Source organism: Paenibacillus sp. HWE-109, assembly GCF_022163125.1.
In the GTDB taxonomy this organism is placed as follows: Bacteria; Bacillota; Bacilli; order Paenibacillales; family NBRC-103111; genus Paenibacillus_E.
Genome location: NZ_CP091881.1, coordinates 2,652,889 through 2,710,559, shown reverse-complemented (window position 1 = coordinate 2,710,559; position 57,671 = coordinate 2,652,889). Strand labels below are relative to the sequence as shown.

The window sequence follows — 57,671 nt, the reverse complement described above, 5'->3', positions numbered from 1 at the left end:
CATCTTCCATTTATCCGCCCCCGAGTTCGGGAACTTCGCCAATACTTCCTGTTGATAGGTCGTATAGACGAGATTCATCGCGTATTTTCCAGACCCCATAGCTTCATAGCCTTTGGTCCATTCGTTCGATAAAGCGTCTTTGCCGAAGTACCCCTTTTTGTTCATCTCATTGTATTGACCCAGACCGGTTGCCAACACTTTGCTGTCGGCAAATTTCCCTGTATTGTTATTCAATTTATCGATGAATCCCGGATCTTCTTTGACCGCAGCTCCAGCCAATTCCTGCAGCCAGATTGGCAGATGCCATTCATCTTTGGCATTTTCGAAAATCGGTGTGATGCCATTCTTTAGAAGCGTATCGCAAATTTGCGTAAACTCTGCATACGTTTTTGGCGGTTGCAAGTTGTACTTGGCAAAAATATCCGTATTGTAAAGCAAGCCCCAACCATCAACAGACCATGTGTTGAATCCGTAGATCTTGCCGCCAATGCTTGCTCCCGCTTTGGCCCAGTCTGTATAATTGGCTGCCCAAGGCTCGTTCGATAAGTCCATAAAATTCTTTTCCGGCTGAAAGCTGTCAATTCCGATGCCGCTCGCCATATAGAGGATGTCCGGCGCTTCTTTTGTCGCAATCTTGGTTTTGAGAATATTGATATACTGATCATCCGGATTCACCTGAAAATCAATTTTTATGCCTGTTTTTTGTGTGAATTGATCAGCAAGCTTACGGTCAATGTCTTTAATCCAGTTTTGAGAAGCACCAACTGTAATCGTTACATCCTTTTTGGCTGCCTCCGGCTTTGCTGTTGGTGCTTGCGTTGCGGCTGTACTTTCTGCTGGTTTCACTGAGCTTGCCGGATCTTTGGAACTACTGCCGCAGCCTGAGATCACAAGTGAAAATGTCGATATACAGGTAAGCATCACTAGAAGAGATTTTTTCAATGTTCATTCCCCCTAAGCTTTTTTCAGACTATTTCTCGTCTGCCTCTGAATTATAAAGCGTTTTCATTTTATCTTCGATGCACAAAACGCGCTAGTTGCGATGGACTTTTTTCACCTTATTATTCACCTTGCAGCTTCATTCCTTCACTGTAGTCCGATAGATTTTGTCCAGTCATATTCTTGAAGATGCGGCTGAAATAATGTGAATCCGGGTAACCAACGATCGCCCCAATTTCTTTAAAGCTTAACTCTGGATGCTGCTGTATCAAGCGCTTGGCCTCGTCCATACGCAGCGAGATTAAGTATTTAATTGGTGTCATATGCTTGTATTTTTTGAAAATTTTCGTTAAGTAGGAGGAGTCGAAATTGAATTTTGCCGCAATATCCTCCAGCGTGATCGGATGGGCAAAGTTTGTCTTCAAGTAGCTCTCGATTGAATGGGTCAACTCCTCAGCACCTTCCGAAAGATGCTCCTCATTTAGAAAGGCTGTGTTTTCTAAAAGGGTCAGAATTCTCTCGGAAATGCTCGGGAAATTGGCAGCCGTATAGAGGGTATTCAGCATATCGTACTCCAGATGGAATATTTCCTCATCAGAGAAATGAATCGCCTGCTGATGGACAATTTGAATGAGATGCTGCAATTTTTTCTCGATCCATTTTTGCGGGTAAGCCTCCACGGTCCAATGCTCGAATAAGCTGCACAGCTCCTTGTTAAAGTTCACTCTTTTATTTCCTTGGATGAAAGAGACCAGCTTGTGCTGGGTGTTGGGATCGATCCATGCCGACGGTAAATCCCTTACTTTGCCGGTGTTCGAGAAGATAGCCGACCTACCGGGAGCGAGCCCTCTTTCCATGGCGACTCTCAATCCTTGTGAGGTGCTCCACAATTTCTCCAGTTTTGCAGGCTCCGCTGCATGAACGATGGTGACGGGATAAGGCTCTACTTGCTCGCGAACTGCTGCCAGCAAAGCATCAGCACAAACAAGAGGCTGCTGCATGACCGCTTCCTCTGTTTTGATCACAAGATACTTGCCGTGAAAGGGCAGTTGGTCCACCAGCCACCAGTCTTCTGCGTCTCCAAGCAAGGTTGGAATGGCTTTGCTTCTGTTCACCTTCATCCATAAATGATCAAAAAATCCGGCTAGTCCAGACGAATAAGATGTATTCGCCAAGTGCCCGATTTGAATTAGAAAAAGCTTAAAAACACTGCCTTGCAAAGCTGCATGCTGTGGAAGGATCTCTCCTGTTTGAAGAGCGGAATGCACTTGTTCCTTTTCGGAAAATGCTTTTTCTTGATCTAGCTGAGCGCATATGCGGGATAGCGTTTTTTTAATATCATCAGCATCAAGCGGCTTAAGCAGGAAGTCTCTGGCTCCGTAGCGGAGCGCCTGCTGGGCATAATCGAATTCGTCATGCCCGCTGATGACAACAATCTGAATGCGTGGATATTTGCTGGAAACTTGCTCAATCAATTCAATTCCGTTCATCTGCGGCATTTGAATGTCCGTAAAAAGCACCTGCGGCCGCAAGGCTTCAATCACATCCAAAGCTTCTTTTCCGTTCTCAGCATACAGAATTTCAAACTGATCCGTGGCATTTTCAATTTTCGCGGCGATATTTCTCATGATCAGGGGTTCGTCTTCCGCTATAAGAATTCGGTAGGACCCCTTCGTGTTTGCTCTCATCCTGCCAGTTCCTCCTCTGATGGTTTAGAATCTTGGACCGATTGCCGAATCAAGCCGCCTATCACTATCCATGCCCCGCCTTCCGGGTGGTTGGAGGCTTCAAAAATGGCTTCTTCTCCGTACAAAAGCTGTAGTCTTTCAGCAATGTTTTTGAGTCCCAACCCTTTTCCCTGCGATTCCTGAGCATACAAATTCAGCTTTGGCTGGGACAAGGCTTGCAGTGCTTCAGGGGTAAAGCCTCCGCCGTAATCGCGGATATGGATCGTCCACTTCTCCCCATCCGTTCTTCCTGTCAACTCGATCTTCCAAGGCGGCGCAACATGAATGCCGTATTTCATACAGTTTTCCACGATCGGTTGAATGATTAGAATCGGCACGGCAATCTCCATCATGGCTGGATCGACATCAATTTGAAATCTTAGCTTCTCGCCATATCGAATCTGCATCAATGTCAAATAGCTTGCAGCATATGCCACTTCATCCGACATGGTTACGTTCCTCGCATGATTGGATAAGATGTAGCGCAGCATTTTCGAAAGATGCTTGCATACCTTTACGATATCGTGATCCTCCTTCTCCTCGGCCATGATGCTGATCAGCGTAATCGTGTTATAGAGAAAGTGAGGATTCATCTGCGACTGCAAGGCAACCATTCGGGCCTGCATTTCCTGTGAACGCGATTGGATGACTTCTTCAATAGAATCCTGTAGTCGAATGCACATTCGCTTGAACGACGTGTTCAGAATATCCAGTTCATTCAAACTGGTGTTGCTTTCAATCTGTGATGATGGCAGCAGTGTATCGACCCGCAGCGCGCGAATGGATTTGTGCATTTCCTTTATAGGTGACGTCAACCCCCTCGCAACGAAGAACGAGACGATTAAGGTTATGAGCAGCAAGCCGAACACAGCGATAAACATCGAATTGCGAAACGTCACCACAGGCTGAAGCAGCACATTTTCCGACTCTACGGCCACAACAATCCAATTCGTATAGTCCGAATGCGTATAAGCCATAATTTCACGCTGCTTATTAAGCGGATTGTTAATCGTAGAGGTGCCAGTCGCCAGGTTCTCTCTTTGCAACTGCTTCCAGTAGAGCTCCGGATAAGCGTTGGGCCGATTGCTATAAGGATAGATCAGATTCCCTGCCTGATTATAAATATAAATCGATTTATTTGCACTGGCCCCGCCATTAGGCTCAGCCATAAGCTTTCCGATCAAATTAGCCATAACGGTGTAGCTTTGTTGGATTTCCAAAATGCCCTGCTGCTTACCGCCCAGAGCCCACGAGAAGACACGAGCCAAAGAAATAACCGTCTTGCCCGAGCTGTCCCAATCATCTGAATGAGGCGGCGAAATCACTTTCGCACCATCGGCAGCAAGCGTATCTTGGACCCATGCCATATTGTTCATCTTCCCGCCTGGGAAAAGCTTGCTGACGGAATTATTGCCAGTTCCGAAAAAGCGCCCATTCATATCGAAAAGATTAATTTGCCAATCCAATTGAATCGGCCCCATAATCGAAAAAATATAATCGTTCATTTTTCTAACATTGTAAGAAGAAATCGTTGGGTCGACCGGATTATCTTCTTCAAAAAATAATTGCTTGATGTCGTCTGAGAAAATGACCTTGACAGCAGCGTTGTCGATGTTTTGAATTAACGAATCGAGCTGTGTGGAAATATACGTCGTCGATTGAAAAATAGATTCCGAATCTCTTTTACTTAAAATGTCTGAGACATAGTAATAAAATGAAATCGCTGCAATGGCTACGATGGCCGTGATGAGGATGGAATACGTTACGAATAACTTAAACTGAATGGATCTGAACTTTAGCATCGACACCATCCTCCCCTTTTTCAAACCGCCTGTAAACTGATTTTCACACAAAAACGGATAAACTTGCAAGACTATTAAGGCTGAGGATAAGCAATTAAGCTGAACTGGAGAAATCTAAAGCCAACGTGTTGTAGGTACTTTATGTTTCCTTAGAAGAATGTGCTAATATAAGGATAGGCAGACTCTTTATCTGCCAATGCTAGCGCACAGAGATTTCCAAAAAATTTAATTTGGGAGGTTATAATATGGATGATTATTTTTTGGTTAAAGACGGTAGAATTGTACGCTGGGACGGACTAATATTAGGGGGAAGCAAGATCCGCGCCGATGAGCTAATAGAATCTTTTGGACGTAAGGCTTTAGATGAAATCGAACAATTCGGGTTTTACACCATAAAGAAATCCTAACGAACCTAACCATTAGCATAAAGGAGGCTGCCATTTGTAATGGCAGCCTCCTTTACGTATGTTCATCTATAATTCCCTGTTGCATTCCAGCCGCAAGACATTTAATTAGATATTTCGACGATGGCTTGATAGGACGCCGAATCCTGAACGGATTTGATCATGTAGGACGCCAAATCCGCCCGCGAAATACCCTGCGCCTTCGTCAAATGTTGATTAAGCGCCGTCCGGTATGCCCCCGACAACGGTCCATTCGTTAGTCGCGGAGGGCGAATGACGGTCCAGATTAGCCCGGATTTCCGCAGCTTCTCTTCCATCCGAGCCATATCTTCGTAAGCGTATTTAAACATCGGTTGAATGACGAAACGGATCGTTTGCCGCACCATCCACGGCATATCATCAGGTATCTTTAAACCGGAGGAGGACAAGCCGATGAATCGGCGCACTCCCGCCTCCCCCATCGCTTTAATGATATTTTCCGTTCCTTCAGAGTAAACGGTCGTCGGCTTGCGATGATTGACGCCGAGCGCGGATATCACTGCATCTTGACCAATGATCCGCTTACTGAACGACGATAAGTCGAGCACGTCCCCCTGGATAACTTCCAACCTTTCGCTTCCAATATTGACGGCTTCGGGTTTCCGCGCGATGACGGTGACTTCGTGCCCCAACTCAATAGCTTGAGTCACGACTTGGCGGCCGGTTCCTCCCGTAGCTCCGAATACGACGATTTTCATCTCTCTTTGCCCCCGCTAAGGCATTCGATAACACTACGAACGATCGCAATGTGTCCATCGATCGAGGGATGGACACCATCCGGGCCCATATATTTCGGCTGCGCTTGTTGCCCGAAAACCGCTTGCGTGTCTACGACCGGATCGGACATGCCGCGCATCATTTCGCCAATGGCGATGATGTCTTCGTTTCTCCAGCTGAGGTGCCCCATCTGGAAATACGGATACGCAGCTGCTCGCGCTTCATCGAAAGTCGGTGGCGTCATCCATACCCAGCGGGATTGGCTTCTCGCCGCAGCAATTCGCCGAATCTCATGCAGATTTTTGGCCGTTTCCTCGGCGCTCACTTGCGTTTTGGCAGATTCTGGACCGACCCTCATGGCATCGTTGCCTCCGATCAAACAAAGGATCCAATCCGGTTGTTTGCTGACGATTCCGTTAATTCGGCTAAGTACTTGGGTGGATGTATTCCCGGAGATTCCTTCGTTGATCAGACGAATTCCATCCTGCGGCCTTTGCCGTTCAAGCAGGTGGCGAAGAATTTCGAACCACGAAAGCAAGTCGTCTGTCGTGCTCTCGCCCACTCCGATAACAGTTTCGCCTGCTTTGAACGGCAAATTATCGACGAGAGCAGCAAAATCGGAATTTTCAAGCAGATGCTCTGCCACCTCTTTCGCTTGTTGAATCAATTGTGCTTTAACGAGCAGGTACGTATCCACGTCCATGCCATAAATTGCTGCCAAAACCTTGTCGTCCAGGTGGCGCGCATAAGTCAATACTTTCTCGGGATGCTGTGATTGAATCAGTTTAACCCATTGCGGATTCAAATGAGTTTCCATGGTATTCGATTCTCCTTTTGCAATTAATTATACCGTTTTGACCGAACCCCAGAACAGCAGCAATGCGATTACCGGATGCAACGCCGCAATTATCCCGGTCGACGAGAAAACTTGGATAGACAGAAACTGAAACACGACAAGCACGAACAGTCCAAGACTCACCCAACGTTTAGGACCCTTAATTCTACCGACGAATGTCAGCAGGAACATAAGCAAGGGAGCCAAAGCGAAAATTTTGACGAACGACTTATGCGTCTCCCAACTGGAAGTATCCGCGAAAGTGGCTATTCCGGCGATAAAGACTTGTGCCACGATACAGACCAGAAATGTCCAAGCCATTACTTTGAATATGAATCCCCAGACTTGCATGCGCTTTTCCTCCCTCCTACTCTGATTCGCATATTGACATAGCTAATGATAACTGATGATTATCACCAAACACCGAGTGAATAAGTCACAAAACGCTCAACATCTGGTATCATTCCGCTCAATTGAGACACGGGCCTGAGGGGATATGCTATAATGGTGCCAATTCAGGGCTTTCTGGGCCAATTTGGAGGAAACAGCAGCCATATGAAACAAACGATAATGATTGTCGATGACGATAAAGAAATCGCGGAATTAATGAGGGATTATCTCGAAGACGAACAGTTCGAAGTGGTGGAAGCATATAACGCTGTTCAAGCGATTGAAGCAATAGAGCGCAGCCAAGTCGACTGTATTTTACTGGACGTAATGATGCCCGGCCAGAGCGGGCTGGATCTTTGCAGGCAAATTCGGAAAACGCAAGATACACCGATCCTATTCCTTAGTGCGCGCGGCGATGACATGGACAAAATCAGAGGACTCAGCTTGGGTAGCGACGATTATATCGTGAAATCTGCAACACCCGAAGAAGTTGTCGCCCGCATTAAAGCCGTACTCCGCCGTTACGGCAGACAGGATAAAAAAACCAAGCTCGAACTGGACTTCGGCCGGCTCATCCTGGACGTCATGGCTCATGAAGTGAGAATTGATGGGGTTCCTGTATCGATGACGCCCAAGGAGTTCGATATTCTTTGCTTGTTCGCTGAGTACCCCCGCCAAGTTTTCACCTACGAGCAATTACTGCAGCGATTCTGGGAAGGGATCGGAGACAAGCATTCTGTGACCGTTCATATCGGTAGAATCCGCGAAAAAATCGAAGAAGACCCGAAAAAACCGGTATACATCGCCAACGTCTGGGGCGTCGGTTATCGTTTCGAGGGGGGCACGCGATGAAACCGCTCCGCATCCGTCAGTGGATGGTGATTGGCATGCTTATCGTACTCATCCTTCCGCAATTGTTTTATGAAATCCCTGGCCTATTCGATAAGTATGTATTAGAAAATGCTAAATTTTCGCGCCAGCAGGAAGCCATGAATGGCTTGATCCGCGAAGTCGGCGAAGCGGATGTCATTCGCTGGCGCGATCCAGACTGGCAGGCTGAAATCGAAAAAAAGACCGCTGCTTCAGATTCGGGTATCGTCTTGCTCGATGCTTCAGGACGTGAAATTTACCGTTCCGTCCCCCCGCGATCAGAGTCGACTGCTCAGCGAGAATTAAGCGTAATGGATCAAGGTCAACTGCGGGGAAAAGCTCTGTTCTACGCGCCCAAACAAAGGAGCGAATTAGCGACGGCGTTCGCCTTATTCGCGGGAGTATTCGCCATTCTGTTCATTGGCTTCCAGATGGCCCGCGTCGTCGTGAAGCCTTTGGAAGCCATGGGCCTCGCGGCCAGACGAATCGCCAGCGGAGATTTGGAATTCCAACTGCCTGAGTCTACGGTTAAAGAGGTGGCGGACGTACGCGGCGCTTTTCAAGTGATGGGCACGAGCCTCCGGGAATCGCTCATTCGCCAGTCCGAACTGGAAGCGGAGCGACGGTTCTTCATCAGTTCAATCGCGCATGACTTAAGGACCCCGTTATTCGCGTTGCGTGGGTTTTTGAAGAGACTGGAAAGCGGTGCCAATCCGGAGAAGGCAGCGAGATATACCGCCATATGCAGCAAAAAAGCCGAGCAATTGGAACGTCTCGTGTCCGATCTTTTTTCATACGGACAGATGTCTTCCTTAGAGCAATTGCTGCGGCTGAAGCCGCTGGACATCGGCGAATTGTTCGAGGATATTACGGCGGATTATTTGCCCCTGGCTTGGGAAAAAGAAATTAAATTGACGTACGAGGCTCCGGCGGAGAACATCGTGATTCAGGGCGACGCCCATCTGCTGCGGCGTGCGATCGGAAACCTGATCGATAACGCCCTTCACTATTCTCCAGCGAACAGCAATTTGATGATCCGCTTGCGCAGGGAGGATTCACGAGCCCACTTTACCGTCGAAGATACCGGACCCGGAATTCCCGAGCAACAACTGCCCCATATTTTTGATGCGTTCTACCGGGGGGACGACTCGAGAAACCTAGAGTACGGCGGCAGCGGGCTTGGACTTACGATTGCTCGACGAATTGTGAGGGCGCACAACGGTGATCTTGTGGCTGGGAATCGCAGTCAAGGGGGCAGCGTCTTTACCGGTTGGATCGGATAAACTTAAAATCCTCAACCTTTACTGTGCCTTCAACACTAACAAGCATGCGTTTTCCAAATTTAACATGGTGAACACTCACCTTTATGTAAGTACCTGTACTAAAAGTGCATACTTACATATTCGCAGCAACATCTTTATACTCAAAAAAGGAAATAGATAAGAATTAAGGAGGAAAAGTCATTGAAAACTCTTGTTGTGGTAACTCACCCAAGCATAGAAACATCCATAATTAATAAGCGATGGGTAGAAGAACTCAAGAAATATCCGGAAAAGTATACGGTTCACCAACTGCAGGAGGCATACCCTGATGGACACATAGACGTGGAAAAGGAACAAAAATTGATTGAATCACATGGAAATCTAGTTTTGCAGTTCCCTATATTTTGGTTTAATTGTCCACCATTCCTTAAAAAATGGCTTGACGATGTTTTAACTTATGGTTGGGCTTATGGTTCACATGGAGGCGATAAATTAAAGAATCGCAAAGTTGCCTTAGCTGTTTCTGCCGGAATTAAGGAAGAAAATTATAATCAAGAGAGAAAATATCGCCATACACTTGCTCATTTATTGTCACCTTTTGAATCTACCTTCCTGTACTGCAATGCAAATTATCGTTCGTTCTTTGCGTTTTATGGTACGGAGAATGAGCCTGGTGAAAATGTGCCTGGTGCAGAAAATGAGCAACCTTCAAGCGAACTAGTAAAAAGCGCACAAGATTATTTGAAATTTGTTGATAACCTCTAACAGGCAGCTTTATTTATAAAGCTTAGCTATACCTTATGCTGTAAAACGTCCAGCGTTGGAGGACTGTTTTTCTCTCCCCATTCGCACATCATATTTAATAATGGAAGGAGAGAAAGACCACGCTCTGATAACGAATATTCAACTTTTGGAGGTATCTGTGGGAATTCTTTACGTATAATAAGCCCATCTGCCTCCAGCTCCTTTAACATGATACTTAACGTTTTAAAGGAAATACTACCGATACTTCGCTTCAACTCATTATGCCGCATAACTTTATTATCAGACAGCTTATACATAATGATCATTTTATATTTACCGCCTATCAAAGACAACGTATATCCAAAACCGGTATCTTTTAATTCCACGCCAGTCGGAACACAGGTTTCGAGCATAAGTTACACACTCCTTTTTAGTAAAATAACCCACAGCACGTGCTGTGGGTCTGAGTATTTAGGTTGATTCATTTAGAGCCTTTCATCGACTTGTGATTTGTTCCCTTCCTGATTTTCTTTCCATAAAGGGCCGATGTATGTTTCTAATGTGTTAACAATAACATCTCTCTGGTTCTCAGTGACATTTCCAATATCATTTGCAAAATCATTTCTGAGTCGTATGAGCACAAATAATGGTGGTAATTCCGTCTCACGGAAAGCTTTAATCATGGATTCTTCTTGTGGTGTAATATCCATAAAGCACCTCTTCCTTTCCCGATAGATGATACGGACAAATATTAAATTGTATCTTCTCAACTTATTCTAAACCCTGACGTTAGCGTTAGGGTCAAGATGAAATAAGGCCCAGCTCCCGCAATTAACTGAACTAACTGCGGGAGTAGCCTTTTGTTTATATCTATTCAGGTGTCGACCATGTTTTCTAGTTATCGTTCCTATAGCGGAACTGGGGTACGCTATGTAGGCATAAATCTATTATTTAAGGGTATTAGCGGAACTACAGGGTCTTATTCTCACGATAAACGAAGAATTTTCTCGCCAATCCGCAACATAGCGCACTGTAGTTCCCTCTAGCCTATTTAAATGTCACTTTTTACTTAAATAGCGGCTTGTAGTTCCCACTTGGCGACTCGCTTCGCTAAACTGACTATTTACGTTGGGTTTGCAGACACCCTAATCATTTAATCCCTTCCCATCGAGTATTCGCTGCATACATTTTTCAACCCTGGACTCTCGCGTTTTGGATTGTTTAGGATCAGAAAAATGAAGAAGGTAAGCTCTTTGCCGTCCGGGCGTCAATGCTTCAAAAGCCGTTTTCAAAGCCGGGATTTCATCGAGCTTATTTTGAAATTCATCAGGCATTGTGAATTCTGTACTCTTTTTAAAATTGACTTCCAATCCGGCTTTTTCAACTTCAATAGCTTCATATATATAGTCTTTTAGGATGGCTTCCATTGCAGCTATTTCTCGAACATCCGTGAACCGAATCTGACGCGCCGCCTGTACATTCTCCGTTTGTTGGATTAGGATGCCATGGGCATCTTTTAACAAGGCGCCTTTGTGAAACAAGAGAGCACAGTATTGTTTAAATCCATGTATTAAAACAATGTTTTTATTCTGAAACGTGTAACAAGGATGCATCCACTTAAATTCTTCGGTCAGCTCACAGTCAAGAACAATATTTCTCAACTTCTCATATTCTTCTTTCCATGTTTTAGCCTTATTTAAAAAACCATCAACCTTAGGATTCAAATTACTAGTTGTCATCAGAGCCCCCCTTTTTTTCTTGTCACTTATTTCAAATAATTATTTCAAGTATTTTCCTGTAATCGACTGTTCCGCATGGATGATCTGCGGGGGAGTACCCTCGAATACGACTTGGCCGCCCTTGCTGCCTCCATCTGGTCCCATATCGATAATCCAATCCGCTTGGCTAATCACATCGAGGTTGTGCTCGATGACGATCACTGTATTTCCGGCATCCACGAGGCGGTTCATGATCTCCAGAAGATGACCGATATCTGACATATGCAGGCCGGTCGTCGGCTCGTCCATTACATAGATGCTGCCTTTCTTATGCAACTCGCTTGCCAGCTTGATGCGCTGACATTCACCACCGGAGAGTGTGCTAAGCGGCTGGCCGAGTGTAATATAGTTCAGTCCCACATCACTCATCGCCTGAAGCTTGCGAGCAACTTCTTTTAGCTCAAAAAAATTCAATGCCTGCTCCACAGTCATCTCCAGCACTTCTGCAATTGACTTGCCGTTCAGCTTGTACGCAAGCACTTCTTCCTTAAAGCGTCTGCCTCCGCATACTTCGCATGGCAGCTTCACGCTGTCGAGGAATGCAAGATCCGTGTACACAACTCCCAGCCCTTGGCAGTTCTCGCATGCCCCTTTGGAGTTGAAGCTGAACAAGCCTTGATTGACCTTGTTCGCGGCAGCAAACGCCTTGCGCACATCATCCATAATACCTGTGTAAGTGGCAGGATTCGAACGGGTTGACACTCCTACCGCCGATTGGTCGATAACGATTGCTTCCGGATGCTTGCTAAGGAATACATCGTTAATCAGCGTACTCTTGCCTGAGCCAGCGACACCCGCAACTACAGTCAGCACGCCAGTTGGAATATCTACACTCACGTTCTGCAGGTTGTGAAGGTTGGCATCCCTGATCGGCAGTTTGCCAGATGGCTGCCTGCAATCAGACTTCAACTGGAGCGGCCGCTTCATATGAGTGCCAGTCAATGTGCCTGCTTCCAGCAAGCCTTGGTAGCTGCCTTCATACATGATCGTACCGCCGCGGCTGCCAGCATGAGGCCCGACATCGACAATATGATCCGCCAGCTTGATCACATCGGGATCATGCTCGACGACTATCACGGTATTGCCCTTGTCGCGCAGCTTCTGCAGCAAGCCATTTAACCGGTGTACGTCGCGGGGGTGCAAGCCAACACTTGGCTCATCGAAGATATACGTAACATCCACCAGACTACCGCTTAGATGCTTCACCATCTTGACGCGCTGCGACTCGCCGCCGGACAAGGTATCCGTCTCACGGTCCAGCGTCAAATAGTCAAGTCCGATATCCACCAGATGTTGCAGCCGTTCTGTCAGCGATTTGATGACCGGCGCGGCGATAGAATCGTCGATCTCCCGAATGATGCGGATGAGCTGCCCGACCTCCATCGATGCAAGCTCCGCAATGTTGCGTCCATTGATCCTGCAGCCCAGCGCAGCCTGACTGAGTCTCGCACCTCGGCAACTTGAGCAAGGCCCCTCGCAGATGTACGGCGCGACAGCTTGTTGCGTACGCTCAGACTTGGTCTTCACATCCTGCTTGATGTACTTGTTCGTGAACTTCTCGATGATGCCTTCTATTGTGATATTCACTGCCTTCCCGGCGAACTGCATCTCCACTTTCCTAGCTTTGCCGTACAGCAATTGTTCTAGCTCATCATCTGAATAATCGTTCAACTTCTTCTCAGGGTCGAAGAACCCCGCTTGCACGATCATCGACCAATCCATGCTGTTTACCGCATAGCCGGGCAACAGAATGGCCCCTTCATTCAGCGACATTGACGTATCCACCGCCTTGCTCATGTCGACGGACAGTCTGCGACCGATCCCATTGCACTCGGGACACATACCTTGCGGATCGTTGAAAGAGAACATGTTCGCTTGTCCAACATAGGGCTGACCTACTCGGGAGAAGAGAAGCCGGAGAATCGGAGAGATATCGGTAATCGTACCCATCGTGGAATGAGAACCGCCGCCCAACCGCTTCTGGTCCACAATTACAGCCATACTCAGGTTCTCGATCGCGTCCGTATCCGGCTGGGGATAGCGTGGCAGGAAATTGCGCACGAATAAGCTGAAATTCTCATTCAGCAATCGCGTAGACTCTGCGGCGATCGTATCGAAGACAATCGATGACTTGCCGGATCCGGATACCCCGGTGAAAATTGTGATTTTCCGCTTGGGAATGCGCAAGGATACGTTCTTGAGATTGTTTTCCCTCGCACCCGAGATGACAATATATTCCTGATTAGATTCGCTCATATTCAACATCCTTCCGATCGTGTTAATTTCGACTAATATTCCTATTGTACCATTAATAAACCGGCTGCAAACTACATGCAGCCGGTTTATGTTAATTCAAGTCTATCGATTTCGATTATTGTATGAGCATCTTTTCTAGCTCACCTAACCAGTTAGTCCAACCATGCTTAGCCCCACCTAGTGCTTGAGCGTTGAAGAATCCGGTTTGTTCGATATGTAGGTTAGCCTTCCCGCGTCCCTTGGCGATGAGCCACCCCAAGCGACAAGTCCAAGTAAGGGAACTCAGGGACGCTATTTAGACAAATAGCGGAGATGCTAGGGGAGAAGCGGAACTACAGGGTCTTATTTCCACGCAATGAGCTAATTTTTCCATCAAACAGCAAAATAGCGTACTGCAGTTCCCTCTCCCTCGCAATAATGCCACTTTTTGCTATAATAGCGTACTGTAGTTCCCTTTATCTCCGTGCGAGGCAGCTTAAAGAAGTGATTTTAGGACAATAGCAATGGCATCAATAAAACCGCTCCCCATCTTTTGACTTAATCATCTCGCCTGCTATTCTCGCTATCGTTTACGCGATCTCCAATGATTCATTCAAAGTTACCCCCTGTTCGATCAAATATTTTTTGATAATGGCAGCAATCGCATGCTGCTCATGATGAATGGTGATGTCATCAGCCATCTTTTTCAAATCGGGATGCGCATTCTCAACGGCATACCCCATATCAGCGCTTTCCATAAGAGAGATGTCGTTTAGATTATCGCCTACAGCCATTGTATAAGCATTTTCTATAGACAGAATACGCAAAAGTTCTTGCAAGGCATTTCCCTTTGATACATTGGGAGGCAGTATCTCTAGATAATTCCACTCCGAATATACGATTTCATTAGGCATACCATGGTCATGAACGAGCTGCTCTACAGCCTTCAGCAAACCAAGATCGGAGGAAATTAGCAGCAGCTTTGTAATCCTGTCCATAACCATATTCTCAGTAAGCAGTGAACACTTAACTTGATCCTTCTCTTCATGTTTCTTTACAATCTCATTCCGATTAGGGGTATATACTTGGCCGTCTCGATAGACGAATAAACCTACATCAATCGTCAAACTGCTTACAATTTGCTGCCACAGCTCCTGCAATAAGGGAAGATGCTTATCGTAAAGTACTTCTTCTGTAATTGGATTGTAAATTCTAGCGCCATTGTAAAGTATTACCGGCACGTCTAGGTCCAATTCTTTAATAAATGGCATAACAGCTGCTTCCATTCTTCCCGTCGCTAAAGTAAAGATTCCGCCAAGCTCACGGAAAATTCGAATTGCCGCCAAATTTTGCTGGCTAATTTGCTGATCCTTATTCAGTAGGGTCCCGTCAAGGTCTGAAACAAATAATGTTTGATTCACCAGTCTTTCGCCACCTATCCATCTTATTGATTTTGAGGATAAAACAGATATGCATCCTTGGGATGTTATTTTCTCCAGCACACTCTTCGCTAAGCGCATTTTCACATTGGCAATTTGGTAGGCAAATCCGAGCGAGTCATCCAAGACCCAACTTCACTAAATGGCACCGTTCCTTCCCCTTTACCGTCGGCTTCCCCTGCCATCCCGCGTTTTTCGTGCCATTCAGCACGATGCCAAACTTCTCCTTATAGGCTTTCGCCATATCATCGGAATTAGCGACAAAAGCGACGAACATATCCATCTGTGCGGGCGATTGCAGAGGATCAACCATCAACACTCGATTTTTCCACTCCGGTGTGGTCAAACCCCACCAATTCGAAAGCGGCAGCGTCTTATTCTGCTCAGTGTTATAGAACAATGTGCGAAATTCCAGGTAAGGCACAAATGCGATGCACTTGCTTCTCTAAGGCTCATGAATTTTCTCTGCAATATCTGTTCACGGATCACCTTATCCATAATGGCGTTAGACTTGAGATCGAAACATTTCTATCAACTAGAGGATTCCCGCAGCCCCTCTCGTAGTTAAGTTACTCATTTTATAACTGAGGTGCAGGTTTCCCTAATGATAAGCTTGGTAGGCAACAATATCGATTGCGCAGTCAATATGTTCTCCGTTAACATCTGTAGAAGTACTTCAGCCGCCTTACGACCCATTTCCTTCCTCGGCTGAGCAACAGTCGTTAGTTTAATCCAGTGAAGATCCGAAACTTCCAAATTATCAAAGCCAATAACACTCATACGCTCTGGCACAGATAGTTTGTGTTCTGCTAACCACTCCAAGGCGCCGATACCCAGCAAGTCGTTTGCCGCGAATACAGCTGTCATGGACGGGTAATCTTCCATCAACTTGCCCATAGCTCGGTACCCGCATGCGATGGTTCGTCCGTCCCATACGATGCCATTCGGATCAGGCTCCAATCCGCTTTTCTTCAGACGATCCACATAACCACGATATCGTTCCTGACCTGTAAACGAATACGGCGGCATCCCCATAAACCCGATTCGAGAATGTCCCAGTGAGAGTAAATAATCCATCGCGTTATAAGCACCCTCATAATGATCAACGTCGACATAAGGCATATCCAAATCTTGCGGAGGTCTCCTGCGCAGGAATACAACAGGAATTTCCAAGCGACGCAGAATATCTAAGGCTTCTTCATCCAAAAAATCTGGCGTGACAATGATACCATCCATCTTACGTTCCATTACGCTGGTTAGAAATCTCTTCTCTTTCTCTAGCCTTCGTGAGGTATTCACATACACGACTTGATAGCCATTGTCCGATAGGACCTCTTCAACATCGTGCGCCATGGCAGAGAAGAAGGGATCCGTAATATCAGGAATCATCAATCCTATCGTATTCGATTTGCGACTAATCAAGCTTCTGGCCACCGCGTTCGGTGTGTAATTGATTCGTTTCATCGCTTCCAGCACTTCATTCTTCGTATCCTGTTTAATATCTGGATGATTATTTAATGCTCTTGAAACAGTGGATACGGATACACCCAAATATTTGGCTACATCTTTGATTGTTGGCATAGTTATAAATCCCCTTTGGCAACGATTCCGGTAACGTTACCAAAATTGTATGACATCGTCCATTGTCATGTCAACTGAAGCTGATGGCCGTAAGCTAAATGAGACTGCCGAATAACTTAGCGGCAGCCTCATTTAGCAGTAAATTAAGTTATCGTTCCATGTTCAATCATTTTGCATTTCTCAAAAAAAGTGTAATTGCCGATTGGCTACCTGGTGTTTGTGTTCCCCGCCATACATTAGCATTAATGTTATACTTGCTAAGAAATGCCGTGCCTTCAGAATGCCGTTCGAATTTGACGGCATCAGCCCTCGTATAAATCATATCGGCAGGAAGAGTTGGCGGATCTACCGTTGTCTGAGTTTCTCTGGTTAAACGTACATACTCGCTGCCATCTCCTGTAAAGTCGAAAGTTCCCAGATTAACCCAACCCGAAGAGCCGACTGTCGCGTCGATATACGTAGTCTCGGTAACCGACTGATGCTTCACTTCCACTTTGACATGATTATCATTTGCCGTCGTGTGGACGAGCTTGTAGATGGAGACTGTATATCTTCCCTCAGGAAATTGAGCCTTCCACGTCGCGGATGATCCTTGTACGGTAGAGTACCGTGACTTAACACCAATTTTGTAGCCGGCTAAATTGCTTTGGCTCCAAGACCCTTCCGTGGTGTATAAGCCAGTCGTATTCGTGCTGTCGACAATAACCGTCAGGTCCTTAATCGTTATAGCCAAAGACGGTGTTGTTAAGGTCACTCCGTCCATCGTTACAGTAGCCCACACCGTGATATGATCCGTGGCTCCATCAAGGCTTTGAAGGGACAACAAACCGCTGCTGTTCACTACAGCCAGATCGGTTCTATCAACAAAATACTGCACACTAGCATGTGCCAGATCACTGATCAGACCGTTGTCCAAATAACCGGTTACGCTCAGTTGAGCAGCTCGAGTCATCTGCAGCTCATCTTGATTTGACAGAATGGCCACCGACTCCAGCAGCGGCATCCGATTCGGATCCACCCACATCATCGCATCGGCAACTACCCGTGACTTATTGGCCTTATTGGTTAATTCAACATATCCACTATCGCCAGCTGCAAAAGGGTAAGCTCCCAGGAACACCCAAGTCCCATTGGCCGTTGTCTCATCAACAGTAACCGTCTGTGAACCACCGCTGTAATAAACGGTAAAAGCGGCATTGGTTGCCCAATTTTCACTCGTGGCGGTTATTTGCGGGAGCTTGTAATACACGCTATAAGTGACACTTTCCGGCAGCTCGGGCCGCCAGACAATCTTGCTAGTCGCTGTACCCGAAGTTGATTTGGCATATACATAGTTGTCGTAGTAATAGTCATTAGCCGTTGTATCCCGTATCCAGACGCCTTCTGTCTCCGCCTCCGTATTATCCACAATGATGGATGACCCTGCCTGCCAATCGGGTTGTATTGGCGTCGCCGTTACTTGATCAGGCAGATATAGCGTACGCTTGCGGGTCTGTTTCCCATCCGATTCCACGTAATAAGTGAAGGTTTGGGACAAATCGTTTACCCGTATCGACCATTCCATCGGATAGATCGTATCCGGAACAGTCGTGTAGGTGGCCCCGCCATCCAATGAGTAATGGATCGTTGCTGGTTTCGTCGTTTTGGCCTCTACATAAGCATCGTAAGACGTTTTGTCTGGCTTGACGATCAGCATGCCTTTAACGGCATCAATGGGACTGTGAACATCGAAGAAATAGCTTGCATCCGATGTGTCAGCCGTTCTAACCTGATGGAGCGGCACATGAATGTTAAGTCCTTCCACAATGATCGCTGTCATTCCCTTGCTTGAAACCGTGGCCTGAATGATTCCGCCACTCATAACCGCATGCTCAGGTGTGCCATTATCACGGATGATGGTTACGTTATAATCTTGTGCCGGGTCGAACCCAATGAGCTGTGCATTCAATTTAATTGGAGTCTGTACTTCGGCAGTCGATTCATTGCTTAATCCAATGTAGAACTTATTCCCACTTTCACCCGTTATCCAGTTCAATTGAGGATGGTTGGTCTGGATAATCCCTTTGGGCATCCAGAGCCAAACGTTCGAATTGCCGTAGAATTGACCTGGTTTATTCCCATAGAGATGATATTTGAACCATAGAAAATTCGTTTCGAATACAGAAGGGAATGTAATGTTCCCATTGGATTTCAGCGATTGTTCGCTGATTAGATAATCCATCGTTTGCCCAAGCTGCGCTGGCATATGGTGATAATAGATGGATGTAGCCCCGCTGGGACCTTCCAAAGCAAAATCCGGTTCCAGTTGACTAACGGCGAAGCCCTTATAGTAATAACCTGGATAACTGGAATAGCGTCCAATAACTGCATTATGAGCGATATCCTGCAGCAGTTTGTCGCCTGTATAGAGCGACAATCTCAGCATAAATGGAGCTTCCTGCGCATTCATCCGATAATAACCGGTTGTACTTCCCGCCTCAAACGTCAACCCGTTTGGTGAAACAAGCCAACTGTCCGCTTGTACGCCACCGGCTACGTCTTCAGGGAGCTTAGTCCTGGGATAATTGTACTTACCGCTTTCCGGCCAATGGAAAGACTCCGCGTAATTATACGTCTCCGGCTGCGGAATCGTAACGGTGCCTCCGGGAACCGGACGAGCAACGAACATGGTCGCATACTGTTTGGCTTCCTTGTAAGCGGCATTCAAGTATTTGGGATCCTTTGTTTCCTCATAGAGCTCCAAGATCTCCATCCACAGCTTGCCGTAATAATAAATAAACTCATTTTTACTCACATTTACAGTTTCAGGAGTATCGATATTTTGAATGATATAACTGTCGGCTGCATCCTTGGCAGCCTGTAAATACTGCGCATCCCCCGTCATACGGTACATCATCAGGGGCTGAATAACTGGCCCGCGATCTTTCTGATCCGGATTGCGCACAAGGTACTCTTGCTGTCCTAACGCCCCAATTCCAGCCGAAGTGCCCATCATCTGATTGACAGCCGCTACGCTTGAAACATCGAACGGCAAGGTTGCCATTTTCCATAACGAAGGCACGCCATATACGGGCTTCTGTGTCGGCGACCAACCGATCCCATTTCGCGATACACCGTACTGGATGGACGGCAGCGCCCTCGTATCGTAAAGTTGGTCGTCTCCGGTCAAATAGTAAGCTCCCAGCAGAACCGCATTCGATGTTGTTCGAACGCTATCCTCGTTCTCGATGTCAATGAAGCCCTTGGCTCGGTTCCACCAACCACTGGGCGAAGGAACATAATTAACAGAATCGTCGCCCTGAGGCTCAATCTTGAGCAGATCGATCATATTGAACATCGCATCCGTAAGTGACTGTTCAGCGACATTTTCCCGGTAGGCTGAATAACCGTATTCACTGCGAAGAATATCCCCGTAGGCCTTATACAGACTGCTGCTTTGAGCGATTAGCCCCATATGAAATTGATATGTGCTTTCCGCAGTCATTTGCGAATAAGTCCCTAGTTGAGGAGCATACAGGATCGGCTGGACGCTGCCTTCGTTGTTGACAAGACTCATGCCCAGTCGTTGTTTCGTAAGGCCTCCTGTCGGCTCAAATTCGACCGGAAGTTCTTCCGACGGTACGAATACGCCATACGTCAAAGCTTTACCCGCTCCATCATTCTTTTCAACCAAACTCATCGGAGCGCTCAACTCTCGTAAGCTTGTTGATTCCACAGAACCTACCATTTTGGCATGCGATCTGAAACCATTTAACACTTCATTAATGCCAGAGATTTGCTCTGTCGTGAAAGACTGATAGCCAATCACATAATTGCCATCCCGGCGAGGTGTAAAGGCGAAGGAAACATCTGGTTTGTCCCCGGACAAGGACCAGTTCACTTGTAAATCGTAATCGCTTCCATGAGAAGAATCAGTTAATACCGCCGTGTGGCTATCTGGGAAATGAATCCCGTCGAATGTAATCCAGCGTTTGTTCATCGTATCGTAGTAATTGGTACGACTTCCTGCATTCCCATCCAACAAGACCCATTGTTCTTCAAGTCTTTCCGCCACATTATTGATTGCCACCCAGTTCCCCGTAACCGCGTCCTTGTAGAACAGATCACGAACGATGGATTTGCCTCCATCCCAAGCAGCTTCATAGAAAGTTGCCTTATAGTTAGCGTTCTCGATGCTGCCTTTGTTCGTATAACTGAGATTCGCCAATGTGCGGCTGCGCAGCGGAGGCAGCGGTGGAGCCTGCTGCCTAATATTTCCTTCGAACTTGACCGCATCCGCCCGCGTAATGATGGTGCCCGTCGTTGGCTGCGTGCGAGTCAATCTGACAAATTCGGTGTCATTGCCGCTGAAAACATACGTTCCCAGATCAACCCATCCGGCAGCTGGTCCCGACGAGGGCCTGAGATCCATAAACATGACATCCGTAATCCCATTGTGCACAATTTCGATTTTGACATTACTATCTGCTTTATCCGCCCAATTAAGCTTGTTGAACGATATTCTCGCCGTTCCTGCTTCCAAGCGCGGATTCCATGTGATGCTTCTTCCCACCGCATCCGTAAAGTTGGAACTGGAGTTATTATACCCCTTCACGCCTGCACTAGTGCTCCAATAAGGAGCCGAGAATCCGTTATTCTTGTTCTCCACATCAGTGGTGACGACACCATTAATCGTGAGGCTTCCATCATCAATAATGATCGTCTTGTAAGGCTCTTTCTGCTGAATGTTCCCTTCGAACTTGACCGCATCAGCACGTGTTAGAACCGTACTGCTGCTGCTGGCAGACCGAGTCAATTTAACGAATTCCTCGCCAGACCCAGAGAAATAATACTCGCCCAAATCAACCCATCCCGCCGAAGCGCCGACTGAAGGCCTAAGATCCATAAATAGTACATCTGTCGTTCCATTATGAACGATTTCAATTTTTACATTGCTATCCGCTTTGTCCTCCCAGTTCAGCTTATAGAACGATATTCTCGCCGTTCCAGCTTCCAAGCGCGGATTCCACGTTATGGCTCTGCCTGCTGTACTCGTATATTTGGAGCTGGAATTATTATACCCCTTCACGCCTGTACTTGTGGTCCAATTCGGTGCCGAGTATCCGTTATCCGCATTATCCGCATCAGGGGTCACAACCCCATCGATCGTGAGGCTGCCGTCATCGATGATGATGGTCTTGAACGGTACAGTTTCCGCACTAGTCGTCCTTATTCCGAATAGACTTAATGGAACTAATATCGTCATGATAAATAAAATTAAGAAAAACAACTTTCTTATCCGCATTCAACTCATTCCTTCCCTTATTATGGTAACGCTTTCAAAAATTCGCAACCTCCTTTATTTTCATGTACGCAAAGAAGCAATTACCCGCACTCTATTGGCTAATCCCCCCTTCGTCTTTGCTATCATAGCATGTCGCTTAACCATGAAATTTCTTTAATTTTTAGAATTTCTTATAAGATTTTATGTAAAAATAAACTTGCAACATTCTGGTCTGCTTAACGGCAGTCAGAAACGTTGCAAGTCTTACATTTGAAACAAACCAACTGTAAACTACACTAAAGGCGGCTGTACGAACAACAACTTGCCAAGCTGGATCACGGTTTGATCATACCAATCCGGATGCTGCCGAACATGTTCAAGGCTACGTTCATTACCGCATGCTTCAAACACGGCCACTTTGTCTGTCTTCTCGGTATCGATTTCGAATCGAACTGTATGTTTCCCATTCGGGAGCTCCGGCAAGAATACATACTGATTCCGATTATGATCGTTATACAGTGTGAATCGATCCACAACGAAGGGATCCCCGCCGTCCACCGTCACCTTCAATCTGCCGGAATCCGGCCCCCCGATATCGAACAGTCCAATATGTGTGCCTTCGAACTGCACTGTGAAAGCCTCCCCCGGATCGACCGCTCGCCAAAGTCCGGAGAACAACCAGTCGTACTTGCGGGCCAAAGCTGAATCTTCAGGAGTCACGTAGGACCATCCCGCCGACAAATGGGCATGACCATCCAGCGGCAGCATAGTCGCATACTCCCAAGGATTCGCTGGGACCAAAGAAGCCTGGGGCAAATTATGTTCGAAACGCCCCGAGGGATCTCGAAGTTCACTTATTTTCTCGAACGAGCGGGTAATCGTATCCGTGTAAATCTGGTGTCCTTCGGGAATTGTCGGATGAATGGAATCATGCGTAAAAACTATAGCTCCAGGAATCGACTTATCTGGCCCTGAGGTAAAAATGATCTTTCCTTCGGACACCAAATGACTGACCGCTACCCCCAGATGAATCGAAGGAATACCGTAATAATCGGCCACTTCCTCCTGCATAATTGCTCCCTTCTGGTATTCTCCGGACTGAAATAAGGCCACATCGCGCTCCTTCAGCGTATAAACGAACAGGATATCGGTGAAACGGCTCATTTTGCGGATTTGACGGACGATTCCTTCGATGCGCGCCTTGGACTCGGGCACTCCGCCATCGTTGCCGACAAATTCAACAAACACTAGGTCAGGCTGATGACGCAGCACATCCCTCTCCAAACGGGCGCAGCCCAAATCCGATCCAGTTCCGTCAATGCCTGCATTCACACAGCGGATATCAGCCTTGGGATATTGCCCACGAAGCCAATCCGCCGTCATGACCCTGTATCCTTCAGAACGCGTATTGCTGCCGCCAAAGTAGACGATTGTCACGCTTTCCCCATTCTCTAACTTCTGAATGACATTAGGCAGTCCTTTTCGAGGGAATAATTCTTTCATTGCACCTTCACCTGACCCTTACTTATCGTTGTAGGAGCAAACAATTTTACGGCAAACACTTCAAAATAAGGCGAACCGAAAGTCGCGGAGAAATCGAAGCGGATTCTGGTTACACCTTGCGCATCCACCTTATGTTTATTCAACGTGAGGTAATTCCCGCGGATGATGACTTCCCTCTCGGTTCCGTCTTCGAAAGTCAAAGTCACATCATAATCTTGAATAAGGGACTCGATAGGATCGTCGAAATGCTCCAAATCCAACTGCGAATTGAAAACCAGATGGATTTCATCCAGATTTCTGGGGCTTGCAAAAGAAAGTTCCAACCATTCCCGTCCTTCCGTGCGTTCGGAAATCCAACCGTTCGGCAGACCATAGGGTCTGGAGTAGCCGTTGACGACATTCTCGGGATTATACATAATCTGAGGTGGCAGCAGGTCCTTAAAACAAATGCTCTGATTGAATTTCTTCAGCTTGGACGGCACTTCCGGCTTATAATGGAAGCTAACCGCGCCTGTAATCTTCTCTTCGTTGACATACACGGCTAACCTAGCCGTACCTTCTAACACGATGTAGATTTTGTCGTCCGCCGGCTTCTCGCAGCCCATGTCCAGTGTAATCCAGTCGTCATGTCCTGCTGCAATAGCCAATCGATAGTCTTTCAACTCGCAAGAAGGAATATAATTTTCCTTTCTGTCCCCGCCAAACAGCTTCACATGAAGCGTTTCCGAATGCTCGGAAACATTTTTAACTTTGATCCGCACGCTTTCTGCCATGGACGTCTCAATCGGAAGGACCAAACATAACCCTTTCTCCAAGGGAATCGCTGCGGTTGGATGAGGATTGGCATAGCTGCGCTGAGATGAAGCGCGAATCTGTAATCCGTCCGCGAAATAAGGATCCAATTCCTCTTGAAGTCCTACAATCGTTTGTCCGTCTCGAAGCAGCAGCGCCTGCAGCTCCCCCATATGAGATTCGACGATGGCTGCGGGGTCTACCTCATATTTCAGGCACAACGAAGCTGCCGTTCCAACAGCCTGCCCCATACAACCGCAGGTAGCCATTACTCTTGTAGATCCGAAAGCAACATGAGTAGCACTAATATTGCGACCAGCGAACATGAGATTGGGAATATTCTGGGAAAATAAACTGCGGAACGGAATATTGTACAAGCCAGGGACGAAATTCCATGCTGTAGCTGGCCCCTCATCATAGATGCCTTTAGCAGCATGCAAATCCATATACCATCCCCCGACGGATACCGCATCTTCGAAATGCGGCTTTGTGGTAAGATCGTTCTGAGACAACATGTGATCCCCAATAAATCGCCTCGACTCCCTTTTCCCCGGAATCGGACATACATAATCCAAGATGAGATTGTCCACATCATCAAATTCGCCGCTATTTTTGATATAATCCCAAATCCCGTAAACCAATTTCCGCAGCTCCAATGCGATGTCTTCATTGTTTGCGATAACATCCATATGTCCGCCGTATTCCAGCCACCACAATCCGCCGAGCCCGTTGATTTTTCTAGGAAAAGCCCGGTGGTTCAAGCCTTTTCTGATACTATCAAAAAAGTCCAACTTCGTAATATCATACGCAAAGCTAGGTCTCTTGTACGGAACGGAATATTCGACGTCACGGGCTTGAAACAGGATCGTGTCTCCCATGGTGTAATGATCCGCCACTTCAGGAGCCAAGTCTTCCTTGAATTCATGACTTGCTTCTCTACCCCGCCTAAAGAGAGCACCTGCTTGATATCCGACAACCCCGTCACCAGAGCAATCAATGTAGGTACGGCTTTCAAACCGGAATTTCCTTTCAGACGCCAATTGAAGGCCTTCCACCCACTTAATTCTGCCGTTCTCCATTCCCGTTTCATGCACGCATGTATTCAGAAATAGAGCAATATTAGGCTCATCATAGATCATATCCAACAAGACCGTATCCGAAAGCGAGAGCATAAGCTTCTTGTTGTATAACGGATTATAGTGAAATATCTTCAACTTAAGTTCTTCAACCAACCCGCCCTCACGCGCATAATACGATGGACTGTTTCCGAGATAGGCCGAACCATTAATATGGACTCTGACCTCGCTGCTGGCATTCCCCCCAAGAACAGGACGATCATTAATAAGTGAAACTTGCAACCCTTGCCGTGCCGCAGCTATGGCGGCGCATAGCCCCGCAATACCTCCGCCTACGACCGTTACATCCGATTTAATAAGCTCCATTGTGATAACCTCCATGATTAGATACAAGTATCATGGTAGTCCTTTTGATGCCCGATTTTTTACAGGATTTCGAGAAAAACTCACACATTTTTTTGCAACCTTATTTGGTTTCATAGCGCGTCATTTTTATCCGGTATTGCTTGGGCGTATCACCTGTATATTCTTTAAATAATTTACAAAAATAACCTTCGTTAACAATCCCTACTTCCTCGCACAATTCCAATAAAGAATAATCCTGAACGTTTAACAGCTCAAGAGCCAATTGAATTTTTTTACGATTGATGTAACTGATAACGCCTTCGTTCATTGTCTTTTTGAATAGACTGCTGAAATACGACGGTGCTAAATTCACTTCCTCGGCAATAGCCTCCAACGTTAAACGCTGCTTCAGATTTTTCTCGATAAATCGCATGGCACTCATGATTTCTGCCCGATGTATGAGTTGGCCTGCGTGTACATATTCGAATGTGAAATCGCCAATATACGCAAGCTGTTCCCAAAATGACATGAACTCGATTGGAAACTCTGCCACATCTGTGGTCAACATGTTCCCCGATTTAAATTTCGCCGCAATGGCTCTGTACAAGTCTCGAAGCATAGGTGCCATAATAGACTTATGGATTTTATGATCTGAAACAAATTGGTTTAAAGCAGTAAATTCTTTCTCCAGCTCTTCCTTGGAAACCTTTCTTTGCAGCCAAGCTAGTAAATCAGCCAGTTTCTGCTGGAATTCCTCCTTTTTGTCATTGCTGTAATGCAACCGATGCGCGGGTGTCTTCACTGCTTTCTCTGTATGATAATAGAAATCCTCGCTCACATGTTGAGCTTCCGTGTAAGCTTGTTTGATGGCTTCCCAACCTCGGTGCGGACCGCCAAAAGCTACCGATACCCTTTGATTCAAATATTGCTGCAAATGGGACACGATCTGACTCCCGAGTGTCTGGCAAGCGTACTCCGTATCCATATCACTGCGACTATTCTCCCAGGAAAGAAAGCCAATAAAACGATTATCGGATAGATCCACAGCTACCCCCCTGCCGCAATTCATCACCGTTTCTTCGATTACATTCGTAATCGCATACTTCAAGATGTTTTGGTCAACCGCTGAATATTCATGGCGGAAACTCTCATACAGATTCATTTCAACAATAAAGCAGCAATAATTGGCTTGAAAGAAATGAAACTGCATCCGATTGGCGAAATCGGATGCCCGATGTGACGGGATTTCTCCTCGGATCAGCTCGTTAAAAAATTGCTTGCGGACTCTATATTTATTTTCAAGAACGGATACGTTCAGAGATTGAAATTCCTCTTCTTTTTTCTTAATCTCATCCCAAATTCCGGCTGCCTTATCCAAAGCCCGATTCAAATCCGCTTCCCGCAAAGGAACCTTAACGATGTACTCCAAAACGTTGGCATGGATAGCTCGCTGCGCGTATTCAAATGACGAATAGGCGGTCAGTAGAATGTATTGGGTGTTGGGTAGCTCCGGCTTTAACTGCTCGATCATGGAGATTCCATCCATCTTAGGCATGACGATATCAGAGATGACGATATCCGGTTTAAGCCGTAGAATCTCCTCGATCCCCTTCAACCCGTTATTCGCTTTGCCCACCAAATGGAACCGTCTTTCCTTCTCGGAAAGCTCGCTAAAAAACAGTTCCAATCTTTGGATGATTAGGTCTTCATCATCAACGATGAAGCAGGTGTACTCTCTCGCCATCATGCATCTCCTTTAAACATACCTGCCGGGAATATTGCGCGAACACGGGTGATTTCATGCGGTATGCTTATGATTTGGAGCCCGAATTGTTCGCCATAGTGAAGCCTTATTCGACCATGAATATTGTTCAGCCCGATTCTTTTCCTTTTTACCGATATATCACTCGGTTCAGAATCTAGGATATACGTTATTCGATCCGCTGGAATTCCTTCGCCTTGATCAACGACTTCAATCATGACGATATCGCCCTCCCTGTAGGCATGAATAGTAATCGAACCTTCGATTCCCCCTCCGTTATAGCCATGGAAGATGCTATTCTCCACAATGGGCTGGAGCAGCATCCGGAATACGGGGAAATCCATTAACCCCTCTTCGATATTCTCAATCAAGTCAAAGTGCCTGTTATAACGGATGTTTTGGATCGCGATATAGTCCGATACATTTTGCAATTCCTGACGCAGTGAAACTTTCTCCGAAGCGTCGGCTATCCCGTATTCCAATAATGAAATGAGAGATCCGATCACAACATCTACTTTCTCTATTTGTCCAAGACGTATGACATTGCTGATAGAGCCAAGCGTATTATACAGAAAATGAGGATTTATTTGCGATTGCAGCACTTGGATTTCCAGCTTTCGCTCAAGTTCGTTATGAAGCTCCGCTCGCCGAATCAGTTCCACAATTTGCTGAAGCATACGGTCGGAAGCTCGGGAAAGATCGCCGAATTCATCGTTTCGGTTTATCGTCATTGTCGTTGTCAGATCGCCTTGCTCCACCCGCTTCATTTTTGTTTTGAGCGCATAGAGCGGATTTCTTATATATTTGGCAATAAAAAAGGAAATGAACAGACTTAAAAGAAGACCTGCGACTAGAAGCCCGATATAATAGGTTTCCAATCTGGACAACGCAGCTTCTAAGCGAGATTCATCGTTGATCGAGATGATGGACCAATTGAATTTCTCCGTCTGTTTCTTCAGAATAGAGACAGGCATGCCATCCTTAGTATGCAGTTGAAGGCTAGTTCCCGTAGTATCTAGAATTTCTCTCGCCGACGTTTCCCCGATTGCAAATGTATGATCTTGAATATTCAGAGGCCCTCTATTTTCTGAAAATCCGGCAATAATTTTGCCAGATAGGGTGATCAGAGCCAGATTCATTTGCTCTTGTTTATTAATCTTGAATAAGGTTTCTTCAATAGCATTGAGGTCCAAATCTACCGCGATGGCCATCGGAGACGGAGACCCGTTCAGATAGCGAACCATCGTAACGGTCCAGCCGGAATACTTGGATTTATAAGGATCACTGACAAATGTAGTCCTTTTGTTCTTGTCGGCTGCATCAAACAAAGGTTTTCGGTCTGCCAAAGGTTCATCGAAAATTCGCGTGGGCATACTTCCGCCTAGAATGGATAAATCGCTTTTGATCAAGTAAATGTCACTGACGTAATTACTATTGAGCTCATACAGTTCTCTTAATTGCTTTTGAATCACTTCCGTATTCGTAATATTTGCTTTCACCGATGTTTCGACTGAGAACAGGATCGTCTGGAAAGAGGAAAAATTAACCGCCAAATACTGGTCGACTTTATCCAGTATTTGTTTTGTGTAATACATGTCATTGGTCCTAATTTCCTTCTGGACATAGCGATAGGACAATTGGCTTATCAAGATGATGCAGCTTAATACAAACGCAAACACGATAAAAAATAGTTTTAAGGGCAAGCTGATTCTTCTTCGCATCGGTCATCTTCCTTTTAAATCTGGATTAACCTAAGAATAGCATAGTACAACAAAGAGAGGGGCTATTTATCGCCACTCTCTTCGTTTATTTACTTGATTAGGCCTGCTTCTTTAAATTGCTTGATTGCTGTTTCCTTATATTTCGCCATGTCAAACTTGGTATCCAACGTTTTGAGGAAATTATCCCAGTTGGTCAGAGGGTCTTTGCCTGTCATGAATTTAACTAAGCTTTCATTAATGAACCGTGTGCGATCTGCTGCCAAAGTATCACTTGGGTCTGCTGTCAATAAATTTCCGGGTAAAGTAAGCCCCACATATTTCTGGTTGTTGGTGAACGCTTCTGCCGTCTTCGGGTTCTGGAAGCTGAAGTACTCAGCATCATCGCCACGACGCGGCATTCTATAATGATCGACCCATAGGTACTTCTCTTTCATTTCCTTCGATAATTCAGAGTTTTTATTTTTAACCTTGCCATCCACGATATCCCAATGAATCCCTTTGATCCCGTATGCGAAATTCGGATAGGCATCTTTGTCCGTAAAGAGATATTCCAGCATAGACAAGATTCGAATAATTTTCTCCTTGTCCGCTTTCTTGGAAATAGCCCATGAATTGCCTTGGAATGATTTTCTCTCTACGATTTGATCGCCGTAAGGCCCTTTCATTGGAGGAATGACGATCCACTCCGGCACCTCTCCGCCAATTTCTTTCATTTTCTGCTGATAGTCCGGTTCTAGTCTGCGGGCATCTCTGATCATGAAACCCACTTTTCCTTTGAATAACTTTTGATCCAACAAATCGGGCGTATTCATCGTCACCCAGTCAGGGTCCACAACTTTGGCTGTCATCATTTTATTGATGTAAGCGAGCGCTTCCTTCATTTTCGGATCGATAAACAGGTAAACCGGTTTATTGTCTTTTACATCAATGGCTGAGGGAGGATTGACGCCGAACATCCACATCAAGCTATCGAAGCCGTAAGTTTGCAAATTGCCTTCTTTATTCATACCGCCGATGAATCCGTACGTATCGTTTTTGCCGTTTCCGTCCGGGTCTTTCTCCGTAAAGGCTTTCATCACTTCGAACAACTCGTCAGGAGTTGTCGGTACGTTCAAATTCAACTTTTTGAGCCAATCGTTGCGGATGAAGAAGCTTCGGCTGATACCGTTCACATTATCATAACCTGGAACACCTATCGTTTTTCCTTGATAGGACATCGCTTCCCAAGAGTCATTAGCGAAACGCTTCTTTAATTCAGGAAATTGGTCCAAGTACGGAGTCAGATCCGCAAGGACACCTTGGTCGTAATACTGCGCTAGATCGGAACGACTTTTCAAGAAGAGCAAATCTGGAATATCCCCGCCTGCTATGAGCGTGTTCAGTTTGGTTGTTGCTTGCCCCGCTTGAGGAATCATCATATCCAGATCGATGTTCACTGCCTTTTCCAACATTTGACGTTGAATATCTTCTTCCCGTGGAGGTATCGGAGCAGCAGCGTTGAAAGTACCTTGGTTAAACATCGTGATTTTCATTTTGTTCGCAAACTTGTTAGCCTCGGATTGAGGGCTGCTTGAAGCTGCCGGCTTCACTTTTTCTTGGTCTCCACATCCTGACAATAGCGTTCCCAGTCCTACGATAGTTGCCAGAACGGTAAGTGAAATCTGTTTACGTTGCATATTGACCTCTCCTTTTGCTTGTATATATATTATCACGGTGTCCCCGTAACAACCTAGGTAGAAATTACCTTTTAACCCTTAATCGATCCCATAAGTACACCCTTTGTAAAATGTTTCTGCATAAAAGGATAAACGATTAATATCGGAACCGTCGTCACGACCACAGCTGCCATTTGCACAGCGAACTGGCTAACCGTTCCGGAATTGGCAAGCGAATCAGCGTTTTGTGTAGCGACGTTAAGCAGAATGTTGCGCAAAACGACTTGAAGCGGCATCAAGTTCGAGTCATTCAAATAAACAATCGCATCGAAATAACTGTTCCAATGCCCCACGGCATAAAATAAGGAAACGGTGGCAAGAACGGGCAAGGAAAGCGGTAATATGATCCGCCATAACGACTGAAGTTCACTTGCGCCGTCTACCCTCGCCGATTCCTCGATTTCAGCAGGCAATTGCTCGAAAAAGCCTTTAATGATCACTAGATTAAATGCACTAATGAGCTGCGGTATAATCAATACCCACGGACTGTCTAGCAATCCCAGAGAGCGAATTAACAAATACGACGGAATTAACCCTCCGCTAAACATCATAGTAAACACAATGAATAGTAAAATTGGTTTGCGGCCAGGTAAATATTTCTTGGATAATGGATAAGCTGCTATGATTGTAAAAAACACATTAAGCGCTGTGCCTACAATCGTTCGAAACAACGTAATTTTATACGCCTGCCCTATACCATGAGAGATGAATACTTCTTTATAGGCTGTAAAAGTAAAGGATTCTGGTATAATAACAATTCCTCTTCTCAACACTTCCGATTCTGGCGTCACGGATACAGCAACCACATATAGGAAGGGAAGCAAACAAAGTAGGGATAGCACAATAAGAATCATATAAACGGCTGCTTGCCATACTTTTTCCCCGATAGTCAGATTAATCATACGAAAACCACCTCACCAAATTTGCCCATCGAATTTTTTGGCGAGCTTGTTCGCAGCCAGAACCAATATAAATCCGATGACAGCTTTAAATAATCCCACTGCAGTAGCCAAGCCAATCTTCAGTCGCTCCAACCCTTCACGATATACCCATGTGTCGATAATATCGATCTTCTCCTGATTAAAGCTGTTGGCAAACATGAATATTTGATCAAAACCTGCGTCCAAAATGTGACTCAACTTAAGGATCAACATGAGAATAATGACCCCTCGAATGCCGGGTAAGGTGACATGCCATAGCTGTCTCAACTTGGAAGCGCCATCAATTCGTGCCGCTTCATATTGGCTTGGATCGATTCCCGCTAATGCGGCAAGGTACAATATCGCTCCCCATCCAATATCCTTCCATATTTCAGATAAGATGACCAGCAGTCTGCCCCAAGCAGGTTCCGTCAGAAACGAGATGGGCCCCATACCATTTTCCTTCAAAATCATATTAAACAGGCCATCACCGGGGGCTAGTAAGGCCACCATCAGTCCATAAACGATAACCCATGACAGAAAATGAGGTAAATAAGTGATCGTTTGTACAATTTTCTTGAACCATTGCGTATAAACTTCATTCAGCAGCAGAGCAAGTATGATAGGAGCGGAGAAACCGAACAATAGCTTATACAGCGATATAAGAATCGTATTCCTCATGATGTCCCAGAAATAAACGCCATTAATAAAATCTTTGAAATTTTTCAATCCCACCCATGGGCTGTCCCATAGTCCCAAAGCCAGATTGTAGTTTTTAAAAGCAATAATGATTCCCGCCATTGGAATGTATTTGAATACAGCAAAGTAAATTAATGCCGGTAATAAAAGAGCATACATCACTTTATACTTTTGTATCGTCCTTATCCATGAGTTCCGCTTTTTGGGGAAGGGAATGGCGTCGGCTGCCAATTTCGCTTGCATTTCATCACCTCGTCTTTATTTATATTTGTATAATAACATCGCCCAATCGGATAAATTTCTGTAATTTCGAGAATTTCTTATAAGATATTAAGTTACTCGTGCCTTGGATTATTTCAATGTAATAGACATGAAAAAAACGGACTGAGTGACCGTCACCTTATCTAGGTGCTTCACTTTGTCCGTTTTACTCGAAGTCGCGAGTTAACTTATACCTCTTTATTATCTTTCAAATTTCCTTTCATTAAAGAAGAAATTTTACGTTCATCCGTTTTGGGAATTTGCTCCAGTTGCTGAATAACTAGTTCTTGCCGATGTAAGGAGTGATTCTGACTTAACTTTGCTTTCCCTTCGATCTTGTTGATCTTCAATTTAAATCCTTGAACGCCTTTGTTTAACCCGCTCAGAAACTCTTTGTCTAAATGCTGCAAGCTATATGAGCTATTAGGCGCTTCATACTTTACTACCATGTCATGCAGGCAATTCATGAGTTCATTCTCATCCTCTATGAGTTCTATTTCGCCATAAACATGAACGGTGACGTAGTTCCAAGTCGGAACGGCTTTATTGGTCTCATACCATGAAGGTGAGATGTAACAATGAGGACCATGAAATACTGCCAATACAACTTGTTTATCAATATCTTTCCATTGAGGATTTAGACGAGCAAAATGTCCGTATAAGTACTTGATTTCTTTATCTAAAATCAATGGTAAATGAGTCGCGTATGGCGCACCAGCATGTTGAGAAAACAAAGTTGCGAAGCTATTTTCTCTCATCATGTTGCAAGCGGTAGTTACATCTGTCATTTCAAAATGGGACGGAATATACAAGGATGCTTTCCTCCTATCAAATTCACATATTGGCTATTTAACATCATAACCATAGCGCTGAATTCAATGAAGTACCGATTCTAACTATTTTTATTGTACCAATTAGCTAAACTCTATCTAGAAGGAATCGCTCCTTGTCCGATTAGCTTTAACCTTTTTAAGTTGGGCAACAAGGATAACGCTAATAATCACCAGAAGGAACCATGAGCTGATTTTGCTGAAACTAACTAAATGCCAAGTTTGGTGTTGATCAGGATATTTCCACGCATCAAAAAATGTTGCGATATTTTCTGCTAACCAAATAAAGAAACCTACAATAATAAAAGAGATCGTTAAAGGCATACGATACGTGATCGTTCTTACCCGGTAGATGATCTGTGTTTTCCGGAAGATAATAAAGACAAGTGCCGTCAACCACCAACGAAAATCAGGAATAAAATGATGGGTAAAAAAGTTGAAATAGATCGCACCGCCCAATAAAGCTGAAGACTTAAGACCAGGCCAGCCAGTCATGTCCATCCGCAGTCTCCGCCACACCTGACACATGAAGCTTGCTACACTTGCATACATAAATCCGCTATAGAGCGGGACACCGAACAACTTCGTATACCCTGGCTCAGGATAAGACCATGATCCCATCCCTACCTTATATATTTCCAACATCAATCCAATGAAGTGAAATACACAGATCACTTTGATTTCATCAACTGTCTCTAATCCGCTGCGGTACATGAAGTATTGCACGCCAAGCAATATAAGTAGAATAGCATCATAACGATGAAGGAAAGGTACCGCTATTACATTAGAGAGGGCTAAAGTTCCAAAGATCGCAACAGGGAATATACAGCTCATCGACTGATGATAGCCAAAATGTACTAGTTGAATGATTGATTTCAATGAAGCTTTCTCCTTCCATACTCAGTTAGCTCAAGAATACTGGTAAACTGCTAGCTCAAGAATAAAGGCAAACTGTCTAATGAAAAAGAGAAGCTTTTTCGTTTATTATTTCTTGTTTTCGGTATCTGTTCTCGTCCCACCTAGATTCCCCAGCACGTTACAGCAACTCAGCCTCTCCTTCCAACACAAGAAAAACTATGCTTGCGTGCTAATTCACACAGTCAATGAACCTTGAGGAAAACCAGGCTCCCTAACGAACTCCATATTCTTTATTCGGCCAAAATCGCTCATTCTGAAAATCTAATGAATTCTAGATGCACTAATGCAAGAAAATGATACCAAATCGGGCAATTAAGTACCGGGTAACGCCAATCCAGTTCATTACATCTCCAAAGTAGCCATTTTCTCGTCTATAAGCATCCTACAGTTCTTTAGATGCCACTCAAGTCCGCCCCCCCAAAGCAAAGAAGCCTGTGGTGGACGTCAGCTAAAAAGGGAGAACCCCTTAAATCATCATCCCTAAATCGAATGGGCAGCTCTGGATTTTTGCGGGGTTAAGCTCCTAGCCACATTGTCGAAAGCTCCCAGCCAGTCGGTAGTGATGATGCTTCCGATGTAACCGTCTGGGCGAATCAGGACCAACGTGTCGCCGGTTATACCGTAAATGCTGATCAGACTGCCAGTGCTGTCATTGAGGCAAGCGTGCTCGACGCTGTCCTTGGTACCGACAGCGTATCGGTGCAGTTCTGCGCCGCCAGTCGGCCAGCTCAGCTTGGGGAGTATCGCAACGGCGGTGTCACCGAAAGCCAGCAGCGTGAAGTGTGGCCCCTGATACACATCGAACAAACGTCGTTCCCCGCTGGGCCCGGTGCACGGCGCATCAGGTGCGCGGTCGCCCACATGCAGGGTCTTGGTCGATGGCGCATCTGCGGGAGCGAGTAACCCGCCGTGGTACGAAAGTTTAAGCTGTCGCTCCTCGTCTCCGCGCTTAAGGCCGGAGATACGGTGCTTGCTGAGACTGGCGTAAAGCTCGCTCGACTTGCCGAGGACCCGCGCGGCAATCGGTTGCCGTTCGGCCTCGTAGCTGTCGAGGAGGCTATCGGGTGCGCCTGCGATGACCTGGCCGAGTTTCCAGCCGAGGTTGTAGGCGTCTTGCACACCGGTGTTGAGGCCCTGCCCGCCGGCAGGCGTGTGGACGTGGGCGGCATCCCCCGCCAGGAAGACGTTGCCCACCCGGTAGTGCTCGGCAAGCCGGACGTTGGGCCGGAACACCGAGGTCCAGATGATGTCGCGGAGCCGGAAACCAGTGAGCGTGCGGAACTGGGAAGCCAGATTGGCTTCGTCCAGATCAGGCGTCTCGCCCGGCGTCAGCCGAATCATGACCTGGAACTGGTCGGTGTGGGGCAGCGGGCAGGCTCCGACCGTTTTGCCGTGCGTGCGTGGCCATATGTGCCACCGCTTGCGTGAAAGACCGTCGATCGACCCGTCGATGATGAGCATTCGGTCGGAATCGTTGGTCTCTCCGACAAACCGAATACCCGAAGCCTTGCGGACAGCGCTCGAGCCTCCGTCGGCCCCGACCAGATACCGGCTGCGGACCTTCTCTCCGGATGAGAGTGTCGTCATCACGCCATCAGTATCTTGTTCGAAACCCTCCACCGCCATGCCGAACTCGATGCGCAGCCCGAGTCGGTCGAGCAGGCGGTGCAAGATGGCGTCGGTACGGTGTTGAGGCAGCATTACAATGTTCGGATACGGCACGCTCAAGGTCGGTCTGTTCTGCTGCTGCATCCGCCACGGCACTATGAACGGTCCAAGATGGAAGCCCGCGAGCGGGTAAGGGCCGCCCTCTGCAAGAGCCTCGCCCAGTACGCCGAGGTCTTCGAAGACCTCCTGGGTGCGCGGCTGGACTCCCTTCGCACGAGAACCCTTAAAGGCGTGCGGCGCCTTGTCAACCACTCGGACGCGAAGGCCGCGCCGCAGCAGGTCCGCCGCCAGCGTAGAACCCGTCGGACCCGCACCGGCCACGAGTACGTCAATGTCGATATGTTCTGTCAATTGGATCATCCCCCTTGTTCTTGTTGCACAATTGATTGGCTACTCCCTTTTTCTCGAGCAGCTCAACCCAGTAATTTAATTTCCCAAGAAACTTAAAGTTTCCTTTGAAACAATAATAGAACAATCCCATTTTCTTTGTCAATATGGTTTCCAAGAAACTTTATTTGAGGACCTCCTCTTGCTATACTGGAATTAGATAAACGATAGGAGGAGATATCCATGATCAACCATGCGGAAAAACAAAAGAAAGACCGCTTAATCAAAGAAGTATTGAAAACTGTGAATGGATTACAACATAAATTCCAGGCGGAAGATGACGAAGAGAAACAGTGGCTAGTCCAGAATAGCCCTACTCCTGCTATTGCTGAGTTGATGAAAGAATTGACTGTTATGATGCTGCATGTGCTGGATGCAATTGGTAAGCTTGAGCCCGTTAACGGTATAACAATCTCCAAGCAATTCGGCTTTTCCAAAGGGAATGTCTCTAAAATCACGAGGAAACTGCTGGACAAACAAATCATCTTTATTGAATACCTTCCCGATAACAAAAAGGAAATTCTGTTTCGTACCACATCACTTGGCAAGGAAATTTATCGTTTGCATCTAGCCTTGCATCAGCAAATTGATCTTGGGGTCAATAAATTCTTGCAACGGTACAACGAAGATGAATTGCAATTTCTCATCACAACCCTTCACGAAACTTTGCAGGCATCATGGATTCATTCGGAGTCAAGCACTGTGCAAGACACTGACAAGCTCCTTCCTTCTGTAACGGTTGCTGAAGAAATGAACGAAGTCATCGCGATGCTCGATAAGTTGGATTCCCGCAGCTTAAAGAAAGCAAAAGCGATTCTTAACGATGTTTTTTTTACAGAATATGAGGATTACGGATGATAGCAATAAGAGAAGCGGATTTGCCGCCACAAGAGATGAGCGTCTTCATAGCGCTTATTAACAACATAGCGGATCCTAGTTCCCTTTGGGCTTTGCCATGACAGTGAACGTCGTGTGAAAAGGAACTATGTTCCTCTATATGGCGAGAACTAGGGAAAACGTAGCCTGAAAGGGAACTGAGGTCCGCTATTTCAGCGGAACCTGCTGATTCCGACGGAGAAATGGTGACATAGCGGATCGTAGTTCCCTCTGGCGTGGAATATGGCTGTTTTCAGAATGATAGCGTACTGTAGTTCCCTCAAACTCGCTATCCTGACACATTTTGCTAGTAACGCGGCTTAACGTTCTCTTAACTCCGCGCGAAAGCTAAGCTAGCGGATCTCATTCTGTCAAATAGCTTGTTTATACCTCCAAACCAGCAGCCATTCGAACACATAAGTACGTTCACAGCTACCTTGTTCTCATCGCATCTCGTCGCATCTCTTCTCATCTCTTCGCATCTCATCGCATCTCGTCTCATCTCATTCTTGCACCGAAAAGGGCACCGCCTTAAGATCGCGGCACCCTTCACATGCGAGCAACTTAATCCCCTTTTTCGGTACCCACAATCTCGAAACTTTTGGATTTCTTTCAGCACTACGGGACATATCTTTTTGCCATGCTTGCTTTTAAAGGCTTCCCTGTGCCGATTCTCATCAAAGAAAATTCGGTGTCGGATGTCCTGTTTCATACTCTATATCCACGCAAAAACTTATACTTTCTGGCGTGTAATTTAAGAAAGAGCCTCTCCCTTTTCAAGGAGAAGCCCTTTCCGCATACCTTCTGTTATTTCTAAGTCGCATTAACGGGTTTCGGTGCTGTTTTGAATTCCGGTTCTTCTTCGGCCTGACCTACACGCTTAATAAAGAAGGAAAGCAGCAAGCCAACAACACCAATGCCAATAATGACAAGATAAGAATCATTGATCCCTTGAATTGATGCTTCTTTGATAAGTTCCTTGGTCGCAGTCGCTGTTTTGCTTGCTGTCATCATCTCTACCAAATGAGATTTGGTTCTTGTCGTCATAACCGTGATCAGTAGTGCGGTTCCTACACCACCCGCTACTTGCTTAATGGTATTAGAGATTGCTGTCCCATGCGCATTCAGTCTTGAAGGCAATTGATTGAGGCCCGCCGTCGTGATTGGCATTAAGAAGAGAGCCATCCCAAAGCGTCGTCCTGTGGACATGAGAACTAAATACGTGTAACTGGTAGCATCCGTCAAATTGATAAATCCAAGAGTGGTTACGATGGTAATGACCATTCCGACAACGGACAACCATTTTGCTCCGAACTTATCGAACAACTTACCAGCCACTGGCATCATGAGTCCCATGAGCAGGGCTCCAGGTAGCATAAGAATACCTGATTCCAGCGCCGTATATCCGCGGGCATTTTGCAAATATAATGGAAGCAGCATCATATCCGCATACATAACCATTGTAACCGCAATGTTGATCAGTGTTGTCAGGGTAAACATGTTGTATTTGAACGCTCTAAGATCTAAGAGTGGGTCTTTAATAACCAGTTGACGCCATGTAAACAATATTAAAGCGACAACACCTACAATGATAGATAGGATAACTTCAGCACTCGACCAGCCTTTACCGCCAGCGCTACTGAAACCGTAAAGAAGGAAACCGAATCCGATTGTCGAGAGAACAGCACCCCACGCATCAATTTTGGGATAGGTGCGTTCTGCGACATTTTTCAGATAGATAGAAGCAACTACAATTACGATGACAACAAATGGAATGATGCCATAAAAAAGGGTACGCCATGAATAATGCTCCAAAATATAACCAGCTATAGCAGGTCCAACAGCAGGGGCAAAAATGATCGCCAACCCAACCATTCCCATAGCTGCGCCCCGCTTATCTGGCGGATAGATCGTCAAGATGACATTCATGAGAAGCGGCATGATAATACCAGCTCCAGCCGCTTGAATCAGACGGCCAACCAATAATAATTCAAAGCCAGGTGCCACGGCTGAAACAATAGTACCAATGAGGAAAATAATCATGGAAGCCTGGAACAGCTCCCGCGTCGTAAAGCGTTGCATCAGGAACGCTGTGACTGGAATTAAGACACCGTTAACCAGCATATAACCCGTGGTCAGCCATTGACCTGTCGAAGCGGCAATATCAAATTCAACCATGAGCTTCGGTAAGGCAACACTCATAATCGTCTGATTCAGAACGGCAATGAACGCCCCCAAAATCATTACAAACAACAAGGGTCCTTTCTTAATGGAACTACTGTCAAATGCTGCAATTTTACTCATTTCACTGATTCCTTTCAAATTCAATTTCAAACTAATTTACATTGTGTAGTATAATTAATTGATGTAAATAGTATTATAGTCATCTATCTTACCGTTCACAAGCAACAGCTTTTTTATAAATGTATATTAAATGACACTTCCAAAGGATCTGTCGTCTAACTAATACATAATCCACAACTCTCGCTGAATTTGTCGCATAATACCCTTGAGGAGAATGGAAGTGAATGCTCGTGTCATCAAAAGCACACCGAGTAGACCCGCGTGTACTTCGCACACGCCAATTGATTCGAGATGCCTTTATTGAATTGCTTTACGAGCTTGAGCTTGAGAAAATAACCGTGAATCGCATCTCGGAACGAGCAACGATCAATCGTGTCACTTTCTATCTTCATTATCGAGATATTCCAGATATGATCGATAGATTTGCTGATGATATGATTAATGAAATCCACGCCATCTTGAAGGAATTTCCTAACCATCCCGATTCTAACATGCAAATGATCATCAAAATTCTTGAGCATATCGCAGAAAATTCGAAATATTATAAGGTTCTGCTCGCTTCCAAACGCATACCCGTATTTACGGAACGACTCATGAAGCTGTTCGCTGAATTTATTACCACTCGAATGAACAAGCTAGAGGAATCCTCAACATTGAAAGTTCAAAAAGATATTGCAATCTGGTACGGCTCCTCCGCCATTATTGGTACGATAGTATTCTGGCTTCGCAATGATTTACCCTATACGCCTATTTATTTGGCTGCACAGCTTTCAGAATTGCTCCATCTCCCTCAAAAAGAAGCAAAATAAAAGCAAGACAGCTCAAAGAGGCTTCTCCAAGGTTTATAACCTTTTGAGACAGCCTCTTTGAGCTTGTTGAGAACAAAAATCAGGTCTATTGATTAAACTAGGAAGCCGTAAACATCCAGGATACACCAAACTTATCCACGAACTGTCCGAAAAATCCGCCCCAAGGTGCTTGTCCGAATGGAAATAGCACATTACCGCCATCCGATAGCTTATTGTAAGCATCGCGGCCTTCGCCTTCCGAAGCGAATTCAAGATTCAAACTTATCCCATTCCCGTGAGTATGTCCATCGAAATCACTCATAAACAGGTTACATCCCGCGACAGCTATGCACATGTGCATGACCTTGTCTTTAATTGCTTCCGAGGTTTCCCCCATTTGGCCATGTGTCATAACCGACACAATTTCTCCGCCGAGAGAGCTGATGTAGAACGCTGCTTGAGCCCTGGCGTCCTCAGAGATAATATAGGGTGTAAGTTTTGCCATGAATAAACATCCTCTCTTGGTTAGTTTTATTTCACACTCTTACTATACCCATCGTTTTTCGTTTGTTCAAGGGTAAGTTGTTCAAATTAGTATATTGACTATTTTTGCAAATAAAGAGTAATTGAAACATAAATGGCGGATATTAAGTCCAACTGAAATTACATGCAAAAGGCGAGATGAGAGATGAACACCTCGACAAGGGAAGCAAAACTAACCTATATTGATCAAGTATTTGAGCGTAATTCTGATTTTATTAATAAGGAAGCCTATATTTATCAGGTCCAGGTCCAAGTCTGCTATTTGGGGACACTCGTTCATTATGAAGATTCTTATGACACACTAGTAGCTAGATTGGCACACTTGGATGTGAAAGATAACCTGATCGATCAGATCGCCCTATCCCCTTCGACTAGGGTGAATGTTCCCTTAACCGAACTCGTGAATTCCATCTTACAAGGCATGCTGATTATTTTCCCTCAAGATGGTTACGAGAATATCGTGATTGAGCCCTCTTCGATCAATAGCAGTCGTAGTATTGTGGAAGCTCAAACGGAGAATCCGATTCAGACATCATTAGATGCCTTTACGGAAGACATGTATGCAAATATTAGTCTCATTCGCAGAAAAATGCGGGTCAAAGATTTACACGTCCAGACGTACACCCTTGGAGCAGAGCTCCCTCGCGAAGTGGCTGTCCTCTATATGGAAGGACAAGCCGATCCGAATGTCGTTCAACTCATCCATAACTGTTTGAATGAAAACGACAGCATGGATATTTCTGATGTGCAAGGACTGATGAAAGCTCTTAAACAGCCCAGTTACAGTCTTGTTCCTACTTATCTAACTTCCGAGCTTCCTTCCACAACCAAACACAATTTGATGGACGGCCGCGTGGTCATCTTCTTGGATCATTTTCCATTCTCACTTTCATTCCCCTCGATTATATCGGACTTTTGGGATGTGAAAACGGATAAAGATCAACCAACGCTGTATATGTATTTATACAGGATAATTCGTATCGCGAGTTTAATCATCGCCATTACGATGCCAGGGTTATATGTGGTTCTCAATTCAGTCAACCCTGAACTTTTGCGTATCCAGTTGGCTGTATCGATCACAAACTCCAGGGAGGGAGTTCCCTATCCTGTTCTTGTTGAATTATTGATGATGCTGTTTATCATTGAAATGGTTATCGAAGCAAGTATTCGTCTTCCCAAAAGTATTGGCCCAACCATTACGATGGTCGGAGGTATTATTCTGGGACAAGCTGTCGTTTCAGCCCGGTTAGTCAGTTACTTTCTTATTATTGTCGTGGCCGGCTCGACGATCGCGCATTTTACGATGGGCACGTATATGAACACTGTCTCCATTCGGTTGTACAAGTATGTCGTAATCATGTTTTGTGCATTGTATGGCATACTCGGACTTATGTCGTCCATCGCCTTGTTTTGTTTTTACCTTGGGACGATTACAACGTTTGAGGTCCCTTATTTGAGCCTCTCCACTAGAAGAGGAAAATCCAAATGAGCAATAGAGCCTTATTAACCATGTTTGTCATCGTTCATCTCTCGCTGTATTTTTATATCTATCCGGTCAAAATGATTGAAGCGACATCCACAGGGCATTGGGAACCTATTATTGTTGGTTTTCTTATAGAATTGTGTTGTGTTTGGGTATATGCGAAGGGGCTCTCTGCTTTTCCCGGTAAAGATATCGTGGATATATGTAAAATGGTAGCGGGGAATTGGATGGCTCGCCTTCTGCTTATTCCATTGTTGGCCTTTTTATTCTTGAATTCCAACATTACCCACAGCTATGAGATGGAATCGGTCAGCATCCTTCTGCTGCCTAATACCCCAACGTATTTCATTTTATTTCTCTATGTCATTCCCCTCTACATTGCATGGAAAGGCTACGGAGCGATTTCAAGAGGGGGGATTTTGTTATTCATCTGTGTGCTGCCTTTGGTTGTATTCTCATTGATAAGCGCGATGAGTAATTTCGATTTCGATAACATCTTTCCACTCTATAATACGCACTTGAGTTTCTTCAAGAGGCCGATGTTTTATTCTGCCTTTTTTGCGCATGCCGGTTTCTTATTCTTAGGAATGGTTAAGCTGAGACACAAGTTGCCTATGCGCTATGTCATTCCTATTTTAGGCATACTTTTTATTTTTGCGTTATCCTCTGTTTATGTGCCGATGCTCATTTTCGGTCAGGAATCGATTATCTATTTTCGTTATCCGAATGTGTTGACATCAGATACGGTTGACAGTGAGTGGGTTGTATTTGATTGGCTCCCGACTTTTTTTGTTATTGCGATGATCGCCATCTCTATGATAGAAACGGCAGTGACTTTCTGGATGATGGCAACGTTGATGGAAAAGCTGTTTTTGAAAAAGAAAAGGGGGATCGCAGTCCTCATCGTTGGTGTATTATCCTACATCTTCAGCTGTTATTTGGATAACATTGATACGTTGGAGAAATTTACACTCGTGCGTACCTACCTCTGCTTCTACAGTATCATTGGTATACCGCTTGCCGTCATTCTCATGAGTCTGAGGTATAGGAGGAATCCTGCTTGATCCGTCGCTCATTCGTATCGGTTATACTTCTGCTATGTACCTTAAGTGCACTCCTTACTGGCTGTTGGGACACGAAAGATATTAATAAGCGACTCATGCCTGTTGTTATGGGAATATGCAAGGAGAAAAATCAGGATTACCGAATTATCTTGCAAATACCAAGTCCTGAAAAAAAAGGCTCTCAATATATGGAGAGCAGCTCCGCGACAATCACCAATGCGATTGACAACATTCGGACAAAATCGGAAAAAGGTATCGACCTTCTACATATTCGACTGTTTCTTGTCTGTGAGAAAACGGCAAAAGAAAGTCTTGCTGATATCATCGATTACGCGGTGCAGGCCAACGATATCTCCATTAAAGGATTGCTGGCGATTGTTAGAGGAAATTTCGATGAAGTGATCCATCACCAAATAACTGCGAACCCAGAGCTTTCTTCTTATGATTTTTTCAGTGAGCAGGCTGGCTGGACACCCGAATCGACAATCATTCGCTTATGGGAAGCATACCGGGATATAAAGTCTTATACGCAAGACATGTCCATCCCTATTCTCATTAAAGGAACGGACACGCTGTACCAATTTGAAGGATCAGCCATCATCCGTGTGGATAAAATGGTAGATGAAATTTCTTCTGACGAGGTTCTTCTTTACAACATATTTCAGGAAAAATATACTGGTGGTACCATTGAGGTTGCCGACCAAAGCAGTGTTAAGATTAAAAAGGCAACTATCAAACATGACATCAAATGGCTGGCAACAGGACCTCAAATAAAGAGTCGCATTAAATTGAAAGTAGAAATTTTGGAGAATAAAAATGAAGAATCCGAGGAGCAGATTGCAACGAAGCTCAAAGAAACCATTGAAAAAAGAGCCAACAAATTACTAAATCAGCTTAAAAATGATCGAGCAGACGCTCTTGGCATAGGACAACTCTTTCGAAAAAAGATGAACGAAGAGCAGATTAAAACTTGGAAGCAGCACTGGTATCTGAATATGGAATATGACATTACCGTAGAGGTTACCATACTGAATAGTCTGTATCTTAAGTCTCCGAATAAAATCAAGAAACCAGTTTCATAAAAATGTTATGTAAACAAGCTGGCGCCGTCTACCCGTGTCAGCTTGTTTATTGTTGAATTAGCTTGTCTCTTGGGAGATCGCCTCGAAATAGTCTACAACAACCTCACGGAATTCCAGTGCAGCGCGTGAGAGGTATCGACTCCTGTTGCTTAATAAAGCAATCTCCCGGACCAATTCATGATTCTCTACTTGGAGATAATGGATCTGTTCCCGTGAATTCACTGCCGTGCTTGGTATGAAAGCAATCCCAATTCCGGCTTCCACGAGAGCACTTAACCTCGTTGGCTCATTTCCCTCATACACATATCTAGGCACAAATCCAGCCGAACTGCATACAGAGTCTACTAAATCGCGAGTAAGATAGCCTCTTTTGACGCCGACAAATCTTTCGTCCTTAAGTTCTGATAAAGATATGCGGCTTCGGTCTGCCAGCCGATGCCCCAATGGAACAGCTACAAGGATGGGGTCGGCAAACACGATTTGACATTCAATTTCATCCTCATTCGTAGGGGGTGAGGACAAACCGAAATCTACCTCTCCCCGGTGAAGAAGCGTAATCATTTCTTGTGTGGTCAGCATTTGCACATGAAACTGGATTTGGGGATGCTTTTTCTGAAATATTCGAAGGATATTGGGCAGCGTGCTTGCATTGGTCACTGCCAATTCAATGGTCCCATGTTGGGGGCTGGACAAATCGCTAAGCTCCTGCTTCCCCTGTTCCAATTCAAATAATGCCCGTTCCGCACGGTGCAAGAACCTGCTTCCGAAAGCATTCAATCGCAGCTTCCTTCCTGTTCGATCGAATAACGGGACTCCAAGATCCTCCTCCAGGCGTTGAATCGTTTTACTTAGTGACGATTGAGTGACGTGCAGACTACGAGCGGCATCTGTCACATGTTCCAATCGAGCTACCGCGAGAAAATATTGCAATTGAAGAAGCTCCACTTCTCACCCTCCTTTCATTCCTCCTAGTCAATGAGATCATAACATAAAATGCGTTGGAGTAAATAATCTATTTCAAGTACGATATCATTAAAACACTAAGGGGGAACTCAAAGATGAATACTAGCAGTAGGTGGTTAATGATTTCTGTTGGCCTTGGGATGCTCTTGAACCCATTGAACTCTTCGATGGTCGCTGTTGCTATTCCAAGGCTGCAAAATGCGTTCCAACTTGACTTTACCGTAGTCGCCTGGATTATCTTCTCATTCTACATTGCAAGTGCTATCTCTAACCCTATCATGGGAAAGGCCAGCGATTTATTCGGACGCAAGAAGATATTTCTTGCCGGGCTAGTTGTAGCCTTCATTTCATCATTGTTAGCGCCGATATCACCAAACTTTGGCTGGCTCATCGTGTTCCGTATTGTGCAATCTATTGGAACAAGTATGATGCTTTCAGTAGGAATGGCCATTATTCGAATTCATATTACGGAGAAACAAGCGACTGCGCTGTCCGTCTTGACCATTTTCCAATCCGGAGCGGCAGCCATTGGCCCGTTTATTGGCGGGCTTCTGATTCACTGGTGGGGATGGCCAGCGATCTTTTTCGTCAATATTCCGTTCATAGTAGTGAGTTTTCTTCTTTCTTGGAGGATTATTCCTAAAGATGATGCACCAACAGCCAACGGACGGGGAATATCCTTTCGCAAATGGTTGGATCTCATTGATGCATCGGGGATCCTGCTCTTCACAGTGGGTCTCGTCGCCTTACTCGTTGGCTTACTGTCGGCAAAATCATCTGGGCATTTCTCATTCATAAATGTCATTATCGGGCTAATAGGTCTAGTTGCATTGGGGATTTTCGTACGGCGTGAGCTGCAAACCAAGTCACCCTTCATACCTTTGCACACTTTCGCCAAGTATCCAGCTTTAACTTGGGTAAATATCCAATTCATGGTCGTTAACGTACTCTTTTACGCACTCTTCTTCGGGATTCCTTCCTATTTGCAAATGGTACGTCATGTCAGCGAGTTCCATACAGGGATACTCATGCTTAGCTTAGGTTTATGTTCCCTCATCGCCTCTCCGCTAGCAGGACGCTGGATCGATAAATCAGGACCTAGGCCGGCACTGCTCGTGTCCGCAATCCTAATGACTTTGGGGTCCGTGTGGATCGTGACATTAAATCAAACTTCACCGGTTATTAGCGTGTGCTTAGCGTTAGCTGCCTTTGGTATTAGCAACGGGTTAAACAGTGTCGGCATGCAAGCGGCCTTATTCAAAAGTTCTCCAAAAGAAATAATTGGAGTAGCCTCTGGATTATTTAGCACATCAAGAAATCTGGGAGCCATTCTCTCCTCCTTATTGATAAGTATCGTAATGGGAGATGTGTTCAGCTTCAGTGGATTCCGAATGCTGGGGGTAATCCTCTCGGTAATTGCCTTATCCTTGGTATTCATGAATTGGCGGCGCCGGGAGTCAGGACAATTGGAAGCGTCCTAGTCTCACTATAAATTCTATGTTAACAAAAGCGGCTTTACCGCACTAAGAGATGAGCGTCTTCCTAGCGGTTTTCAGCAATCAGCGGATCCTAGTTCCGTTTAGGCTTTGCAATGACAGAGAGCGTCGTGTGAAAAGGAACTATGATCTGCTAAATGGCGGGAACTAGGGTAAACGTAGCATGAAAGGGAACTGAGATCCGCTATTTTAGCGGAACTTGCCGATTCCAACCGGGAAATGGTGAAATAGGGGACCGTAGTTCCCTTTGAAGCGGAATATGGCGGTTTTCAGAAATATAGCGGACTGTAGTTCCCTCAAACTCGCTATCCTGACACATTTTGCTAGTATCGCGGCTTGACGTTCCCTTTTCTCCGCGCGGTAGCTACGCTATCGGATCTCATTCTGCCAAATACTTGTTTATACCTCCAAACCAACAGCTATTCGAACAAATAAGTACGTTCACAGCTACCTTGTTTCTTATCGCATCTCATTTATACTTTTTCCAGCTATTATTCTAAAAAGTCCAGTCAAAGGCTGACTGGACTTTTTAAACGAATGGATTCATATGCGGCTAACGCAATGATAGTGGATTTATAACCATCCATGCCCGTAATTGACACAGGTCTTTTTTCTTTCAGGCAGGTGATAAAGTCCTCGATCAACATCTCATCTTTGTCGTCACCCCAGTAGCTCCACTCCGCATGACCCATAGTTTCGCTATATACCTCATTAATCTGCGCGAAATAATCAATGGATATAATATTGTTAAATCACGTTTGGAATTAACTATTTATCTGACTTAAAGCATCAGGTCCTCTACATTTCCGCTTACTTGTTGCGTCGGTCCTCCAATTGCTTCATATACAAGCTGCGCGGTAAAACATGCTTGCCTGCTGCATTCATATACCCGTCACTTCTCGGGCGAGGATCGTGTTCATTCGGTGCCCGCCCTTTCTTCCTCTCACCAACGTGACCAATTGCATAATTCTGCGCAGTCGGCGGCTGCTGTAGTGTTAAATCTCCCTCCGTGTTCCATGTGACATAGTTGGCTCCCGCCCAACCGTGTCCACTGCCAAGCCAAATGCGGTCTTGAATAGCGATAGGCGCCTTCACGTTGTCGTACAATCCGCCTACCGACCAGCGATGATGCGGTTCACTTGTGTTATAGTCCGTGCTAGACTTGCAATCGAGAAACACATTCGGACCCGTCACCCATTTGTCGACCACGAACGCATGCCTCGCTGTTTCCGTGTAAGCCCGCTGGACTAGAATCAATTGTCCACAAACATGGAAGCTGTAGCGGCGTCCTCCGGTTATGATGCTGACCATATCCAAAACCGTACAATCTTGAATTGTCACCCACTTGCTCCCATAGTCGGCAAGAACAAGACTATGATCGAGATGGTACCCTGTTACATCACGTACCCAAGCATTCTTGACATGATTCAGAACGGCAAAGTTAGTCGTGTGGTTTTCGTCAGCGCAATATGGATCAAGAGCGCCTTTGCGATCATCAATCTGCGTATCTGTCACTGAAGGATCGAATTCCACGTCAATTCGTATATTTTCTACGCCTACATGCTCGATGCGATTTGGATCTTCATATTTGAATACCTGCGCTCCACCCCAACGCTGTTCAACTGAATTCGTCAATGGTGCGTCAACGGTTATTTTGTTACCTGCCATCTCAACGATCATTCGGTCAAAATCAAGTTCAAATGGACTCCACATTTGGGTTCCCCCAGTTACCGGGCGCTGGACTATCGCATCCATACCAATTTCATGAATCCACGCATCGTTCCCATATCGACGGATGATTATTGAATCTCCTACTCGGAAATGCTGAGCATCCTCCACATGAAAGGAATTGGATCCTGAAGGAACATACAGTTCAGAAACCATCGTACTCGTTTCTTCCAACAGAGTGATTCCGCTCGATCCGCCAATTTCCAAGACATTTTTCTTCACCGCACCTGTCGCATACAGAAGTGTGCCGTCTCCATCCTGCCCTTCTCCTCGAAGAACAACCCCGCTAACTGCAATCTTCAACGTTCTGTCCAAATAGTACGTCCCTCGTCTCAGCAAGACAGCGCCGCGGATTCCTCCTGCCGTGGGGGGCAGCTGAGACACAGAATCAATGGCTTCCTGAATGCGCGATGTAGCATCCCCTTCTCCAGGTTCGACGATCACTCGGGTGGGCACATCCGGAAGCTCTATGCCGCCGCCCATATAGCCTGCATGAGAAAAATCTGCGATGCGGTTTCCTTTGAAGTCTGGTATGTAAACAAGCTTACCGTCCGCCCCCATATATGCAATATCTGATTGATCGATCCTATCTAGCAATGGATCTTCTACATAAAAGTAAAAGGCATCGTGCAAATTCGGATAACCAGGACGAGAGAATGTTAGCTGTAAGATGTGCATACCGAACCTCTTAACGACTCCTGAAAAAGTGATTGTTTGCTCATCTCCCGGTTGAAGCATTTGGGATGGAGTGTGAATGTCCTCTCCTGCCTCCGTATGTACGGATGCGCTTATCGTCAACTCTGTGTATGATTGAATACGTACACTCGGAAATACATCACCAAGCTGGAGATGGGCTGGTTGACCGAGTTCCATGACGAGAGTTGGATGTTCCAACCATGTTCTAACGATTTCCATTATTGCCTCCGTATGATACAAATTTATAGAATTACATCATACCGTTTTGGACCCCTACACACCATGGTGAAACTTAAAGGCGTTCTGTGTTTTTTTATGGAAACCTTACTACTTGGCAGTTGACTTTGCCCTTAGGGGAAGGTGGATACTAGAACTGAACAAAAGTCCTGAAGAAAGGAGATAACCACATGCTATCGATAGGGGAATTCTCAAAGATATGCGAAGTATCGACCAAAACGCTTCGCTATTATGATGAAATTGGCTTAATTACTCCTGATCAAATTAATCCTGAGAACGGGTACAGATACTACTCCATCAATCAGCTTAAAAAGATGCTCTTTATTAACCGCTTAAAGACCTATCATTTCTCTTTGGAAGAAATCAAGGCTATTCTCGAAATGGATAAGGATCAATCCGCAGATCATCTTTACTCTGCTCTTCACAGCAAAAGAAGCGAAATTCAGGAAAAGCTAAACGCTTTTGAATTTACTCTAAACCAAATGAGTGCTGATATTTTGGCTATAGAGAAAGGATTATCTGTTTTATCTTACATTGACGAATTAGAAGTGAAACTTGTTGAAACCCAGCCATTGAATATCCTTTGTATGCGTCAGATGTTGACTAGTGATGACCATGCTGCCGGATATGGCAAGTATTTTAGCAGGCTATATGAAATCATTGCTAGAGAGAAACTCACCTTGCTTGGTACGCCAATGACGATTTATCACAGAGCTGAATACAATCCAGCCGGTAATGATACTGAGTTTGCTATTTCCATCAAGGAAACCGTAAAAGGAACGAGAGATTTATCTGGAGGCCTTTGTGCGATGTCTGTTTTGAAAGGATCTTACTCAGAATTGACATCGGTATATGCTAAGCTCCGTGAATGGGTTGAATTGGAAGGTTATGATTTGGTCAATTCTCCTTATGAAATCTATGTGACTGACCCAAATCATGCCACCGGTCCAGCGGAAATAATAACCGAGGTTTATTTTCCAGTGAAGAAAAAATAAGTTCAGGAGGCAAATTTCATGCAAAGAAACTACTGGCCGACGAAAGAGTGGCAAACCTTAGCTCCGGAATCCCTGAGAATGAACTCTGATAAACTTTCCGAGCTTGAACCTTTGATAAAATCTGAGTACAGCAATATTAACGCTGTTGTTATTGTGCGAAATGGATATATTGCTTATGAGAATTATTATAATGGCTATGGCCCGGATGATACGCATCACGTGGCATCTGTAACGAAAAGTATTTTATCAGCACTTATTGGCATTGCCATAGATGCAGGATTTATTAAACATCTAGACCAGAAGGTGCTGGATTTTTTCCCTGAATATGTACCCAAGGTTTCGAATGGGCAGAAACGAGAAATCACGATACGCCATCTTCTCACGATGACAGCCCCCTATCCATTTGAGAACTGGCATGAACCCTTGGATAAGATGTGTATGCACCCGGATTGGGTGACATATACGCTGGATATGCTGGGGGAAAATGGTGCTATCGGGGATTTCAAGTATTCCACTGCTGGTGCACACTTGCTCTCGGCTATTATTACCCGCAGCTCAGGTAAAAGTGCTCGGGAGTTTGCCAATGAAAGGTTATTTAAACCTATCGGCATCAATGAAACTCCGGATTATGAAATGAAATCATTCGAGTTTGAGGATTTATTCGGGAAAAGGGTGAAAGGATGGGTGAATGACCCTGCTGGTAACTCCACTGGCGGGTGGGGACTTACGCTAACCCCCCGTGAAATGGCTCGTTTTGGCTTGCTGTATGTGAACCAAGGGATTTGGGACGACAAAGAAATTGTTTCTCCTTCGTGGATTGAGAAATCAACAGCTATGAACCCCAATAACTACGGTTATTTATGGTGGTTACGTGAAGAGGACGGGCTTCTGGCATACCTTGCTTTAGGTGATGGTGGTCATGTTATTTGTTGCTTACCAGACAAGGATTTGGTTGTAGCTATTGCATCGGAGTTCATTCTTAATCCTCGTGATAGGTGGACACTCATTAAGGAGCATATGATTCCGTCTTTGATTGATTAACTAGATTTATCTGTGCTCCTAACCCCCGGATTGGATAGCAGTGCACTGCCCCCGAGCACTAGCATCCCCGCGCAACGCTCCCGAGCCCCTGCACAACCAATCTGTCATACTAACGAACTCTGTGATGCTTATTGACGAAAAATTGGCTACTTTTAAGATCTAATGAACTGTATTAGCGTTATCGAGCAGTTTTTAGGCGGAATGGTGGTCATTTATATGACATAACGTATCCGGAATTCGTTGGATTTTTCAAATGCCCCGTTTGGGCTAAATAACGGGGATTGGGTTCGTTAGCATCCCCGCGCAATGTTCCCGAACCCTGTACAACCAATCTGACATTCTAACGAACTCTGTGATGCTTATAGACGAAAAATTGGCTACTTTTGAGATCTAATGAACTGTATTGGCGTTATCGAGCAGTTTTTAGGCGGATTGGTGGTCATTTATATGACATAACGCATCTGGAATTCGTTGGATTTTTCAAATGCCCCGTTTTGGCTAAATAACGGGTATTGGGTTCGTTAGAGTACCCCGCAGCGTTACGGGGACTCACAGCAGCGGGCGGGCTCTGGGTTTCATCGACTTATTGGACGCCCCTCTCTGGACTGCCCCAGTAGCAGCCATTCGAACAATAAGTTTTAGCTGCCTTATTCTCAGCGCATCAACCGGTCCAATAAAAAAAAGGAGCTCTGCCGCGAGGCAGAGCTCCTTTTTTTATGATACGGTTCGACGTGCTAATTGTAACGGTAAATTCCCGTTGAGACCAAGGGTCTCTGCTGTTGAAGTATGAATTTCGTGCAGAAGCTCTGGGTTCTCCAAGAGTGACACGCCATAAGAAGGTATCATTTCTTTAATTTTCGCTTCCCATTCTTTGATATGCTCTGGGAAGCATTTGGTAATGACCTCAAGCATAACGTGAACAGCCGTGGAAGCACCTGGAGAAGCACCTAGCAATGCTGCAATCGAGCCATCCGCTGCACTAATAACTTCCGTTCCAAATTGAAGCGTTCCTTTGCCGCCAGCTTCCGTATCTTTGATAACTTGTACACGTTGGCCTGCTACTTCTAAATCCCAATCCTCGCTTTTGGCGGTCGGGATAAACTCACGCAACTCATCCATGCGTTTTTCTTTGGACAGCATAACTTGCTCGATCAAGTATTTGGTTAATGACATGTTTTTGGCACCTGCCGACAACATCGTAACAAGATTGTCCGGTTTTACGGAAGTTACCAAATCAAACATGGAACCTGTTTTTAAAAACTTTGGCGAGAAGCCGGCAAACGGCCCAAACAACAATGATTTCTTATTATCGATAAATCTGGTGTCAAGATGCGGAACAGACATTGGAGGAGCTCCGACCTTGGCTTTGCCATATACTTTGGCATGATGCTGAGCTACAACATCCGGATTATTGCACACCATAAAAATCCCGCTTACCGGGAAGCCGCCAATATGTTTTCCTTCAGGAATACCGGATTTTTGCAGTAAATGCAGGCTTCCGCCTCCGCCTCCGATGAATACGAATTTAGCCGTATGGCGTTCAACTTTATCACTGTTGTTTCGTACTTTTAATTCCCACGAGCCGTCTTCAGCACGTTTAATATTATCTACACTATGCTTGTATTTGATATCGACTTTTTTACTCTTCAGGTGATCAAACAAAATGCGCGTTAAAGCACCAAAGTTTACATCTGTACCCGAGTCGATTTTCGTTGCTGCTATAGGTTCATTCGTAGGTCGATCTTGTATAATAAGTGGAATCCATTCCATCAGTTTTGCAGGGTCATCGGAAAATTCCATCCCTTGAAACAAAGGATTCGTTGACATAGCCTCAAAACGCTTCTTCAAAAACGTTACATTCTGTTCCCCTTGTACCAAACTCATATGAGGCAACGGTATGATAAAGTCCTGCGGATTCCGTATCAGCTTGCTATTTACTAAATAAGACCAAAACTGCATGGAAAGCTGAAACTGTTCATTAATTTTGATCGCTTTGCTAATATCTATAGATCCGTCTGGTTTTTCGTCAGTGTAGTTAAGCTCGCAAAGTGCTGCATGCCCAGTCCCTGCATTATTCCACTCATTTGAGCTTTCCTCACCTGCATTCTCGAGCTTCTCAAACACTGTAATTTTCCATTCCGGTTTTAGTTCTTTCAGAAGTGTCCCTAAAGTCGCACTCATGATTCCGGCACCAATTAAGATTACGTCTGTTTTCGTTTCTCTGTTGCTCATCTTTACCATCCTTATATCCTAAAATTTGCAGAAAGGATGTAGGCGCTACAGCAAGCCATGGCGCGACCTAGTTACACACCTTTTCTGGTTCAATTATTACCCTATCGATTAAATATTTATTTACTATTATATGATAGTTATAAGCTATACGACAAGCCTTATCGGAGAATCGGAATCGCGTGAAAGTCCACGCGTTTAAGTTCAATCACTATAATATAGAACAAATGATTAATGAATTTCCAAATAATACTTACAATTGTGTGAACCTTTTTCGAAAAATCAGGAAGCAACGACAACTAAACCCAAAAATGAAACAGCGGCGGTCTAGGACGTAAAAAAGTCGTAGACTGCCGCTGCTAATTTTCAACTAACCTTTTCCAATTCGAGAACTTTCTTACTTCTCAACTTTTACATATAGATACATATGGACTATCATAAAATAATTTAATTTGTTGGTCATTTATTTGGGGTACAAAATTCGCGTTGTTGGGACTGGTGGCACGCATTAAATTTTCTGGATGTTTCAGTGGATCTTCATGTTGATAATTAGGTGATTTTGGATCTTTGGGCGCCATACTTAGTGGGTCAGCAATCCTTTGGAAATTCGGACAACTAGAAAGCAAAACATGACCAAATTCATGAGCTATCGTGTACGCATTTGCTGCTGCAACTGCATTTGGGGAGATCCAGACAAATGCGCGCGTTTTTTTTCCTTGTTGTATTCTCACCGTACTCGCGAGTGTAGTTGGATCTGCGAAACTTAAACCCGTATTGATGATGATAATCGTTTTGGGATTTAAACTGGCAAATTGTTGAAGCCGTGGAGTATTGTTAATATAGGCTGTCATCAAATCTGTAGTTAAAGCTCTTTGCACACATCCTTTGCTTGTCTTTACACAACATAAAGAACCGGGACGTACGGTATCGCAATTGATGTTAATGGTTTGCGTTTCTCCGATGGAAAACGAAATATTGCAATACTCTTGAAATAATCTGTTTGCTCTTAGTATACGTGCAAACACAATTACATCCTCTATGGGGATCGCCCCCGTGTTCCCTTGAACATTGAATACCTGGACTTTCACATTTCTAGGGATGCTTGGCTTCGCTTTAAGCTTAAGATTGGGCAGGAAAAGCAAGGGGGTACTTCTTTTCGCCTTCACATGATCACACTCCATTCATGGAATAACACTCATGTTATTCCATGGCGACGGATTGGCTTGGACCGATGTCCTTCTATAGCGAAATAAATCATTTTACGGGATTAGCCGCAATCTCGTTATACATAACGATTTAATCTTTTATTATAAAGCACTGCGAGACCCGCGGTAATTATCACTATGCAGGAACAGAGCATGTACACAACAGAAAAGGACATCAAGTCCGCAATGGGTCCCATCGCAACACCTCCGAGCGATACTCCGAGATCCGCCGAAGCAATGAATATACCGAGCATGATGTTTCGCGAGGAAGTTGGCAGCACGAACGTCAAATAGGTCGTTAACGTTGGGTATAACATGGCTTGCGCGATGCCCATAAGAATAGCAGCCAAGTAGAGAAAAAGCGGTCCAGCGGTCGCCGATATCGATAACAACATGGCAGCGACAGCAGCTAGCAGCATAATGCCGCTGACGAAACGGGGATGCCACTTCCCGTCGGAAGGTACCCGCTTGCGAAACATGAAGCGTGACAGAACGATGACTCCCGCCTGCAACATGAAGTAAATACCCGCATTGCCGTATTCAACTTGGTTTACATACAATGGAATAAAAAAAGCAACCGATCCGAAAACGACCGAAGCCGCGAACATCAAGACACTGCAAATGAGCAAATCCGGCTGCCGAACTAATTTGCTAACTGCTTTCAGCACGCCTTGACCTGTCTTCTCTTCCTCCCTCCCACTGGAAACATGATCGATGCGTGTACGGTATCCAAATAAACCTGTAATGACAGCAATAGCAATCATTGTAACGGTGAATGCCTGCATGCCTCCCCATCCCCAAATTCCCAAAGCAATCAAAGGTCCCACGATGGTAGGCATATAAGTAAAGAGCGAATACAAGGAAACTCCCTGAGATCGCTGCTCGTCTGAGAGGGATTCAATGATTGCTATTTGCAGCGCCATGGAAAAAAAAGCGGTAGAGGCTCCCTGTAGAAGTCGTGCCACAATAAAGCCGTGAAGTCCAGTCACCGTATATAAGATGAGCGCGCCCCCATTGATAATCAATAATACACGCAGCACTTTAGCTGCGCCGTACTTGTGTACAATATGACCTGCCCACGGGCGAAATAGCATGCACGTCAGCATGTACGTGCCCATGATGATACCAATCATCGTGTTGCTCGCGCCCATGGATTCACTCCTTATCGGGACAATCACATTCAAGATCGCATTTGCACTGAAAAAGAGGAATGCGAGCGCATAAAGGCGCAAATACGGCCACGAAGTTGCCAATTGAGTACTCAATGCCAAACTCCTCCAGCAGCTAGGATAAATTTAATCTATATAAATGCAGCTATTATGCGTCTCATAGTCTCGCGTTAACAACTCTGAGTTCATGTGCAGGGTAGATTCTGGAACATTCAGGCTTTGAGTCAAGTCTAGTCTATAATTTGCGCTAGCGGCAGGGCTTTGACTCCAAGGCTGAAGTTCATTTGCCATCGAACGTACTGTTTCCATCTCAACTTTGGCTGCAAACCCTTGCTGCTCTATCCACTCATCATTGAATAATGTATGGATGTAACGCTCCCCTCCATCTGCAATCATGCAGACAACACGATCTTGGGATGTAAGCTCCTGGGCAACTTTGAGGGCAACTAACGCACAAGCCCCGCTGGAAGGTCCCATCAATATGCCTTCATTGCGAGCAAAAGCGCGGGCTGTCAGGAAGGCCTGTTCATCAGTAATTTTATACGTGCAATCGATGTGGTCCATGTTCAAATTCATAGGCGTCCAACCGAGGCCTACACCTGGTATACGATAGGAATGGGTGTCGCCTCCAAATATGGAAGAACCAACAGCATCCACACCAATGATTTGCACATGAGGAGCAAACGTCTTGAGATACTTGGAAATGCCCCCTAATTGCCCTCCTGTACTAACCGCTGTTATGAAAGCAGTGATCTGATTGGAGCAATCATCCATAATTTCACGAGCTGTGCTCTTGTAATGCGCTTCACTGTTAAGAAGATTAAAGCACTGATCTGGCCTATAGGCATTATCAATTTCTTTGGCCAGTTTGTTGGCAAGTGAAATTCTTGTTTTATGATAACTACCCGTATCATCTTGTTCCCTGACGACAATGACCTCAGCCCCAAAGCATTTTAGGAGCGCAAGATTAGACTTGGTTGTTTTGGGATCTACCAGGATGATGACACGGTAGCCTTTGGCCGCACCAATCATCGCCAAGGAAATACCGAAATTGCCGCTTGAAGATTCAATAATCGTGCCTCCAGGCTTGAGTAACCCCCTACGTTCGGCTTCGTTAATGATATACATGGCTGCGCGATCTTTGATGCTT

General features: G+C 45.2%; 44 protein-coding genes and 1 pseudogene (2 of these 45 only partly in view). 12 read left to right on the top strand and 33 right to left on the bottom strand.

From position 1 onward, the window contains the following. The 3 genes from LOZ80_RS11090 to LOZ80_RS11080 form a co-directional block, all read right to left on the bottom strand. Positions 1 to 942, bottom strand: partial view of an ABC transporter substrate-binding protein gene (locus LOZ80_RS11090; protein ID WP_238171486.1) — the 5' portion only. 405 nt of this gene lie to the left of the window's left edge; only the first 942 of its 1,347 coding nucleotides appear in the window; the start codon lies at positions 940 to 942; its stop codon lies off the left edge, out of view. 119 nt (positions 943 to 1,061) lie between these two features. Further along, positions 1,062 to 2,627 (bottom strand): response regulator, encoded by a 1,566-nt coding sequence (locus tag LOZ80_RS11085; protein ID WP_238171485.1) that lies wholly within the window; start codon positions 2,625 to 2,627, stop codon positions 1,062 to 1,064. Further along, positions 2,624 to 4,468 carry a cache domain-containing sensor histidine kinase gene (locus LOZ80_RS11080; RefSeq protein WP_238171484.1) on the bottom strand — a complete coding sequence of 615 codons (1,845 nt, stop codon included), beginning with the start codon at positions 4,466 to 4,468 and terminating at the stop codon, positions 2,624 to 2,626. The genes LOZ80_RS11085 and LOZ80_RS11080 overlap by 4 nt, the downstream gene beginning before the upstream one ends. Before the next feature lie 245 nt (positions 4,469 to 4,713). Between LOZ80_RS11080 and LOZ80_RS11075 the strand changes: the two genes are divergently transcribed. Further along, complete coding sequence (locus tag LOZ80_RS11075; protein WP_238171483.1) at positions 4,714 to 4,875, top strand: hypothetical protein; 162 nt, start codon at positions 4,714 to 4,716, stop codon at positions 4,873 to 4,875. Positions 4,876 to 4,976: 101 nt separating this feature from the next. Here the strand turns inward: LOZ80_RS11075 and LOZ80_RS11070 are convergent, their stop codons facing one another. The 3 genes from LOZ80_RS11070 to LOZ80_RS11060 are packed head-to-tail and all read right to left on the bottom strand — an operon-like array spanning position 4,977 to position 6,814. After that, positions 4,977 to 5,609, bottom strand: a complete 633-nt coding sequence (locus LOZ80_RS11070; RefSeq protein ID WP_238171482.1) for an NAD(P)-dependent oxidoreductase — start codon at positions 5,607 to 5,609, stop codon at positions 4,977 to 4,979. Continuing rightward, a complete protein-coding gene (locus LOZ80_RS11065) occupies positions 5,606 to 6,445 on the bottom strand; it encodes an SGNH/GDSL hydrolase family protein (RefSeq protein WP_238171481.1) in 840 nt (279 codons plus the stop codon). Before LOZ80_RS11065 ends, LOZ80_RS11070 begins: the two co-directional genes overlap by 4 nt. A gap of 27 nt (positions 6,446 to 6,472) precedes the next feature. Next, positions 6,473 to 6,814, bottom strand: coding sequence for a DUF6220 domain-containing protein (locus tag LOZ80_RS11060; protein ID WP_238171480.1), 342 nt, complete (start codon positions 6,812 to 6,814; stop codon positions 6,473 to 6,475). A gap of 204 nt (positions 6,815 to 7,018) precedes the next feature. On the opposite strand from LOZ80_RS11060, the gene LOZ80_RS11055 reads away from it, so the two are divergent. From LOZ80_RS11055 to LOZ80_RS11045, 3 genes are all read left to right on the top strand, one after another. After that, positions 7,019 to 7,705 carry a response regulator transcription factor gene (locus tag LOZ80_RS11055; protein ID WP_238171479.1) on the top strand — a complete coding sequence of 229 codons (687 nt, stop codon included), beginning with the start codon at positions 7,019 to 7,021 and terminating at the stop codon, positions 7,703 to 7,705. Continuing rightward, on the top strand, positions 7,702 to 9,006 hold the full coding sequence (locus LOZ80_RS11050) for a sensor histidine kinase (RefSeq protein WP_238171478.1): 1,305 nt from the start codon (positions 7,702 to 7,704) through the stop codon (positions 9,004 to 9,006). The genes LOZ80_RS11055 and LOZ80_RS11050 overlap by 4 nt, the downstream gene beginning before the upstream one ends. Positions 9,007 to 9,186: 180 nt before the next feature. Further along, entirely contained in the window at positions 9,187 to 9,750 is a 564-nt protein-coding gene (locus tag LOZ80_RS11045) for an NAD(P)H-dependent oxidoreductase (RefSeq protein WP_238171477.1), read from the top strand. A gap of 26 nt (positions 9,751 to 9,776) precedes the next feature. Here the strand turns inward: LOZ80_RS11045 and LOZ80_RS11040 are convergent, their stop codons facing one another. From LOZ80_RS11040 to LOZ80_RS10950, 18 genes are all read right to left on the bottom strand, one after another. Further along, positions 9,777 to 10,142: a winged helix-turn-helix transcriptional regulator gene (locus tag LOZ80_RS11040; protein WP_238171476.1), complete on the bottom strand. Its 366-nt coding sequence runs from the start codon at positions 10,140 to 10,142 to the stop codon at positions 9,777 to 9,779. A gap of 72 nt (positions 10,143 to 10,214) precedes the next feature. After that, a complete protein-coding gene (locus tag LOZ80_RS11035; RefSeq protein ID WP_238171475.1) occupies positions 10,215 to 10,439 on the bottom strand; it encodes a hypothetical protein in 225 nt (74 codons plus the stop codon). 435 nt (positions 10,440 to 10,874) lie between these two features. Further along, positions 10,875 to 11,468 carry a YdeI/OmpD-associated family protein gene (locus LOZ80_RS11030; RefSeq protein ID WP_238171474.1) on the bottom strand — a complete coding sequence of 198 codons (594 nt, stop codon included), beginning with the start codon at positions 11,466 to 11,468 and terminating at the stop codon, positions 10,875 to 10,877. Positions 11,469 to 11,507: 39 nt separating this feature from the next. Continuing rightward, positions 11,508 to 13,763, bottom strand: a complete 2,256-nt coding sequence (locus tag LOZ80_RS11025; protein WP_238171473.1) for an ATP-binding cassette domain-containing protein — start codon at positions 13,761 to 13,763, stop codon at positions 11,508 to 11,510. 569 nt (positions 13,764 to 14,332) lie between these two features. Further along, positions 14,333 to 15,163: a Cof-type HAD-IIB family hydrolase gene (locus tag LOZ80_RS11015; RefSeq protein WP_238171472.1), complete on the bottom strand. Its 831-nt coding sequence runs from the start codon at positions 15,161 to 15,163 to the stop codon at positions 14,333 to 14,335. A gap of 136 nt (positions 15,164 to 15,299) precedes the next feature. Continuing rightward, positions 15,300 to 15,581, bottom strand: coding sequence for a type 2 periplasmic-binding domain-containing protein (locus LOZ80_RS11010; protein ID WP_238171471.1), 282 nt, complete (start codon positions 15,579 to 15,581; stop codon positions 15,300 to 15,302). A 173-nt stretch (positions 15,582 to 15,754) separates the two neighbouring features. Next, the gene (locus tag LOZ80_RS11005) at positions 15,755 to 16,762 is read right to left on the bottom strand and encodes a LacI family DNA-binding transcriptional regulator (RefSeq protein ID WP_238171470.1); all 1,008 of its coding nucleotides are present in this window, start codon (positions 16,760 to 16,762) and stop codon (positions 15,755 to 15,757) included. Positions 16,763 to 16,928: 166 nt separating this feature from the next. Beyond that, positions 16,929 to 22,046, bottom strand: coding sequence for a golvesin C-terminal-like domain-containing protein (locus LOZ80_RS11000; protein WP_238171469.1), 5,118 nt, complete (start codon positions 22,044 to 22,046; stop codon positions 16,929 to 16,931). A 270-nt stretch (positions 22,047 to 22,316) separates the two neighbouring features. After that, the gene (locus LOZ80_RS10995) at positions 22,317 to 23,528 is read right to left on the bottom strand and encodes an SGNH/GDSL hydrolase family protein (protein ID WP_238171468.1); all 1,212 of its coding nucleotides are present in this window, start codon (positions 23,526 to 23,528) and stop codon (positions 22,317 to 22,319) included. Continuing rightward, positions 23,525 to 25,762, bottom strand: a complete 2,238-nt coding sequence (locus LOZ80_RS10990) for an FAD-dependent oxidoreductase (protein ID WP_238171467.1) — start codon at positions 25,760 to 25,762, stop codon at positions 23,525 to 23,527. The genes LOZ80_RS10995 and LOZ80_RS10990 overlap by 4 nt, the downstream gene beginning before the upstream one ends. Positions 25,763 to 25,862: 100 nt before the next feature. Beyond that, positions 25,863 to 27,488: a response regulator transcription factor gene (locus tag LOZ80_RS10985; RefSeq protein ID WP_238171466.1), complete on the bottom strand. Its 1,626-nt coding sequence runs from the start codon at positions 27,486 to 27,488 to the stop codon at positions 25,863 to 25,865. Further along, positions 27,485 to 29,224 carry a sensor histidine kinase gene (locus tag LOZ80_RS10980; RefSeq protein WP_238171465.1) on the bottom strand — a complete coding sequence of 580 codons (1,740 nt, stop codon included), beginning with the start codon at positions 29,222 to 29,224 and terminating at the stop codon, positions 27,485 to 27,487. Before LOZ80_RS10980 ends, LOZ80_RS10985 begins: the two co-directional genes overlap by 4 nt. Positions 29,225 to 29,313: 89 nt before the next feature. Beyond that, positions 29,314 to 30,900: an extracellular solute-binding protein gene (locus tag LOZ80_RS10975; protein ID WP_238171464.1), complete on the bottom strand. Its 1,587-nt coding sequence runs from the start codon at positions 30,898 to 30,900 to the stop codon at positions 29,314 to 29,316. A 71-nt stretch (positions 30,901 to 30,971) separates the two neighbouring features. Continuing rightward, complete coding sequence (locus LOZ80_RS10970; RefSeq protein ID WP_238171463.1) at positions 30,972 to 31,841, bottom strand: carbohydrate ABC transporter permease; 870 nt, start codon at positions 31,839 to 31,841, stop codon at positions 30,972 to 30,974. Positions 31,842 to 31,853: 12 nt separating this feature from the next. Continuing rightward, positions 31,854 to 32,801: an ABC transporter permease gene (locus LOZ80_RS10965; RefSeq protein ID WP_238171462.1), complete on the bottom strand. Its 948-nt coding sequence runs from the start codon at positions 32,799 to 32,801 to the stop codon at positions 31,854 to 31,856. A 206-nt stretch (positions 32,802 to 33,007) separates the two neighbouring features. After that, positions 33,008 to 33,631, bottom strand: coding sequence for an FMN-binding negative transcriptional regulator (locus tag LOZ80_RS10960; protein WP_283214753.1), 624 nt, complete (start codon positions 33,629 to 33,631; stop codon positions 33,008 to 33,010). A gap of 117 nt (positions 33,632 to 33,748) precedes the next feature. After that, the gene (locus LOZ80_RS10955) at positions 33,749 to 34,528 is read right to left on the bottom strand and encodes a DUF817 domain-containing protein (protein ID WP_238171461.1); all 780 of its coding nucleotides are present in this window, start codon (positions 34,526 to 34,528) and stop codon (positions 33,749 to 33,751) included. Between the two features lie 519 nt (positions 34,529 to 35,047). Further along, the gene (locus tag LOZ80_RS10950; protein WP_238171460.1) at positions 35,048 to 36,586 is read right to left on the bottom strand and encodes an FAD-dependent monooxygenase; all 1,539 of its coding nucleotides are present in this window, start codon (positions 36,584 to 36,586) and stop codon (positions 35,048 to 35,050) included. A 219-nt stretch (positions 36,587 to 36,805) separates the two neighbouring features. On the opposite strand from LOZ80_RS10950, the gene LOZ80_RS10945 reads away from it, so the two are divergent. Beyond that, positions 36,806 to 37,480 carry a helix-turn-helix domain-containing protein gene (locus LOZ80_RS10945; protein ID WP_238171459.1) on the top strand — a complete coding sequence of 225 codons (675 nt, stop codon included), beginning with the start codon at positions 36,806 to 36,808 and terminating at the stop codon, positions 37,478 to 37,480. A 536-nt stretch (positions 37,481 to 38,016) separates the two neighbouring features. Here the strand turns inward: LOZ80_RS10945 and LOZ80_RS39460 are convergent. After that, a pseudogene (locus LOZ80_RS39460) lies at positions 38,017 to 38,210 on the bottom strand (transposase zinc-binding domain-containing protein); the annotation flags it as partial. Positions 38,211 to 38,311: 101 nt separating this feature from the next. Further along, positions 38,312 to 39,802 carry a DHA2 family efflux MFS transporter permease subunit gene (locus tag LOZ80_RS10940; protein WP_238171458.1) on the bottom strand — a complete coding sequence of 497 codons (1,491 nt, stop codon included), beginning with the start codon at positions 39,800 to 39,802 and terminating at the stop codon, positions 38,312 to 38,314. Positions 39,803 to 40,026: 224 nt separating this feature from the next. Between LOZ80_RS10940 and LOZ80_RS10935 the strand changes: the two genes are divergently transcribed. After that, positions 40,027 to 40,611 (top strand): TetR/AcrR family transcriptional regulator, encoded by a 585-nt coding sequence (locus tag LOZ80_RS10935; RefSeq protein ID WP_238171457.1) that lies wholly within the window; start codon positions 40,027 to 40,029, stop codon positions 40,609 to 40,611. A 97-nt stretch (positions 40,612 to 40,708) separates the two neighbouring features. On the opposite strand, the gene LOZ80_RS10930 is transcribed toward LOZ80_RS10935, so the two are convergent. Next, entirely contained in the window at positions 40,709 to 41,095 is a 387-nt protein-coding gene (locus LOZ80_RS10930; protein WP_238171456.1) for a VOC family protein, read from the bottom strand. Positions 41,096 to 41,278: 183 nt separating this feature from the next. On the opposite strand from LOZ80_RS10930, the gene LOZ80_RS10925 reads away from it, so the two are divergent. Genes LOZ80_RS10925 through LOZ80_RS10915 form a run of 3 tightly spaced genes read left to right on the top strand, consistent with a single transcriptional unit; the run spans position 41,279 to position 44,762 of the window. Next, complete coding sequence (locus tag LOZ80_RS10925; protein WP_238171455.1) at positions 41,279 to 42,622, top strand: spore germination protein; 1,344 nt, start codon at positions 41,279 to 41,281, stop codon at positions 42,620 to 42,622. After that, on the top strand, positions 42,619 to 43,680 hold the full coding sequence (locus LOZ80_RS10920; RefSeq protein WP_238171454.1) for a GerAB/ArcD/ProY family transporter: 1,062 nt from the start codon (positions 42,619 to 42,621) through the stop codon (positions 43,678 to 43,680). The genes LOZ80_RS10925 and LOZ80_RS10920 overlap by 4 nt, the downstream gene beginning before the upstream one ends. After that, positions 43,677 to 44,762 (top strand): Ger(x)C family spore germination protein, encoded by a 1,086-nt coding sequence (locus LOZ80_RS10915; RefSeq protein WP_238171453.1) that lies wholly within the window; start codon positions 43,677 to 43,679, stop codon positions 44,760 to 44,762. The genes LOZ80_RS10920 and LOZ80_RS10915 overlap by 4 nt, the downstream gene beginning before the upstream one ends. 57 nt (positions 44,763 to 44,819) lie before the next feature. Here LOZ80_RS10915 and LOZ80_RS10910 read toward each other — a convergent pair whose 3' ends face one another. Beyond that, complete coding sequence (locus tag LOZ80_RS10910; protein WP_238171452.1) at positions 44,820 to 45,707, bottom strand: LysR family transcriptional regulator; 888 nt, start codon at positions 45,705 to 45,707, stop codon at positions 44,820 to 44,822. A gap of 113 nt (positions 45,708 to 45,820) precedes the next feature. Between LOZ80_RS10910 and LOZ80_RS10905 the strand changes: the two genes are divergently transcribed. Then, on the top strand, positions 45,821 to 47,206 hold the full coding sequence (locus LOZ80_RS10905; protein WP_238171451.1) for an MFS transporter: 1,386 nt from the start codon (positions 45,821 to 45,823) through the stop codon (positions 47,204 to 47,206). A gap of 825 nt (positions 47,207 to 48,031) precedes the next feature. Here the strand turns inward: LOZ80_RS10905 and LOZ80_RS10900 are convergent. Next, positions 48,032 to 49,864: a hypothetical protein gene (locus LOZ80_RS10900; protein WP_238171450.1), complete on the bottom strand. Its 1,833-nt coding sequence runs from the start codon at positions 49,862 to 49,864 to the stop codon at positions 48,032 to 48,034. Between the two features lie 188 nt (positions 49,865 to 50,052). Between LOZ80_RS10900 and LOZ80_RS10895 the strand changes: the two genes are divergently transcribed. Together LOZ80_RS10895 and LOZ80_RS10890 are read left to right on the top strand one after the other, a co-directional pair. Next, the gene (locus LOZ80_RS10895) at positions 50,053 to 50,877 is read left to right on the top strand and encodes a MerR family transcriptional regulator (protein ID WP_238171449.1); all 825 of its coding nucleotides are present in this window, start codon (positions 50,053 to 50,055) and stop codon (positions 50,875 to 50,877) included. Positions 50,878 to 50,895: 18 nt separating this feature from the next. Next, positions 50,896 to 51,918, top strand: coding sequence for a serine hydrolase domain-containing protein (locus tag LOZ80_RS10890; RefSeq protein ID WP_238171448.1), 1,023 nt, complete (start codon positions 50,896 to 50,898; stop codon positions 51,916 to 51,918). 714 nt (positions 51,919 to 52,632) lie between these two features. On the opposite strand, the gene LOZ80_RS10885 is transcribed toward LOZ80_RS10890, so the two are convergent. The 4 genes from LOZ80_RS10885 to LOZ80_RS10870 form a co-directional block, all read right to left on the bottom strand. Next, positions 52,633 to 54,150 carry a malate:quinone oxidoreductase gene (locus LOZ80_RS10885; RefSeq protein WP_238171447.1) on the bottom strand — a complete coding sequence of 506 codons (1,518 nt, stop codon included), beginning with the start codon at positions 54,148 to 54,150 and terminating at the stop codon, positions 52,633 to 52,635. A gap of 401 nt (positions 54,151 to 54,551) precedes the next feature. Further along, entirely contained in the window at positions 54,552 to 55,313 is a 762-nt protein-coding gene (locus LOZ80_RS10880; RefSeq protein WP_238171446.1) for a hypothetical protein, read from the bottom strand. A 116-nt stretch (positions 55,314 to 55,429) separates the two neighbouring features. Then, positions 55,430 to 56,617, bottom strand: a complete 1,188-nt coding sequence (gene cntE, locus LOZ80_RS10875) for a staphylopine family metallophore export MFS transporter CntE (protein WP_443147019.1) — start codon at positions 56,615 to 56,617, stop codon at positions 55,430 to 55,432. 30 nt (positions 56,618 to 56,647) lie between these two features. Further along, a protein-coding gene (locus LOZ80_RS10870; protein ID WP_238171444.1) for a PLP-dependent cysteine synthase family protein crosses the window boundary here: on the bottom strand, positions 56,648 to 57,671 show its 3' portion. 116 nt of this gene lie beyond the right edge of the window; 1,024 of the gene's 1,140 nt are visible here — the last part of the coding sequence; the start codon falls outside the window, past its right edge; its stop codon occupies positions 56,648 to 56,650.

Coding starts and splice junctions, on each gene's coding strand:
- LOZ80_RS10990 (WP_238171467.1), bottom strand. CDS start 25,762: ATGGAGCTTATTAAATCGGATGTAACGGTCGTAGGCGGAGGTATTGCG.
- LOZ80_RS11050 (WP_238171478.1), top strand. CDS start 7,702: ATGAAACCGCTCCGCATCCGTCAGTGGATGGTGATTGGCATGCTTATC.
- LOZ80_RS11075 (WP_238171483.1), top strand. CDS start 4,714: ATGGATGATTATTTTTTGGTTAAAGACGGTAGAATTGTACGCTGGGAC.
- LOZ80_RS11000 (WP_238171469.1), bottom strand. CDS start 22,046: ATGCGGATAAGAAAGTTGTTTTTCTTAATTTTATTTATCATGACGATA.
- LOZ80_RS10920 (WP_238171454.1), top strand. CDS start 42,619: ATGAGCAATAGAGCCTTATTAACCATGTTTGTCATCGTTCATCTCTCG.
- LOZ80_RS10940 (WP_238171458.1), bottom strand. CDS start 39,802: ATGAGTAAAATTGCAGCATTTGACAGTAGTTCCATTAAGAAAGGACCC.
- LOZ80_RS11060 (WP_238171480.1), bottom strand. CDS start 6,814: ATGCAAGTCTGGGGATTCATATTCAAAGTAATGGCTTGGACATTTCTG.
- LOZ80_RS10965 (WP_238171462.1), bottom strand. CDS start 32,801: ATGCAAGCGAAATTGGCAGCCGACGCCATTCCCTTCCCCAAAAAGCGG.
- LOZ80_RS10935 (WP_238171457.1), top strand. CDS start 40,027: ATGCTCGTGTCATCAAAAGCACACCGAGTAGACCCGCGTGTACTTCGC.
- LOZ80_RS10925 (WP_238171455.1), top strand. CDS start 41,279: ATGAACACCTCGACAAGGGAAGCAAAACTAACCTATATTGATCAAGTA.
- LOZ80_RS10975 (WP_238171464.1), bottom strand. CDS start 30,900: ATGCAACGTAAACAGATTTCACTTACCGTTCTGGCAACTATCGTAGGA.
- LOZ80_RS11005 (WP_238171470.1), bottom strand. CDS start 16,762: ATGCCAACAATCAAAGATGTAGCCAAATATTTGGGTGTATCCGTATCC.
- LOZ80_RS10985 (WP_238171466.1), bottom strand. CDS start 27,488: ATGATGGCGAGAGAGTACACCTGCTTCATCGTTGATGATGAAGACCTA.
- LOZ80_RS10995 (WP_238171468.1), bottom strand. CDS start 23,528: ATGAAAGAATTATTCCCTCGAAAAGGACTGCCTAATGTCATTCAGAAG.
- LOZ80_RS11040 (WP_238171476.1), bottom strand. CDS start 10,142: ATGCTCGAAACCTGTGTTCCGACTGGCGTGGAATTAAAAGATACCGGT.
- LOZ80_RS10890 (WP_238171448.1), top strand. CDS start 50,896: ATGCAAAGAAACTACTGGCCGACGAAAGAGTGGCAAACCTTAGCTCCG.
- LOZ80_RS11025 (WP_238171473.1), bottom strand. CDS start 13,763: ATGAGCGAATCTAATCAGGAATATATTGTCATCTCGGGTGCGAGGGAA.
- LOZ80_RS10895 (WP_238171449.1), top strand. CDS start 50,053: ATGCTATCGATAGGGGAATTCTCAAAGATATGCGAAGTATCGACCAAA.
- LOZ80_RS11035 (WP_238171475.1), bottom strand. CDS start 10,439: ATGGATATTACACCACAAGAAGAATCCATGATTAAAGCTTTCCGTGAG.
- LOZ80_RS10900 (WP_238171450.1), bottom strand. CDS start 49,864: ATGGAAATCGTTAGAACATGGTTGGAACATCCAACTCTCGTCATGGAA.
- LOZ80_RS11070 (WP_238171482.1), bottom strand. CDS start 5,609: ATGAAAATCGTCGTATTCGGAGCTACGGGAGGAACCGGCCGCCAAGTC.
- LOZ80_RS10970 (WP_238171463.1), bottom strand. CDS start 31,841: ATGATTAATCTGACTATCGGGGAAAAAGTATGGCAAGCAGCCGTTTAT.
- LOZ80_RS10905 (WP_238171451.1), top strand. CDS start 45,821: ATGAATACTAGCAGTAGGTGGTTAATGATTTCTGTTGGCCTTGGGATG.
- LOZ80_RS11055 (WP_238171479.1), top strand. CDS start 7,019: ATGAAACAAACGATAATGATTGTCGATGACGATAAAGAAATCGCGGAA.
- LOZ80_RS10945 (WP_238171459.1), top strand. CDS start 36,806: ATGATCAACCATGCGGAAAAACAAAAGAAAGACCGCTTAATCAAAGAA.
- LOZ80_RS11085 (WP_238171485.1), bottom strand. CDS start 2,627: ATGAGAGCAAACACGAAGGGGTCCTACCGAATTCTTATAGCGGAAGAC.
- LOZ80_RS11065 (WP_238171481.1), bottom strand. CDS start 6,445: ATGGAAACTCATTTGAATCCGCAATGGGTTAAACTGATTCAATCACAG.
- LOZ80_RS10930 (WP_238171456.1), bottom strand. CDS start 41,095: ATGGCAAAACTTACACCCTATATTATCTCTGAGGACGCCAGGGCTCAA.
- LOZ80_RS10885 (WP_238171447.1), bottom strand. CDS start 54,150: ATGAGCAACAGAGAAACGAAAACAGACGTAATCTTAATTGGTGCCGGA.
- LOZ80_RS11080 (WP_238171484.1), bottom strand. CDS start 4,468: ATGCTAAAGTTCAGATCCATTCAGTTTAAGTTATTCGTAACGTATTCC.
- LOZ80_RS10980 (WP_238171465.1), bottom strand. CDS start 29,224: ATGCGAAGAAGAATCAGCTTGCCCTTAAAACTATTTTTTATCGTGTTT.
- LOZ80_RS11030 (WP_238171474.1), bottom strand. CDS start 11,468: ATGACAACTAGTAATTTGAATCCTAAGGTTGATGGTTTTTTAAATAAG.